The sequence below is a fragment of the Halopenitus malekzadehii genome (assembly GCF_900108505.1).
In the GTDB taxonomy this organism is placed as follows: Archaea; Halobacteriota; Halobacteria; order Halobacteriales; family Haloferacaceae; genus Halopenitus; species Halopenitus malekzadehii.
In genome coordinates this window covers 57672-101824 of sequence record NZ_FNWU01000006.1, presented here as the reverse complement: position 1 = coordinate 101824, position 44153 = coordinate 57672, and the positions used below count along the sequence as shown (strand labels likewise).

Below are 44153 nucleotides of genomic sequence, written 5' to 3'. Positions count from 1 at the left end.
GTTGTACCAGAGGTTCTGAACGATGTCCGGCCAGGTGAGTTCCGGGATCGCGAGCAATCCGAGGAACGGCGTGTTCCCGCTGATGAGGTATCCCCAGCGTGCGTAGACGATGAACGTGGCGACGATGATCATCAACGGGAGGCCCAGCGTCCGTCGGGTGGCCTCGAGCACGAGCAGGACGCCGATCACGCCGAGCGCCATCGCGTAGGAGAACTCACTCACGAACGGGACGCCGCCGAGTATCGGCTGGAGGAACGCGTACACCTCGGTGACCGGACGTCCCGAATCGATCCCGAAGACGCGCATGTTCTGGATCTCAGCGAACTCCGTCAGGAAGTAGATCGCCGACAGGATCGCCGCGGCGATACAGACGAGATCGAACGGCGTCACCCGGTCGCGATCCGGGTCGATGAACGCCCAGCGGACCGCCGATCGACCCCTCGCGAACAGCCGCGTGAGTGGGTTCCGATCGCCGAGCCGGTTCGCGATCGCCGGGACGATCCGACCGAGGTTCCGCGATACGATTCCGTCACCCATACTCCCAGGGAACAGCAGGAACGTGAGCACGAGCGCGAAGGCCACGTGGATCGCGTTCGCCTGGAGGAGCTGTAAGGAGACCTGTATGGGCGCGAGCGAGAGCCCGCCGATCTCGACGGTCGGGAGCCAGATCGTGAACGTAAAACTCCGGGCGGCAAGATACAACTGGAAGATCGAAAACAGGATCCCGATCGCGGCGACCGCAACCGCCGCGATCCCCTGTAGCGAGCGGCGGCGTTCGATCTCCTCGATCAGCTCCTCGGCCTCCTCACGGGAGACTTCCTCGGCCGCCGGCGCGGCCGCGTCAGCTGAGTCCCCGGAGTCGCCGTCGTTCGGGTCGTCGATGCCGCCGTCCGTTCGGTGGGTCGTGGTCATAGGATCATCTCGAGAAGCGATCGGTGTTCGATGTGGATGGTGACGTCGTTACCTCGGGTCGCCGCGACGAGGTCGTGACGTCGTCCGTCGACGATCAGCGTGTGGTCGGCGATCCGGCCCGGCGAGACGGAAAGGCTGTCGAGCTCGGTGATCGGTTCGTCGGGGTCGTAGACGAGGGTGCCGTTGACGGTCGTGACGTTGACGCGGGACGGGAGCCCCCAGCCGTAGGACTCGAACTCCATCCGCGTGTTCACGAGCGTGTCACCGTCCACCCGGTACTCGTCGTAGACGCGCGACTTCTCGACGCTGTGGGTGTACTCCAGGGCCACCGTGCTCCCCTCGCCGACCGACTCCGTGAGGTAGCGCTCGCCGGTGTGGACGTCCTCGACGACCAGCACGCTTCCGACGGGGGCGCTCGCCACGAGGCCGACGATCGCGAGGACGACCGCCAGACTGAGCGCGGTCCGGGCGGTCAGTGAAGAAAGGCGGCCCATATTTCCGGATGTTAGTCGACGGATCAGCTTTGAAACGCTTTTGAAACGCGTCCCGCCCCGTGGTGGCACGGGACCGACGCGGTACAGGGCGGACCGACTCGGGGTCGCGTTCGCATCCCCGTCGTGTCCTCAGCCCGTGTCTGCGCCGCGTGCGCGTTGACGTCTACGTGGGTCGTCTACGCGTCGAAGTACGCTGCCGCGCCGTCGTGCAGTTCGATGGACATCCCGTCCTGTGCGCTGTCGGCGGTGATGAAGTCCGTCTTGATCGAGAGCTCGTCGAGGTTGTCGAAGATGGCCGCGGTGACCGTTTCGACGGTGTCGGCGGGCACGTCGGAATGCGTCGCGATCATCGCCTGAACGGCGACGGTCTCGACGTCCTCGTCGACGCCGCTGTAGGTGCCGGCGGGGATGGTGTCGTTTGCGAACCAGGAGGCGTCCGCCTTCACCGTCTCGCGGTTCTCGCCAGCGATGGACACGATCTCGATGTCGTTGGTGTTCGCGAGGTCCTCGATGGCGCCGACGGGCCAGCCGCCGACGACGAAGGCCGCGTCGATGTCGCCGTTGGCCAGCTGTTCGGACGCCTGCGAGAAGCCGGCGTTCTGCTCGGTGAAGTCCTCGATGCCCAGCGACTCGAGGATCTGCAGCGCGTTGACCTGCGTCCCCGATCCGAGGTCGCCGGTGTTGATCGTCGCGCCGCTGAGGTCCCCGACGGTGGAGATGTCGTTCTCCGCCAGCGTGACGAGCGTGATCGTCTCCGGGTACAGCGTTGCGACGCCCTGGAGGTTCTCGATCGGGTTGTCCTGGAAGGCGTCGATGCCCGTCCCGTTCTTCGCGAAGGAGGCGATGTCGTTCTGGATGAGCGCGAAGTCGGCGGAGCCGTCCGCGAGGCTGCCGACGTTCTCCACGCTTGCGCCCGTGGACTGGACGTTCAGCGAGAAGTCCGTGTTGGCCTCGACGACCGTCTTGAACTCGTTCGAGAGCGGGTAGTAGGTCCCGCCCGTACCGCCGGCGTGCCAGCTCAGGCGGTTTTCGGTTCCGCCGTTACCGTCACCGTTGCCGCCACCGTTCCCGTTGCCGCCACCGTTCCCGTTGCCGCCACCGTTCCCGTTGCCGTCGCCGTTCCCGTTGCCGTCGCCGTTCCCGTTGCCGTCGCCGTTCCCGTTGCCGCCACCGTTCCCGTTGCCGCCGCCGTTCCCGTTGCCGCTACAGCCGGCGAGACCGGCGAGGCCGGCCGCGCCCGTTACTTCGAGGAATCGACGTCGTGTTCGTTTGGATGACATACCACTATGAACCAGTCAATGGAAGCATATATATCTATTTATTCCCTTATATATGGGCCGAATCATCGGACGGATGATTCGTTACTCGGTGAAAATATAGTCGATTGTTAATATGTGTCTTGGTAATCCGTAGCTATGACGGTCACCATCGGGTTCCCGGTTGCCCGTCCGTTTTTAGTTCGGGATCGCTTACTGGTCATATGGACGATTCCGACACGGCCGACCCCGACGCAACCGACCCCGACACGGCCGATTCCAACTCAACCGATCCCGACGCAACCGGCCCCGACCCGTCGGCGCCCCTCGAAACACGGATGGACGCGCTGCTCGACGCCGAAACGGTGGCCGTCGTGGGGTGTTCACGCACGCCCGAGAAGGCGGCCCACCGGATACCCAAGTACCTCCAGGAGAACGGCTACCGGATCGTTCCGGTGAACCCCAGCGCTGACACGATCCTTGATGAACCGGCCTACGACTCCCTGACGGAGGTTCCGCGGGACATCACGATCGACGTCGTCGACGTGTTTCGCCCCAGCGAGGCGGTTCCCGGCGTCGTCGACGACGTCCTCGAACGGCGCGAGGTCGTCGGGGACGTCGACGGCCTCTGGCTCCAGCTCGGGATCCGCAACGACGACGCCGCCGAACGTGCCGCCGCTGCGGGGGTCGCCGTCGTGCAGGACCGCTGTATGAAGGTCGAACACGAGCGACTGCGGTGACCCGTGAGGACGGACGGCGCTCGGTCGGTACTCGGCCCCGGTTGGCCCCGGTCGGCACTATTGGAGATAACCCCTCGACGCCGTCAGACCCAACCCCCTCGACGCCGTAGCACCGGTATGCCCCCCATCGACGCCGGCGACATCGAGACGGTCGTCGGCCTCGTCGCCGATCAACCGGGCAGTACAGCTCCGGAGCTTGCCGACCTCGTCGCCGCCGAGGGGATCGACCCCGACCGGACGAACAAGCTGTTGCAGGCAGGGGTTCGCCGGGGTGCGCTCATCGAGTCCCGATCGACCTATTGGGTGGTCAGGGACGAGACGGGGTCTCCGAAGAATATCGACACGTGATCCCGGGGCCCGAGGACATCGGCGAGAGGAAGGGGAATGACACCACCCAACCCATCAGAACGGCAGGCGTGGCTCTGCCCGCTGGAGGAGTTCGCGGATGGCGTCCTGCTTGAAGTAGCCGACCACCGAGGCCGTGATGATGATCCCGATGAGAAGCAGTCCCGTTCCGATCTGACCGTCCGCGAACTCGCCGCCGGCGTAGACGGTGAGGACGTATGCGGGGAGCCGACCGACGCTGATGATCGCGATGAACGTCCGTAGCCGCAACGTCGTCAGACCGCTGAGAAAACAGATCGCGTCGTCGGGAAGGCCGGGGATCAACACGAACACGAGGAGCCCCGGGATCCCGACGCGCTCCACGAACCCGTCGAATCGGTCGATCACGTCCTCGTGAAGGAGGTCCTCGACGAGCGATCGACCGAACCGCTTCGCGAGCGAGAAGGCGACCGCGCTGCCGATGAGGACGCCCGTCAGGCTGTAGACGGTCCCCGGCACCGACCCGAACAGGTATCCCGACACGAGCGCGACGACCTGTCCCGGGATCGGCGCCACGACGACCTGGGTGGCCTGGATGAGGACGAACACGATCGGGGCGAACACCCCGAACTGGGCGATCCAGACGCGCAGCTCCTCGGCGTCGAAGACGAACGGTGCATATCGCTGCACCAGCAGATACAGGCCCCCGAACGTGACGAGCAGGAGGGCCAGCCCGACGAGACCGCGCCATCGATCGGCCCGAGAGGAGAATATCTGCATTCAGTGTCGGCTACGTGATCGGTCGACTTGAACGTTGTCGATGCGTCACCGGTACCCATCGATGATCGACGGTCCGCCATCGATGGACGGCTGCCCTCCGCGATCGTTCTCGGAGCCGATAAGTGTCCGCGCCACCGATCCGGATGTATGCGTTCATCCCGCCGTACCGTCCTCTCGTCCGTCGGGACTGCCGCGACGATCGGCGTCGCGGGCTGTCTCGGCGGCGGTTCGGACGTCCCCGACTACGACTGTGAGACGAGTCCGCCCGGTTCGACGGTTTCGGAGCTCCCGCGTCCCGTTCTGGGCGATCCGGACGCCGACGTCACCGTCGCGGTCTTCAAGGACTTCGCGTGTCCCCACTGTGCGACCTGGGAGCTGGAGGAGGCGCCGACGATCGAGTCGGAGTACGCCGACCCAGGAACCATCCGGTACGAGCATTGGGACTTCCCGATCCCGGTCGACGACACCTGGTCACCAGGGGTCGCAAGCGCCGCGCGCGGCGTTCAGGACCGGCTGGGCGACGAGGCATTCTTCTCGTTCGCCAAGACGGCCTTCGAACACCACGAGTCATACTCCTGGGACGTCGTCGGCTACGCCGCCGAGGAGGCCGGCGCCGATCCGTGTCCCGCGATCCGTGACGGAGAGCACGGCACGTACGAGACGGTCGTCTCGAGCGACCTGCGGACCGGGATCGACCGCGGCGTCGAGGCCACCCCGACGGTGTTCGTGAACGGGGACCCCGTCGCTGAGCCGACGGCTGACGCCGTTTCGACCGCGATCGAGAACGCACGGTAGGACCGAGAACACACGGTGACGACCGCTCGCGGTACCCGGCCACGTCCCAACCCGATGCGTCTTTCCACCCGTCTCCCAAACGATCATCTATGAGTCGTCTCGGCCGGTCGGTCGATCGGCTTCGATCGATCGTTTCCGGCACCCTCCACCGGACGCCCGCACGCAGTCCCTCGGCTCACGGACCCGATCGCCGCCGGCTTGCCGCGGTCGTCTGGCTCGTGTTGGTCTCACAGGTCCTCGTCTATCCCGGCGTCCCCGCCATCGTCGACGCGCTCGGCGCGCCGGCGGGCATCAACGGCGTGAGCGGTGGGATGTGGTTCCTAACCGCCGAGTTCGCCGCATTCGTCGCCTTCGCCGGCGTGTGGGGTGCGGTCAGCGACACGCTCGGTCGGCGTGCGTCGCTCGTGGTCGTCGGTGCGCTCGGCGGCGCCGTCGCGTATCTGACGCTCGCGCTGGCGCCGCAGCTCGGGATCGACTTCGTGACGGCGCTGCTCGTCCGCCTCGTCGGCGGCGCGTTCACGATCGGCGCGTTCTCGCTCGGCATCACGATGCTGATGGACCTGGGTGGCGGCCACGGCCGGAACATGGGCGCGGCCGGGGTCGCGATCGGATTCGGGGCCGCCCTCGGGTCGGTCGTCGGCGGCGGACTCGCCGACGTCGACCCCTTCTACCCGATCTACGCAAGCGCCGGGGTGCTGTTCCTCGCCGCGCTGCTCGCCGCGACCGTGACCGACCGCGCCGGCAACGCCGACCCGAACGCGGCCGACGATCGGGGAGTCACGACGGTCGACGAGCCGGATCCCGCGCCGGCCGATGATCCGGGGTTCAGGGACGTGCTGGCCCGGATCCGCTCGGTCCCCGGTCTGCTCGTCCCGTTCGCGTTCGGGTTCATCGACCGGCTCACCGCCGGCTTCTTCGCACTCGTGGGCGTCTACTACTTCCAGGAGGGGGCCTTCGAGCTGTCGGCGTTCGGCGCGGGACTGACGCTGGCACTGTTCTTCCTCCCGTTTGCCATCCTCCAGTATCCGATGGGTGTGCTCTCGGACCGGATCGGCCGGTTTCTGCCGGTCGTCGTCGGGTCGGTCGCCTACGGGTTCGTCATCATCGCGGTCGGCCTGGCACCGACGTACCCGATCGCCGCCGGGCTGATGGTGCTCGTCGGGGTCTGTGGCGCGCTGGTCGCGCCGGCGACGATGGCGCTCGTGACCGATCTGGTCGGCGTCGCCGAACGCGGGGCGGCGATGGGACTGTTCAACGTGTTCGGATCGCTGGGCTTTCTGACGGGGTTTCTCGTCGGCGGAACGGTCACCGAGGGGTTCGACTACCTGACGGCGTTCCTCGTCGTCGGCGGGATGGAGATCCTGATCGCCCTCGCGCTGTTTCCCGCAGTCAGGTCGATCACCGGCGAGGTCAAGTCAGTCGGGTAGCCACCGGTTGCAGTGCCGTCGATCGAATCAGCAATCCAGCAGCCGAGCAGTCAGCAACCCGAGGGTGTTATCTCTGTGTCTCTCACGCGGACTGTGAGTGCAGGGAGGGATCGATACGGCGTCCGGGAACGGTTCACTCGACGGTTCGCGTTGCTCACCGTCTCGTAGCACGGGCCGGGAGGGAGTTGAACCCCCGACCGACGGATTAAGAGTCCGTCGCTCTCCCTAACTGAGCTACCGGCCCTCACGAGCACCTATCCGGGTCATCATAAAAGGACTTTCGTCTTGCCCTCGTGGGCCACGGCCCCGACGGCATCGGGGGACTCCGATCGAACCGACGACCGCCGTCGCATCGATCGAGGAACCGACCGGGTATCGGCGATGATACCGAGGGAGGCAAGCGCGCCTGTTAAGTGTCGGGCCGCCGGAACCTGCGTACCAATGAGTACCGGGCGTGGCGGAACGGCACGGACGCGATACGCGATCCTCGGCTGCGGAAGCGTCGGCCACGCGGTAGCCGAATCGCTGACCGAGCGCGACAAGGACGTGTTGATTCTCGACCGCGACGAGAGTCGCGTCGAGGCGCTCCGCGACCAGGACCTCAACGCCCAGGTGCAGGACATCGCCGACCCGAGCGTCGCCGACGTCGTCGACGACCGGGACATCGTCCTCATCCTGGCCTCCGACGTCGAGGCGAACAAGGACGCGGTGACGGCGCTCCGAGAGCGCAGCGACGACCACTACGTCGTCGTCCGGGCTTCCGACCCCGTCAGCGAGGACGAGCTGCGCGAGTTGGGTGCGGACGTGGTGATCAATCCCTCGACGGTGATCGCCGACTCCGCGCTGCGGTCGCTCGAGACCGGCGAGTTGGAGTATATGGCTCGCCAGCTCGCCGACATCCTCACCGAGACGGACGGCGAGATGGCGATCCTCACCCACGACAATCCCGACCCCGACTCGATCGCCTCCGCGACCGCGCTGCAGGCGATCGCGGAGTCGTACGACGTCGAGGCCCACATCATCTACCCGGGCGAGGTCGGCCACCAGGAGAACCGGGCGTTCGTGAACCTGCTCGGGATCGAGTTACGCTCCCGAGCGGAGGCGCCCCCGCTTGCCGACTACGAGACCGTCGCGCTCGTGGACCACGCCAAATCCGGGGATCCGGAGGTGACCCTCGACGTGGACGTCGACGTGTACATCGACCACTTCGAGTCCGATCGCGAGTACGACGCCCGGTTCGTCGACATCCGAACCAACGTCTCCTCGACGTCGACGATCCTCACGAAATACCTCCAGGAGTTCGACCTGTCGCCCTCCGAGGCGGTCGCGACCGCCCTGCTGTACGGCATCCGGGCGGAGACGCTCGACTTCAAACGCGACACGACGCCGGCGGACCTCACCGCCGCGGCCTATCTCCACCCGTTCGCGAACCACGACACCCTCGAGCAGGTCGAGTCCCCCTCGATGTCGCCGGAGACGCTCGACGTGCTCGCGGAAGCGATCCAGAACCGCCAGGTGCAGGGCAGCCATCTCTTCTCGAGTGCCGGCTTCATCCGCGATCGCGATGCCCTCTCGCAGGCGGCCCAACACCTGCTCAACCTCGAGGGAATCACGACGACCGCGGTGCTGGGCGTCGCCGACGAACACATCTACCTCGCGGCGCGTTCGAAGGACATCCGGATCAACATCGGCAACGTCCTCCAGGACGCCTTCGAGGATATGGGCGAGGCGGCCGGACATTCAACGCAGGGGTCCGTCGAGATCCCGCTGGGCATCTTCACGGGTATCGAGACGAACGAGGAGAATCGGGACACTCTGTTGCAACTCACCGAGGAAGCGGTCCGTCGCAAGCTCTTCGACTCGATGGGCGTCGAAGGCTCCGCGGAGACGTCGAACGGGTCCTAGTCCGGACCGATCCGCCGTCCAAGCGGGTTCAACGAGCGGGTTCCAACGAAGGGGTTATGCGACCGCTTCGTCGGCGTCCTCGTCGCCATCGACGTCGAGCCGCTCGATCACGTCGTTGATGAGGATGACGTCGCCGACCGCACGCACCCAGCGGTACGGGACGATGACGCCCTGGCCGGGCTGGACGCGCGAGCGGAAGAGCTCGCCGTTCAGCTCCGCGAGCGCGAGTCCCGTGACCGCCTCGGCGTCGAGGTCAAGCCGGACGTCCTCGACTTCGCCGACGAAGACGCCGTTGTTCGAGTACACCTCGCGACCGACGAGGCTCGTGATCTCGTCTGGCGTTGGTTCCATACACACGTGGTTACCAGCATACCTATTAAGGGTTGGTTGTCCGGCCGACGGACGTCTGACGGAGCCACCGTCGGGAGATCGATCGCGAGTCCGTTGGCGCCCATCGCGAGGCCGATGGCGACGCGGCAGCCGACGATTTACGACGCCGCGATCGGCGAAAGCCACAAGCAGCCGCGTCGAGACGAACGCGTATGCGACTGGCGGACTACTGGGGCGTCGGCCCGAAGACGAGCGAGCAGCTTACGACGGAGCTCGGCACCGAGGCGGCCATCGACGCGATCGAGTCCGCGGACGTCCGCGCACTCGTCGACGCGGGGATCCCGCGCGGCCGCGCGACGCGGATCCTCCGCCGTGCAGCCGGCGATGCGGAGATGGACGTGCTCGCGACCGGCGATACGCGATCGGTCTACGACGATCTCCTCACACGTGCCGCCAGCTACGCGCTCACCGAGCACGCCGCCGACCGGATCCGCGTGCTCACCCCGCTTGCCGATCGTGACCGGATCGAGGACCGCCTCACGGACGTCCTCGCGGCGCGGGACGCGTGGGGCGGCCTTCCCGAGACGGACCGAGAACGGGTTCGGGAGGCCTTCGCGGCCTACGACGAGGCCGGCGGCTCCGACCGGGCCGCCGTGGAGACGGCGATCACGCTTCGGAAGGTCGATCTCGCGGGCGACCCGTTCGCCCCGCTCTCCGATCTCGACCCGAAAACGCTCCGGGACGCGGCCGGCGCGTTGGGGTATCTCCGGGAGTCGCCGGGCGAGGACGACCGAGCGGACGAGGCCGAAGTCGACGTCCTCGAGGGCGCCGACGCGGAGCTCGACCGGTTGCGTGACCAGCTCGCCGCGGCGGCGGAACTCGAGTCGTCCGCGTTCGACGTGATCGACGACGTCCGGGACGGGTCGGTCCGCGACTTCGAGTCGTTCAAAGGCGGCGTGATCGACCACGTGGCGACGCGGACGTCCATCGACCCCGGGCGAATACGGGCCGCCGCCCCCGAGGACGCGGTGGACGCGGCCGACTTCGTCTCGGAGACGCTGCGGACGCTGCACGAGGAGGCCGCCGAGGAGGTCGCCGAGCGCGAGGCAACCGTTGCCGCCGATCTCCGTGACCGGATCCACGGGGCGGACGGCGACGTCGAGACCGCGGTCGAGGTCGTTTCGGAGGTGGCCTTCCTGCTCTCGCTGGGACGGTTCGCGGCCGAGGAGGACCTTCGACGTCCCGAACTCGTCGATGACGGGCTGGCGGTGTTTCGCGCACGAAACCGCTTCATCGAGGGACCCGTCGAACCGGTGACCTACGGGGTCGGAGACCACTCGATCGAGTCAGAATCGGCCGAATCGCCCTCGACGGTGCCGCCGACGGGCGACCGCGTGACGGTTCTCACCGGCGCCAACTCCGGCGGGAAGACGACGCTGCTGGAGACGCTGTGTGCGGTCGCGCTACTCGCCGCGATGGGGCTTCCCGTTCCGGCCGAGCACGCCGAAGTCGGTCGATTCGACCGGATCGTCTTTCACCGGCGCCACGCCTCCTTCAACGCCGGCGTGCTCGAGTCGACGCTCAAGTCGGTCGTGCCGCCGCTGGTCGAGTCGGGACGGACCCTGATGCTCGTCGACGAGTTCGAGGCGATCACCGAACCCGGGCGGGCGGCCGACCTGTTGAACGGGCTCGTCGACCTGACCGTCGATCGGGGCGCGCTCGGGGTTTACGTCACCCACCTCGCGGACGACCTGAGTCCGTTGCCCGAGCGCGCGCGGATCGACGGGATCTTCGCGGAGGGACTCACCCAGGATCTCGCCCTGCAGGTGGACTACCAGCCGCGGTTCGGGACCGTCGGCAAGTCGACGCCGGAGTTCATCGTCTCGCGGCTCGTCGCGAACGCCGACGACCGGGCGGTCCGCGGCGGCTTCGAGCGCCTCGCGGAGTCGATCGGTGAGGAGGCGGTTCAGCGGACGCTCTCGGACGTTCGCTGGTCGCCGGAGTGAATCGGCCGGAGAGAATCGGCTGAGAGAACCGGTCGTCGGTTGTGGAGCCGATCGCCGGGCGGCCCATCCCCTATACCGGCTCGACGCCCAACCGGATCAGGCGTCGACCGGGTGTTCGAGCGAGTCGAGCAGGGTCTCGACGTGCGCCCGCTCCCGATCGGCCCGTTCCTGCGGGTAGATACCGACCGGGATGAGGAAGTCGTCCTCGTGTCTCAGCGATCCGGTGTGGACGTTCACGTCGACTTCCTGACCCTGGAAGGTTGCCGTGCCGGCGAATATCGCGACCTCGTAGTCGCTGCCGAGCGTGGTGGCCGTGGTCCGTGCCCGCTGGCTGCCCACGCGCAATCCCTCGTACTGGGAGGCGACCAGCTCGACGAGTTCGGCCTCGTCGTAGTTGCTGACCGGGTTGAGTGACTGGCCGGCGATCTCGAAGGCCGGCGTCGAGACGACGGCGAACACACCGGTCCGCGCCTCTCCCAGAAGCGGTATCTCGAGGGCTTTCTCGTACGTCGCGACGGCGTTCGTGGCGATCACCGTCCGTTCCTGACCGGCGATCTCGAACGTCTCCTCGAGCGTTTGCTCCTCGATTCCCTGGAGTTCGTACCCGGTCGACTCGGAGACGTTCGACTGAACACGGGCCGGACGTGCGCTCTCCTCGAGCGGCTCCGATCCTGTGAGAAACCCGAGACAACCGCTCGTCGATCCGATCGTCGCGGCACCGATCCCCCCGATGATCGACCGTCGCGTAGTCATAGGTCCGGATTGCGGGTGTGCATACATAAACCACCCGGCGCGGTGTCGTCGTATCAGTGAATCGAAAATACGGTCCTCACGGACCACCGGACCGGGAACGAGACTCGATGGAAATGGGGGGAGGGGGTACAGAAATCCATATGCGTATTTTTAATTCGGATACAAGGACACGGTCATAATATATTGTCCCGATATAGGTGTGTTTTATTTCCTAAATAGCCCAATATATAGCTTATAATCAAGTTATAAGTCGGTCCGGTGGGTAACGATGGATATGTCGACCCAACCGTCCACGACGCCGGACCCGACCTGGACCGATCCGACCGACTGTCCCTTCTGTGGCGCCTCGCTGCCGGACCCGGGCGCCGGCTTCATCGACCACATCCAGCAGAACGACGACTGTGAGTCGGGGTTCGACGACTGGCGGGAGAACGTCGTCGGCGACATCGGCGGCGAGTGGAGCGGGTAGCCGCGAAGCCGGTGACGATCGCCGACGATGCCGTCGTTCCGGACGCCGTCACTTGCGACGGTGTGTTTTTAAGTGGCATCGCGCGGGATCGGACATATGGTCGATATTGCCGCTCTCGAAGGGATCGACGTCGCGTTGGTGCTCGTCGGGCTGGTGTTGGCGTTCGTCGGGGCTGCGGTGTCGGTGTACGCCGTCACGCTCACGGGGTTCCTCGTCGGAGGCGGCGTCGGATACATCCTCGCGCCGAGCCTGGCCGGGGTTTTGACGCTCGAGGGCGGCCTCCTCTCCGTGGGCGCGGTCGCGATCGGCGGCGCGGTTGGCGCGTTCCTCGCGTACGCGGGGCTCTCGGTGGCCGTTCTCGGAATCGGCGCGATCGTCGGCGCCTTTCTCGGTCGCTTCGCGGTCGGCCCGTTCTACGTCGAGGGGCTGCTCCCGCTCGTTGGGGCGACGCTGGCGGGGATGGCCGTCGGCGCCCTCCTCGGGTTCGTCCTCACGCGGACGACCCTCGTGTTCTCGACGGGCTTCATCGGCGCCGCCTTCGCCTCACGCTCGCTGACGATCGCCGATTTCGAGGCCGCAACCGACCCGATCGCGATCGACCCGTTGCTGTTCGACCCGACGGCCCCGGCCTTCCTCGCGGTTCTGATCCTCGGGGTCCTCACGCAACTCGGGCTGTTCCGGTTCGGATACGTCACCTCGATCATCGGGGTGCTTCCGGGTGCACGCCGGTGGACCGCAAGCGACGACGGCGACGGTGAACACGGCGGGTGATCGAGAGGTTCACCGGGACGCCTGCGCCCCTCAGGGAAGCGGGTCGAGGAACGGGTCCGACTCCTCGTGGATGACGACGCCCGCGGCCGTGCCGTCATCGCCGATGAACCGCGCCGGAACTCGCCGTCCTCGCGTGCGTTCGCCCTCGACGTCCGATCGGTCGTCGAGCCGACACGCGGAGAAACGTTGAAGTATCGGATCGACGAACGACCGGTACCTGGTGACCGCTCGTGAGCGAGACATCGTCGGATGATTCAACCCCCGACCTGACCGAGCTCCGGTGGATCGGCCCGGCGACGGCAGCCGAGCTCGAGGCCGCCGGCGTGGATGCGACCGACGTCACCGCAAAGCGCGTTTCCTATCGGTCGCTCGTCGATACCGGCGTGAACCCCGGCGTCGCCGCCAAAATTCGCCGCGAGCACTCGCTGTCGTGGTCCTTCGAGGCCGGTGAGGGCCTCGAGAGTCGATCGACACAGATCCGCGGGCTCGGCCGCGCGGAGGCCGACTGGATCGCCGCTTCCGCCGGCGACTGGGTCGACGAATCGGGGGCCGACGACGCCGGATCGGACGCCGACGATCGGGAGCGGACGACCGAACCCGTGTCCGACTCCGGAGCCGACCCCCCGGTCACTTCCGAAAACGACTCCGGGACCGATTCCGGGAGCGGTGACTGGGTTCCGGGCGACTGGCCCGGCCTCGACGACCGGTCCACGGAGTTCGTCCCGGCGGAAGCCGCCTGGCAGGAGCGGTCCCGGCCCACGCCGGTCACCGACCTCGAGGCGGTCGACGATTCCGGTGCCAACCTCCTCTCGGAGGCCGGGATCACGTCGATTCGAAGCCTCGCAACCGCCGACCCCGACCACGTCGCGGACGTGCTGGACGTCGACGTCGATCGAGTGAGTGGATGGCACGAGGCGGCACGCTCGGCGAGCGACTGAGTCCGAGAGGGCGGTGTGCGGACGCCGGACTCACAGCCCACCGTCCACAGTCCACGGGCCCACGACGCGCCGCGGAGACGCCGCCGTCGACGGCAACGCGCCGCCAGCACCCGTGACACGCCGCCAGCGATGGTACCGTAGTGCTTTTGATGGCGGTTGCCGGATCGACAAACGATGATCCAGCACGCCGACGACGCCATCACGCGAGACGGGAAGATCCTCATCCTGGCGTACGACCACGGACTCGAACACGGCCCGGTCGACTTCGAGCCGAACCCGGAGACCGCCGACCCGGAACGGGTCTTCGAGCTTGCGACTCACGACGCGGTGACCGCACTCGCGGTCCAGAAGGGCGTCGCGGAGGCGTATTATCCCTACTACGAGACCGACGTCTCCCTCCTGTTGAAGCTCAACGGCACCTCGAACCTCTGGATGGGCGAGCCAGACTCGGCGGTCAACTGCTCGGTGGAGTACGCCGCCGATCTGGGCGCCGACGCCATCGGGTTCACCCTCTATGGCGGCTCCAACCACGAGATCGAGATGGCCGAGGAGTTCCGCGACGCCCAGGAGGACGCCCGCGACCACGATATGGGCGTCGTGATGTGGTCGTATCCGCGCGGACAGGGGCTGAAGAACGACACGAGTTCGGACACGATCGCCTACGCAGCCCGCCAGGGCCTCGAACTCGGCGCCGACGTCGCGAAGGTGAAGTACCCCGGTTCCGCCGACGCGATGGCCGAGGCCGTCCGGATGGCGGGCCCGACGAAGGTCGTGATGTCCGGCGGCTCGAAGACCGACGACCGCTCGTTCCTCGAGACGGTCGAGTCGGCGATCGACGCCGGCGCGAAGGGGCTCGCGGTCGGCCGGAACGTCTTCCAGCGTGAGAACCCGACCCAGCTTCTCGACGCGCTCGAGGGCGTCATCTTCGAGGAGCTGTCGGCTGCCGAGGCGCTGCGACAGGCCGGCGGGGATCCGGACGCGGCGGCGGAGTGATGTCGGACACCGAGCGATCGGACGACCGCGAGACCACCGGCGTCGATCGTGACCCGACCGCCGTGGTCGAGTCGGTGTTCGACGTCGTCGCCGACGCGGCCCCGGAGATCCGTCGTGCGCTGCCGGGTCGACGAGTCGAGAGTGGGGCGGACAATCCCTCCGGCGAGACCGTGATGGCTGCGGACGTCTACGCCGATGATCTGCTGGCCGATCGGATCGCCTCGGTCGAGGGGGTCGGCGAGTTCGCGAGCGAGGAGCGTGAATCGCCCGCGGACGTCGGCGACGGGCTTGCGGTCGCGATCGACCCGCTTGATGGGTCCTCGAACCTCCGGTCGAACAACGCGATGGGGACCGTCGTCGGCGTCTACGACGCTCCGCTCCCCGCATCGGGACGGGATCTGGTCGGCGCTGGTTACGTCCTCTATGGACCGATCACGACGATGATCGTCGCAACCGAGGACGGGGTCCGCGAGGAGGTCGTTGAGACGGATTCCGACGCCGAAACCACGGGCGTGACGCGGACGGTCGTCGAGAAGTCGATCGAGCTGCCGGACGATCCCACGGTCTATGGCTTCGGCGGCCGGGTTCCCGACTGGCCGCCCGCCTTCGAGTCATACGCCCGCGAGATCGAATCGGAACTCAAGTTGCGTTACGGCGGCGCGATGGTCGGCGACGTCAACCAGGTGCTCACCTACGGCGGTGTGTTCGCCTATCCCGCCCTGGAGGACGCCCCGAACGGCAAGCTCCGGCTCCAGTTCGAGGCCAACCCGATCGCCTACATCATCGAGCAGGCCGGCGGCGCCGCCTCCGACGGGGTACAGGACATTCTCGACGTCCCACCCGAGAAAGTCCACCAGCGAGTTCCGCTACACGTCGGATCGACGTCCCTGATCGACCGGCTTGAGGATGCGTTGGCGTAGGGACGCGCAGGGGTAGAGACCGTGTTGGCGACGGAAGCGCTGGCGACGGAAGCGCTGGCAACGGAACACGTTGGCGGCGAGTCCGGTTTATCGCCGTCTCCTGCCTGCCGGGAAGTCTTATTACTGCTCGGACGGTGGGTCCGGTATGTTCCGTGGGGATGACCGGGGGGTCAGCGAGGTACTCGGATTCGTACTGGTCTTCTCGCTGATCGTCGCCTCGGTCGGGATCGTCGTTACGGCCGGTCTGGGCGGCCTCCAGGACATGCGCGATGGCGAGCGTGTCACCAACGGCGAGCGTGCCCTCGACGTGCTGGCGGAGAACTACGACGACGTCCTCACCGGTGCTCCATCGCGATCGACGCAGATCCGGCTGTCGGACGCGAGTCTGCGGGTCGGCGATCCGGTGGCGTTCCGGGTCGATAACGGGACCGGAACGCTGAATCGGTCCGAGGAGACGTCCCGGATATCGTTCGTCGTTGGCGACGAGGCGGTCCACTTCGTCAACGGGGCAGTCATTCGCGAGAGCCCCGGCGGCGCCGTGATGCTGCGCGAGCCGACCGGCGTCCTCGATGCGGAGACGATGGTGGTTCACCAGACAGAATTTTACACACGTGGTGTCCCGGCAGTGGTCGGCGGTGGCGATCGAACGGTGCAGGTGCGTCTCTACCGCCGCGGGCAACCAGGAGTCAGCGTCGATCCTGACTCGACAACCGTGATCCACAACGTCACGACTGACGCGGACACGATCGGGGCATGGCGTCGCCACTACGGGTCACGGGACGGAGTGATATGCAACACGACGGAGAACGTCGATGGTGCAGATCGGGATCGTCTCTCGTGTGAGTTCACTACCGTCGAAGAACTGCGGATCGTTAGTCACGATGTCGCCCTCGCGATCGAGTGATCACGCGAATCCAACGCCGAGACAGGATCACGCGAACTCGACGACGACGCCGTTTTCGGTGATGTGGAGGTAGGTGATGTAGCGCCCTGCGCCGCTTGCGTCGTATCTGAGCGTGAGCGAGGATGAATCGCCGGAGAGCTTGTTCCCCTTCCCGTTCCCACCGGTCGCGTACTCGACCTCGAGGTCGAAGCCCGGGCCGACTTGCGCGGCGTAGTATTTAACGGGGTTCTCGATCTCGATCGACTGCCCGTCACTCCGTGTCGCCTCGGTCCCGTCCGTGGTGACGATCGTTGCGGAGGTGTCCGCAGTCTCCCAGTCGTAGACGGCATCCTCGACGTCGCCGGTGTTAGCATCGTACGTGAACGCCTCGGTACTCGTGAAGTCGACGGTCAGATCACCGTCGGCGCTACACCCGGCGAAGTCGTTATTCGGTTGATCGCCGGTCGAATCGTCACGCCGCCAGTGATGGGTAGTGCTCCCGTTGCTGTAGAGAACGTGTGTATCGAAGGTGGCCTCGCAGATGTCGTCACCGCCTCCACCCGTCTCAAACTCGAGGAGTGCTTCAAATTGCCGATCGCCGTTCTCGGCGTGGAAACTGACCCACGCGTTGTTCGGATTGCTGATCGCCAGTTCCGTCGAAAAGTCCTGGAGGGCGCCCGTGTCGGCTAACCCCTGAACCGGAACCTGTCCGCCGTCACCTGGCCACTCGAAGACGCCGCCGCCGCCGATCGCCTCGAGTTCGAGGAAGACGGTGCGGTTCGTGTCGACGCCGTCGGTGACGGTGGCGGGGAGGGTCGCGGGATCGACGATGCTCCCGGTGGTTCGGCGCTCGAAGTACTCCTGCCACCCGTCGTGGTAGTCGCTTTCGACCGCGACGATGACCGATCCGTTCGTGACGGGATTCGTGGAGTCCGGATCTGTGGGGTCCGGAAACACCCGTGTTGTTCCGTTCCCCGTCAGTCGAACGCGGGAGGGGCCGCCGCTTGCAACCGTCTCACTGGCTGTTACTGAAACGATCGGAAGCGTCAGCGTGGCGCCGCGGTAGTGAAACTGCGGCGGGGAGACCATCCGGGCCGCGCCGCCGCCATCGGTCCGCCAGACGCCGCCGCCCTGGTAGGCAACGGTCCGATCCCCGTTGCGGTAGGTTACCGACCCGAGGGTACTGTCCGCGAGGGTGTATGCCTGGTCGTTCCCGCTCGCGTTTACGTGCCACACCTGCATCCGGCCGGCGCCCTCGACGACTTCGATCGTTCCCTCGGTGTCTCCAGTCGCCATCGATTGGGTCCCCGTCTCACCGAGAGCGACCATCGATGCCTGCGAGGCGAACTGGGTCATCACGTGTTCACCGCGTTGGACATCGGCCGTTTGCTGCGTATCCGTGATCGCCGCGGATCCGAGGGTGATCACGGTGAGCGTCCCGACAAGGGTGATCCCGATCAGGAGCACAACGCCGATCGGCGCGGTGGCCGCTCGGTCCGCTCCCTTCCCCCGAAGGTGCCCCCCGACGCTCGTCATACCGGCTCGTACGCCGTGACCGGCCTTAAGCGTACGCACGAGTGAACTGACAGCGGTGACCGACATCGTGGACCAGTGTCGTGAACTGGCGTCGCCGTTGGACCGGTGTCGTGAACTGGCGCCACCGTTCTCGATCACGCAATTCGACCGCGTTCCAGGGTGAGTGTTCCGTCCCCGTCGTCATACCGGATCACGATCGGGCCCCCGGCGACGGAGGCGTCACGAATCGGTGTGTGCGTCACGACCCGGGTCGTGTAGGTCGCCGATCCGTCGGTGTTTTCGAGGTGGATCGTGGCGGTGTATGGCGGATCGCCGCCGCCCGTCCCCGTCACCCGGACGGTGTACCCATCCCCGGCGATCCGCGATCGAATCGGTACTGCGACCGAAACCGCCGGCGCGGTTCCAGGATCGCTTGCGGATGCGTCCGCCGTCTCGACCAGCCGGTCGGCGTCGGCATAGCCAGTGGCCACACGTTCACCAGCCACCTCGAAGCCGGTCGTTGCCGCCGCCGTCTGCTGCTCGGTGAGGAGATCACCGCCGGCGACGAACAACCCCGAGATCAACAGCGAAGCGATGATCAGCCCGAGGACGTAGCCGACCACGGTCGAGACGGCGCGGTCGTCGGTGGCGAGTTCCTCACGCGTCATCGTACGGTGCCTCCCCCGGTGCGATCCGGACAGGGGCCTCGTACCGGACGGTCTCGGACCGATACCGAACGTCGTAGGTTACGTCGTAGATCGTCGCCTCGATGGTTGGGTTGTCGGGATCGCCAGTCTCCACATCGTCGTAGGCGTTGCTCGGCGTGCTACCGATGTTCGATCGCGTGCTGTTCACCTGCAGATCGTACGATCCCGTGACTGCGTCACCGTTCCAGTAGGCGATCGAGTGATCCCGTCCGATGGAGGCGAAGAACGAGTTGTCGAAGGCCGTCGTGTTCCCGGGGTCGTTGCCCGGAGCCACGGTGCCGGTGGTGACGTCGACGACGATCGTTTCCGACCCGACACAGACGGGGTCGGAGAGGTCGGCATCGTCGGCATCTCCATCGACGGTCCCATCGACATTCCGACGGACGAGACAGCTCTGTGAGTCGTCCTCATACAGGTGCAGCGCATATGCATCACCGCTCCCGCCGGCAGCAGTAACCACGAGGAAGAACGAGTCGGTGACGTTCGCCGGAGCATCGGCGGGCTCGATCGACTCGCTGGGATCGGCTTCGATCGTGTAGTTCCGGACGCTGACGGACTCCGCGAGCGTCCAATCGTGCGACCAATTTCCCGTCGTGTTGGCGGGGTGGAATCGTTCGTCTGCCCCATCAGCCCCGACATACCGGATCCTGGACCCATCCGTCGTCGAGACGTTCGCGACGGTCGTTACGTGTCCCCGTCGCGCCGCGTGTCGGGTGGAGGCATTCTCCCAGGCGGACAGTCCGTCCGTGACGGTCGTGCGCAGTGAGTCGTGGTCCGCGCTGCCATCGTGATCGTTTGCCGCTGTCAAAAGGTGCGTTCCGACAGCGGTCGCGCCGCTGTGGTGTTCGATCGTGGCGTCGACATCGGCACCCGCATCGCGAGTCGCGAGGGTGCCGGAGTAGATGACGGTGTTCAAAAGCACCGCCAGCGTGACGAACAGAACCGCAAGGACGATCGCGGCGACGAGGAACAGTTGGCCACGGTCGGATCGCGACGCCGATCCGGTGGGTGCATCCCCCGTCGAACCCGCGGTCACATCCGCCATACCGTCACCTCCACCTCGACGACGTTGAACACCGACGACGCGTCTCCATCGATGTCGTCCCCATCCCCGACGTAGTAGGAGTCGTTCGCCGCAGCCTCGGCAACCGTCTCGTCGGTCGGCGTTCCGTCGGACGCAAGGATCGTGTCGTTCTCGAACAGCGTCACTTGCTGTGTCGCCGTCGTTGCGTGATCGCTTGGCGTTCCCAGGTCGATCAGTGGCTGCCGACGCCGACCGTCCGGTTCGAGGTAGTAGAGATCCACGTTGACCGCCGTTCCCCGATCGAGAAACGTCTCCGAGAGGGCGGGTGCGACCGCTGGTACGTTCTCACCGGTCGGGATCGTCCCGTCGTACTGTCCACTGCCTCCGGTTGCGTTGTGAAACCGGTGACCGTCATCGGCGGAGGTGTTGTAGTACACCAGCATCCGTTTGAGGCTCCCGTTTTCCGCCTCACCTGCGAGGACTCCCTGCGCCAGTTCGGCCTGTTGTGTCTCGATGTGTTGATTTGAAGTACTGCCCGACAACGGCGTCACCGCCGTCACCTGCAGCGCGAACAGGATCGCTGAAAGCAACACGATCGCGGCGGCTACCGCCTCGAGGGTGTGTGCCTGACCGCGTGCGTCACACCCCATATTACCACACCCTCACGATCAACCGGTAGGTCTGCTGCTGGCCGGTATCATCCGTCAACAGAACGATCCGGCGTGCAGTGGTCACGGTGTCGATCCCGTCGGCTGCGGGACCTGCAGCAGGGGTCACGGCCGTTCCCTCGTCGGTCAGCGTTGGTGCCGTCCCGGCAGTCGACCGGGATTCGATCGTCACGTTCACCGTGTGGTCCGTCCCGAGCACCTCGGCCGGCGTCGTCGCCCCGTTGGCGAACCGACAGGTTTCGGGCGCCGGGGAATCCTGGTTCAACTGCCGGAAGAACGCGGCAGTGCACGTCCGGTTCAGCTGATTCCCATCTGCGGGATGTCCAAGCATATCTCCGGACAACGACTCAGCGAATCGATCGGCGGCCTGTGTGGGATCGACGTCTTGGAACGGCGTCATCATTGCCGGAAGGAACGCAACCACGAACAGGACGACGACGAGGAAGACGCTCGCACCGATCGCGAAATCGAGGGTCGTCTGTGCACGATCAACGCACGCGGAGTGGGTGTCTGTCGGTGGACGAGGAGGACGAGTTGGCATACTCGATCACCCCACGTAGATCCACGTACCGAGGGCGATGCTCAACAGGACGATCACGAACTTGACCCCGGAGATGATGTCGGCGTTTCGGATGTACCCGCTGATGAACCCCGACAGGATCGCCTGGATCGTCACGGCGTGGAAGAACAGCAGCGACAGGAGCGCGGGATCGACCCCGCCGCCGAAGTTCATGTCGCCCGCCTGGCTCCCGCCGGCGTCGCCGCCGGAGTCGACGAGCTCGGCCATCACGTCGATGAACTGCGTCTGCAGGATGGCCATCACGCCCAGCAGCGTCACGTAGGTCATCAGGATGATCGCCACCTGCATCCGGGTCCGTGATTTCCGTTCGCGATCGATGTCGTCCTGGTTCTCCGAGGCCTGCGCGGCGGTCGTCAACACGTCCGTGATCTGAGAGGACGCCTCCTGTGCCTCCGAGATCAGCTTGACCGTCCGGGCGAGTCGGGGAATGTGGTACTTGTTGTTGAACTCGATGAGCGCTTCCCGGAGACTCATTCCGTAGTTGACCTTCGCGTACATCACGTCGAACTCGTCGGCGAGCTTGCCCGAGGACGTCTCCGAGACCGTCCGGATCGACTCGAGGAGGGTCTGGCCCGTGTCGTTGGCCGAGGAGAGTTTCCGGAGGTTCTCCGAGAGCTTGCCGACGATCGCCGTCCGTGACCGCTCGTGCCACTCGTGGAAGACCGCCAACGGAACGAGGGTGAGATACAGCGGGAGGTACACCCAGATGACGGTGCTCCAGACCGGCCGGGCGATCCAGGCGTCGACGGTCGTCGGCGCGGCGCCCAGCACGACGGCGTTCGCGACGAGCACCAGCGATGCGGGGATCGTCAACACCAGGGTGTACAGCGGGTTCCGCTTGAAGAACAGATGGGGCTGTTTGAGCAGCTCCAGCGTCTTGTGGGTCCCCTCGCGTCCCTTGATGCGGTCGAACACCGTGTACCGACCGACGAACCCCTCGACGAGGCCGAGGTGGAGCAGGCCCTCCTTGCTCTCGGTCTCGAGGCGGTCGCTGCTGTCGGTCGGCCGGAGATAGCCGTCGCCGGGCTCGTCCTGTTTCACCGTCGAGACGAGCACGAGGAAGCCGACGCCGGTCAGCGGGATGAGCAGGTAGACCGTCGCGTACAGCAATCGGTCGTCGGAGTCGCCCATCATCCCCATGATGACGAGGATGATGATGAGCAACAGCGGGAACAGCGAGAGCGTCATATACATCTCGCCGAACAGCTCGAGCGTCTCGAGGGTCATCTCCTGTTGCTGTTTGGCCGTTCGGAGGTGCTTCTCCTTTTTATCGCTCAGGAACCGCTCCATGTCCCCGCCGGAGTTAACGATCGAGAGCATATCGGTGAGGAACTGCGACAGTTCCTCGGAGGGCGTCTCCATCGACTGTTTCCGGATCGCGTTCCGGTAGTCGGTGCCGAAATACTCGGTCTCGTTGACGATGCTCTGGAACTCCCGTGAGACCTCGCCGTAGGTGTCCTCGGCGGCCGCCATCGCGCGAAGGATCTCGAGCTGGTTGAGCCCGCCGACCGAGAGCGCGTACATAAACGACACCGAGTCGGCAAGCAGCATATCGATCTCCCGCTCCCGTGCCGACGAGCGCGAGTACGGGACGACGAGGAGGCTTCCAAACCCGATCGCGAACCCGATCGTTCCGAAGACGAGCCCGGCGATGAACACCGCGGTCGGGACGGCAAGCGACCGCAAAAACGCCGCAAGCTCCGGGTCCGGAACGGGGATTCCGAGTCGAAGCGCGTTCGGGTCGACGAGCCCGACGGCGAAGGCGGTGTAGCTTACGAACGACCCCACCACCCAGAGCACGAGGCCGGTGATCAGCCCGATCGCGAGCGCCTTCGAGACGTACAACTCGACGGTGTCGGTCATCCGCGCCTCGGTCAGCTTCGCCTCGATGTCCGCGAGGAAGTCGCCGTCGGGGTCGAACAGCAGTTGAAAGACCGGGTAGAACGCGACGCCCAGCAGGTCCATCCCGCCGGTCGTGCCTTCCGGTCCGGAGACGCTCATCGGTCCGTGCCTCCCCGTGACCGATCGAGCCGGACGGTGCGTGATCGCGACACGGTGTTCACTCCCCTGACCCGTCGTCCTCGATCGGGCCGAACCCCCATTCGTCGATCTCGACCGTCGATTCGTCTTGCTCGGCCGTCGGTTCGTCCTGCTCGGCCGTCGGTTCGTCCTGCTCGGCCGGCTTTGCCCCGTCTCGGGCGTTTTCTTCAGCCGTATCACCATCCGTCAGACCGTCTCGGACGCCCGGATCGGTTTCGGGAGGCCGATCGGTCGGCTCGTGGCTTTCGGTATCGGCGGCATCCGGAGGGGCATCCCGTGATCCATCATCCATCGGTGGGGCCGGCGATCGGAGTGACAGTTGCTCGTCCGTCTCCGCTTCCGGTTCGGAGGACGCTTCCGTCTCAGGATCTGTGGACGCTTCCGTCTCAGGATCTGTGGACGCTTCCGTCACAGGATCGATGGAGCGACCGGACGCGCGCGGTTGGTCCGTCTCGGACGACTCCACATCCAGTGGGTCACGTTCATCACCGACGTCCGCGTCCACATCACCATCGACGGATGGGTTGATACTGGTGTCGGCATCGGCGTCGCCGGCGGTGGCTTCGGCGGCGTCGATCTCGTCGTCCCCCGTTCCGGCATCAGCCGCGATGGTGCGAAGCGTCGACCGGTCGGCCGCCGGCTCCGCCTCGACGTCCGATGCGGCCGGCACGTCGACGATCGCGTCGGCGACCGAGTTGGGAACGGTGCCGCGGTACTCCGCGAACAGGTCCTCGGCATCCTCGAGGATCCCGGCCGCCTCCTCGCGGCCGCTCTCGTCGGGTTCGGGACGCGGCACCATCGCCTCGGTTGCGGGATCGACGTTGATCTGAACCGACTCCATCTCCCGGAGATCCTCAAGCGATCGACGAAGGCCGTCGTTGGCCATCAACGCGAGGATCGTCTCGGGGTCGTTGATGAACGCCTGGAAGGTCGCGGCCACCTCCGCGTAGGTGTTGAGCCCGCAGTCGATCAGGTACGCCAAAACCACCCGGCGTTTGAACATCTCCGCCTCCAGCGTCTCCCGATCCCATCCGCGATCGAAGGTGATCTCCCGAAGCGTGTTCGACTCGCCGAGCTGGAGGAACTCGTCGGTCTCCGCCTGCCACTGGTAGATGTCCTGGACGTTGATCTCGTCGTTCTCGGCGTCGTAGTGGTTGATCTCGGTGAGGGATTTGTTCCGTCGAACCTTCCGCCCCTTGACGCGGGTCGACGACTGCACCGAGACCAGATCCAGCGCCGTGAACATCGTCTTCGAGACGTTGATCGGGTCGGTGGTGAACCGCTTGAGCACCTCGCCGACCGAGTCGGCGTGGAAGGTCGTGTAGGTCGTGTGGCCCGTCGACATCACCTGAAAGGCCGTCCGCCCCTCCTCGCCGCGGATCTCGCCCATCACGATGTAGTCCGGACGCTGCCGGAGGGCGGCCTCGAGGAGGTCGAATTCGTCGACGTCGCCCTTGTCGTCGTCGCTGAATGAGGGGCGCGTGACGGAGGCGATCCAGTTGCGCTGGGGCAACTCCACCTCGCGAGTGTCTTCGATCGAGACGATCTTCGAGTTCGAGGGGATGAAAAGCGAGACCGCGTTCAGGCTCGTCGTCTTTCCGGAGGCAGTCCCGCCGGCGAAGATGAGCGACTTGTGGTTCTCGATACACAGCCACAGGAAGGCCATCTCGTCGAGCGAGAAGGTGTTCCAGTTGACGAGGTCGACCGGGGTAAAGGGGACGTCCTTGAACTGCCGGATGGTGTAGTTCGTCCCGTGATCGGAGACCTCCTTCCCGAGGGTGAGTTGCGCCCGTGAGCCGTCCGGCAGCGTACAGTCGACCTGCGGCGATCGCTTTGAGATCCCCTTGCCCGACCGCTGGGCGAGCTTGACGACGAAATCATCAAGCTCGGTCGTCCCGTGGTGAACGTTCGAGATGATCTGTTCGTACCCGGAGTGGTAGACGAACACCGGCGAGTCGTAGCCGTCACAGGAGATGTCCTCGACGTTGATGTCGTATTTGATCGGGTCGATCCGTTCGTAGCCGATGAAATCCCGCTTGAGGTAGTACAACAGCTTCTCGACCTGGTACTCGGTGAGCGTCTCGGCGTCCTCCTCGAGGACGGCCGGTTCGGGGCGTGCAGCGATCCCGTCGAGATCGCCCTGGCGCCGTGACTCACGCGGTTCGTACCCGAGTGCCTGGGCGATCCGCCCCGTGATCCCGTCGGTCGGCTCGAACCCGAACCGGTCGAACGCCTCGGCGATCGGACTCGAATCGGACTCGCGGGTGTACAGGTCGTACCGGTCGAGCAGCCGATAGGTCTCCTCGGCGATCACCGCCTTCCGTTCGGCCTCGTCGCCGCCGGCGATCGACTCGTCCGCGTACTTGATCGACGTGCGCAGTTTGCCGGTCAGATAGTCGTTGATGTCCGACTCGATCTCGGTGCGGTACGGCTGGATCGCGTAGTACTTCTTCTCGTTCTCCTTCGTCGAGTGGAAGATGATGACGAACGCGTACGGCTTGTTCACCCAGTAGCGTTCGACCTCGCGGAAGTGCGATTTCTTGGCGGCGGGAACCGCCTTCTCCAGGTCGTATCGGTTGACGAGCGTGGTGGCGCCCTCGTCGGTGCTGAAGAAGTCGTCCTCGGCGAGGTCCTCGGCGATCGAGACCGTTCGCGTCTCCACCGCCGCCAAGAGCCCCTCAGCGAGGGCGCCCCCGGCGGAGAGCAATCCGTCGAGCGCATCGGGATCGAACCCGAGCGCGGCGGTCCGATCGACTCCCTCGGCATCCCTGCTCTCGTCCCCGTCAGCGTCTCTGTCCCCATCAGCGTCCCCGACACCCGCAGTGCCGGACGCGTCACCGGCGCCGTCGAGTCCGTATTCCCGCGCGTAGTCCGCCCACGTGTAATACCCCTTCGCGACCGGGACCGTCGAGAGGTCGTACCGATCAGCACAGCGGTCGTGAAGCGTCTTGCCGGCGGCAGCGGCAACCGTGATCCGGGCCGAGAGGTCGGCCGGCTGGATCTCCGCCCCGTCCCCCGTGTCGGTCCCCCCGCGGCCTCGCTCGGCATCGGACGGCTCCCCCTCGCCGTCGGCGTGCTCAGCCATTACCCGCACCAGTTCCGGCAGAGGCAAAAAGGCTTCCTCCAAACGAGTCAGTGAACCAACTCGTTACGGCCGCGTTCGACGGTGTGACGCGTTTCGCCCGGTTTCGACGGTGAGGCGACATCGACCGCCGAAGCATCAGCGACCGCCGAAGCATCAGCGACCGCCGAAGCATCAGCGACCGTCGAATCGGGCGCGACCTTTTTCCACCGGCACCTCGGAGGACCGGTCGTGACACGATCGGACCGCGTCCCCGACGTCCCCGTCGTTGCCCTGTTCGATCCGGCGGTCCGGCGGCGGATCCGTGATCGGGCTGCCGAGGAGTTCCTCGGGGACACCCGGAGTCTGCTGACGACGCTCGGGATCTGTGCGATCGGCGTGCTAGTCGGCGGCCGCTACTACGTCGCGACGATGCCCGACGTTCCGACGCTGCTGTGGCCGCTGTATGCCGACTCGCCGATGGCGATCGCGCTCGCGGTGCTCGCGCTCGTCGCGCTGCTGCCGACCGTCGGCTCCGGTCGGTCAGCACGGGAGACGCCGACCAACCGACCGCTCGCGTACCTGCAGACGCTCGCGTTCGTCTGGCTCGTCAAATACGGACTCTGGCCGCTCGTCGCGTTGAACGTCCATCCCGAACGCTATCTGGGAACGCCGGACGCGCTGGTGTCCTACTGGGGGATCCTGATAACGCATCTGCTGTTCGTCGCGCTGGCGCTCCTGCTCCCCGCGGTCGGCCGAACCACTCGGGGCGCGTTGGGGCTGGCGCTCGGACTGTCGCTTCTCGGCGACGTCGTCGATTACGGGTTCGGCTATCACCCGCCGGTTCAATACGACCCCGGCGTCGTGGTCCCGGTCGCGAGCGTCGTCATCGGCGTCGCCGCGGTCGTCCTCGCGAGTCGATCGTTCCGCCGGCTCGAAGGGTGAGTGTGGGGTCTCGTGACGCTTTCGCAACCGGATCGCGTTTCCATCGGGGATCCAAGGCGGTGGGAGTTCCACAACCGAATCCGTACCGGTATGGAGAGCGGACGCGACGGGAGTCCCGCGAGCGAACCCAGTGAGCGAGTGGGACTCAGTCGCGTCCGTGAGTGAACGAAGTGAACGAGCGGACGCGACGGGATTCGAACCCGCGATCGAGAGGTTAGGAACCTCTCGCCCTGTCCACTAGGCCACGCGTCCACGAGAAACGGTCGTCGATCGCCGGCCCGGTCGTCGGCGATGCGTCGGTGTTGGAGTTCGCCGGACGGTCACTGAGGGTTATTTCGACGACGATTCGGTTTCGGTCTCGGTCGAATCCTCCTCGTCGGTCGCGTTCGAGGACGTCTCGGTGGACGTCTCGTCGGCGGACGCGTCCGTGTCGGTCGAGCGGTCAGTCGTCGTCTCGTCCGCATCGCCCTGCATCTCGTTGAGCTCTTCCTCGATCTCCTCGCGTCCCTTCTTGAACTCGCCCATCGCCTGGCCGGTCGAGCGGGCGAGTTTGGGGATCTTGTTCGCGCCGAACAGCAACACGAGAACGAGCAGGATGATGAGGAGTTCGGGACCGACGGGAAGCGGGCCGAACAGTGGGATCGAAGGTACCATCTCACCTCGGAGTTGCCCGGTAATTATTATATGCCTTTTGCCTTTCGACCCCGTCAGCGATCCCCGATCCGGCTATCGGCGACTGTAGCCGCCGTCGACGTGGAGCGTCTCGCCGGTTATCCACGCGGCGGCGTCGCTCGCCAGGAAGACGACGGCCGCCGCGACGTCCGCCGGTTCGCCGATCCGGTCGAGCGCGTACGACTCCGGCAACTCGTCGGCGTACTGCTCGACGAACGCCTCGGTCGCGGGGGTGCGAACGGTACCGGGACAGACACAATTCACGCGGACGCCGTCGCTGCCGACCTCCTTGGCGAGGGTCTTGGTGAACGACCGGTTGGCCGCCTTGGCGGCGCCGTAGACGGCGAGGCCAGGGTCGTTCCCGCGATAGGACGAGCTCGCGTAGTTGATGACGACGCCCGAGCGATCGACCAACTCCGGCAACGCGGCGGAGGTACAGTTCAACGTCCCGTAGAGGGAGACGCCGATCTTTCGATCCCAGTCCTCGGGCTCGGAGTCGCGGAACCGCTGTGCGCCCGCGACGCCCGCGTTGTTGACGAGGACGTCCAGGCCGCCGAGCTCCGCGACCGCCGTCTCGACCATCGCGCGGGCCTCGTCGCTGTCCGAGACGTCGACCCCGACCGCGAGCGTCTCGGTGCCGTGCGCCGCGCCGATCGCCTCGGCCGTCGTCGCGGCGGCGTCGGCGTCGATGTCGGCGACGACGACCGACGCGCCCGCCTCGGCGAACGACGCCGCCACGGTCTCGCCGATCCCCTGTGCAGCGCCCGTGACACAGACGACCTGCTCGGAGAAGTCGAGTGCGTCCTCGAAGGCCTCGAGCATCGGCGCTACCGTCCCTCCCACTCGACGTCGGCGTCGGTTCCGAACGCCTCGACGGCGCGGTCGTAATCGCGCGTCTGTGACAGCGACAGCCACGCCCGGTTGCCGTACTGCAGGGCCTCCTCGAAGCCGACTTCGCGGGTGCGGTCGGCGGCCTCCTTGATCGTTCGAACCGCGAGGGGCGGCTTGTCGACGATCGAGTCGACGAACGACTCGACCTCGGACTCCAGGTCCGCAGCCGGATGGACGTGATCGATGATCCCCTCCGCGGCCGCCCGCTCGGCCTCGATCCGCTCGCCGGTCATACACAGCTCCTTCGCGCGGCTGACGCCGACGATCATCGACAGCCGCTGGGCGCCCCCGCCGCCGGGAAGGACCCCGAAGTTGACCTCGGGCTGGCCGAACGAGCTCCGCTCGCTCGCCAGCCGGAAGTCGGACGCGAGCGCGATCTCCAACCCGCCGCCGAGACAGAGTCCGTCGATCCGCGCGATCACCGGTGGTTCGCAGCGCTCGATCGTCTCCGCCATCTCGTGGAATCCGTCCGGGATCCGCTTCTTCTCGCCGTAGTCGGTGATCGACTGCATCTCGCTGACGTCGAGCCCGGTGCTGAACGCCCGGTCGCCGGCACCCGAGACGACGATCGCGCGAACGGCCACACCGGTTCGATCCTCCTCGAGCCGTCGAAACCGTCGGAAGCCCTCGATGAGCTCCCGCTGCATTCGGTCATTGATCGCGTTCATCGCGTCCGGGCGATCGAGTTCGATGCGTCCAACGCCGGTGTCCTCGTCGAACGACCAGGCGATCGCGTCGTAGTCGGGCTCCGACATCGTGTGAACGGAGTCCGAGATATTATTAATGATTTTCGATGATCATTTATAAATATTACATATATGTTCATATCGTTTGGTTGGATATAATCACCACGGTTGGAGTCAACTGTCAACACGGTCGTAGTGAACACATATAGCCGTGAATAGCCGGTTCGCAGTCGGTCGATGGCCGGTCCCCGCGGGAGAGGCCGTGGCGGTCGATGGCTTTTAAGCCGGTCGCCTCCGCAGCATCGAACGATGGACATCGACGACGGCGATCCCACGACCGGGGACGTCGAGACCGACGTCGACGAGTCGCGACGGGCGTACGACCCGGCGGCCGATCACGCGTTTCCGGACGAGCGGGTGAACGCGGTGCTCGAGACGATCGAATCGGACCCGGAGATCGAGGCGTATCTCGAGGCGCAAAACGTCAACGCCGTCACCAGGAAGGGCTACAACGACCACGGGGCCAAACACATCGAGATCGTCAGGGACCGCGCGCTGCGGCTGTACGACCTCCTCAAACGGGCCGGCGTACCCTTCAACGGCGCAAGCGACCAGGGGCTCGAAGAGGCCGACGAGCCGGTCGTGATCGCGTTGGCAGCGACGCTTCACGACGTCGGCCACGTGGTGCACCGCGACGACCACACCTACTACTCGATCCCGTTGGCCGCGGACCTCCTCGACCGACTCCTTCCGGAGTGGTACGACACCCCCGCCGCGGTCCGGGTCAAAGCCGAGATCCTCCACGCGATCCTCTGTCACCACACCGAGGAGACGCCGCTGACCCGGGAGGCGGGCGTCATCCGCATCGCCGACGGGCTGGATATGGAGCGCGGGCGGTCCCGGATCCCCTACGAGAAGGGCGGACGCGGGATCAACACCATCTCCTCGCGGGCGATCGAGCGCGTCCGGCTGACGACCGGCGAGGACGATCCCGTCGAGGTGGAGATCACGATGAACAGCGCCGCCGGGGTCTATCAGGTCGACTCCCTCCTGAAGGCGAAACTTCGGGACTCGCTGCTCGAGGAGGAGGTCCGGATCGTCGCGATCAACACGAAGGGCGAGGACGAGTCGCAGCTGGTCGAGCGGATCGAACTGTGAGTCCACCGCGGATCGGACCGCGTTCCACGGCGACCGGTCGAACGGGGGTCACACCACGCCGAGGATCCGGACGAGGTTGTGGACGGCCGCGAGCAACGAGATCGCGCCGACGCCGCCGAACATCACCGTCACCACGACGGTCCGATTCCGCTTCGCGATCGCGACCGGGATCGCGATGAGCACCATCCCCGCCACCTTGGTGGCGATCATCCCGCGAACCAGCCCGTAGCGGTCGATGAGGACTCGGCCGACCGGAGACCCCTCCACGAACGGCCCGAACGTGATCGCGACGTAGGTCGTTGCCACGTCAGCGGCGACGCCGATGAGGAAGACTACGAGGGCGACACGAAGCCGGCGACGCCAGGTGTTCCCGGCGTCGGACCCGTCGATCCGCGGGCGGCGATCCGTCACGGTCGGGAACACGAGTGAGCTCAATAAAAAGCCGACGACGCCGGAAGCCGCGATTCGCTTGCCTCAATCCGATACCCGTCCCGACCCGACCCCGAACGGGACCCTCCGGAACCCTCCGGGACCGCCCGTCACCAGACGAGCCCGATCAGCACCGTGCCGGCCGCCACGAGCGTGATGATCAGGACGCCGCGGCCGATCCCGGTCCGGATCTCCGCGTCGATCCCGACCCGACGCACGGCGTGACGGGGGTTCATCGCGGTCCACTCGATCGCCGCGACGAGCCGCATCGTGAGCCGGTCGACGGCCGCCCACGACTCGGTCACCCCGATGACGAGTCCGCGGCCGACGTGGAAGAACGCCGGGTACGTGACCGCGTCGACGTCGCGCATTCGGTGGGCGATCCACGCCAGGGGACGTTTGAGCGCGAAGAAGCCGACGAATCCAGCGGTCAACAGCGCGGCGGATTCGGTCAGGTGGCCCGTGCTGTAGGGATGCAGCTCCGCGAGCAGGTACTCCGTGTGGGGCATCAGCCCGAGCAGCGTCTCGTAGGAGACGCCGAGATAGATGCAGGCGCCGGCGGCGAGCGCCATCCCGACCGTCTGGAACGGCGTCGCGTCGCGCGGGGAGATCGAGGCGCTCCCGTGGAAGAACGTGTAGTAGCCGAGCTTGATGAAGGACATAAACGTCCCGACCCCGCCGAGGATGAGCAGCCACCAGAGCAGCCCGCCGTCGAGGGCGATCGTGAACTGGTGGATCTCGTGGGCGGAGTCGATCACCATTCCCTTCGAGACGAAACCGTTGAAGCCGGGGACGGCCGTGATCGACGCGGCGCCGACGAGGTAGATCACGAACGCGATCGGGGTCTTCCGCCAGAGGCCGCCCAGCTCGCGGATGTCCTCCGTCCCGGTCCGATAGATGATCACGCCGATCGCCATGAACAGCAGGCTCTTGTAGAGGACGTTGTTGAGCAGATGGGCGAAGCCGCCGGCCAGCGCCTTCTCGCCGACGTAGCCCGCCAGGCCGATCCCCGCGAGCATGTACCCGACCTGCGCCTGGATGTGGTACGAGAGGAGCCGGCGCGGGTCGTACTGCAACAGCGCGAAGAAGGCGCCGTAGACGGCCATCGCGCCGCCGAGGTAGGCCATCCACAGCCCACCCTCCGGGAACGCCCGGTAGAGGACGTAGACGGCCGTCTTGGTCGTGAACACCGAGAGGAACACCGACGCCGCGATGTGGGGTCGCGGATAGGTGTCCGGCAGCCAGGTGTGGAGGCCGATGAACCCGCAGTTGACGCCGATCCCGAGCGCCGCGAGCAGCGCGGCCGAGTCGTGGATCCCCGTCTCTGCCGTGAACAGGAAACTCTCGACCGCCCCGAAGTGGACGACGACGGCGCCGAGCAGCACCGTCCCGCCGATGCCGTGGAAGATCGCGTACCGGAAGCCGGCTCGCACCGCCGCCCCGCCGTGGTGCCAGACGAGCAGCGTCGAGGTGACCGCCATCAGCTCCCAGAAGACGATCAGCGTGAGCCAGTCGCCGGCGTAGATCGTCGCGACCGTCGAGGCGACGTAGATCAGCGCGAGCCCGGTCAGCCACCGCGGCGCGTCGCTGCCGTAGGCGTAGATCACCGCCGCGGTCGCGAGGAACCCGACGACGACACCCATCAGCCGGGAGAAGTCGTCGACGTTGAAGAAGACGACGTCGAACCCGAGGAACGTCGACGCCAGGTGTGGTCCGTACATCGCCGGGTCGAAGCTCACCGCCTGTATGAACACGAACGCGGTCGCGGCCGCCCCGAGCAGGTGTCCGAGACGTCGCGGGAGCACGACCGCCAGCAGCGCGGCGATCGCCACGAGCAGGTACGGCGGGACCGTCGTCAGGAGGTCACTCCCGACGGTGCCGGTGGCGAGCGCGCCGCCCGCGGTTCCGGCGATTCCGGCGGTCATAGGCCCACCCCCGCGCCCTCGAGGCGCGTCTCGACGATGAGCTCGATCAGATCGAGGAACGCCATCTCGCTCGGGATCACGCCGAGCAGGACGGCAAGCGTCATCGCCGTCAGTATCGGTGCAAGCATGAACCACGTCGTCTCGCGGCCCAGCAGGGCCGTGAGGCCACGGATCGATCGCCAGCCGCTTGGCGGCGGACCGCCGTGGTGGTCGTGGTCTGCGTGGTCCGTTTGGTCTGCGTGGTCACGCTGGTCACGTTCGTCGAGGCGGCCAGCATCGCGGTCGTCGGAGCCGCCCTCGGGGGAGAACGGAACGTCCGTGTCGGAGGGGTTCGTATCGACCGCGTAGTTCCCCGTGTCGACGCGTTCGGCGGGCTCCGAGAAGTCGCGATCCCCCGGCGCGAAGTCGGGCCGGACGACGCCGTCGTCGACGTTCGCCTCGGTTCCGTCGTCGCCGCTCTCGGTCGGATCATCCTCCTCGGATCCGGCCTCGTCCTCGGCGTCCGGGATCGGCGTTTCGGCGTCAGCGCCGGTTGCGGTCCCGTCTTCGCGCTCGGTGCCGTCGTCGTCAGACTCCTTTCGATCGCCGCCGTCGGTTCTGACGGCGTCGATCGTCGCCGTCGTCCGGCCGCCAAGCGGGAATTCGACGAGCGGCTTGGCGTCGTGGGCGTCCTCCGCCTCGAAGAAGGCGGTGTAGACGACCGGCCAGAAGTACGCGATGTTGAGCACGCCCGACAGCAACAGCGCCCCGGCGAGGTAGTAGCCGATCGGCGTTGCCGCACCCATCGCGATCCCGCCGACCAACATATAGAACTTGCTCACGAACCCGGCCACGAGCGGGATGCCGGCCATCCCCGCGGCCGCCACGGTGAACGCGGCCATCGTCACCGGCATCCGCTTGCCGATCCCGGCCATCTCCGAGATGTAGTCGGTGTGGGTCTCCACGTGGATACAGCCCGCACAGAAGAACAGGGTGAGCTTCATGAAGGCGTGTGCGGGGATGTGCAACAGCGCGCCCACGAGCCCGTGCCAGCCGAACAGCCCGAGCCCGAGCAGGATGTAGCTGAGCTGGCTCACCGTCGAGTAGGCGAGCCGCTGTTTGAGGTGGTCCTTCCGCAGGGCGATGATGCTGGCGGCGGTCAACGTGACCGCGGCCATCACCGACAGCCAGACGCCGACGCCGAGATCGAAGACGACCTCGGGCCCGAAAACGTCGAGGACGATCCGCGAGACGCCGAACGCGCCGGACTTGACGACCGCCACCGCGTGGAGCAGCCCCGAGACGGGCGTCGGCGCCACCATCGCTTCGGGGAGCCACTGGTGTAGCGGCATCAAACCGGCCTTCACGGCGAACCCGACCCCGAGCAGGACGAAGGCGATCTTCGCCATCAGGGGGTCGCTGCTGGCTGCGGTCGCGAGCGCGTCGATCCCGCCCGCCGAGAAGGCGACGGTCGGCTCTCCGACGAGGCCGGTGAGCCAGTAGACCAGCACGGTGCCGGCGAGCACGAACACGCCGCCGCCGAACATCGTGTACGCGAGGTACTTTCGGCCTGCGGAGCGCGCCTCCGGCGTCTCGTCGTGAGCGACCAGCGGATAGGTCGCGATCGACAGCAGCTCGTAGAAGATGAAGATGGTGATCAGGTTGCCGGCGAAGGCGATCCCCATCGTCGTCGACAGCGAGACCGCGAAGGCGGCGAAGTACCGCGTCTGGTTGGGCTCGTCGAGCCCGCGCATATATCCGATGCTGTACAGCGACGTGATTATCCACAGGCCGCTGGCCAGGACCGCAAACAGCATCCCGAGCGGGTCCGCCCGTAAGGTGAACTCGACGTACGGCAGGAAGGTCACGACCTCCGTGACGTAGACGGTCCCGGCGAGCACGCCCGGCAGCAGCGAGACCACGGCGGCGAACTTCGCGACCGCCGCAAGCAGCGTCCACCCCTCACGCAGGTTCGGCCGGCGGTGGGACGCGACGATGGCCCCGCTGGCCACGAACGATACGAGAACGACGAACAACGGTCGCAGTGAGTCGACTTCGGTCATTTAGATCATCCTCCCGAGGAACGGTCCGAAGAGATCGGCGGCAGCGAACCCGGCGAACCCGAGCCCGACCGCGATCAGCGCGACGACGACGAGCACGACGAACGCGCCGGTCGGAACGTCCCGCTGCTCCGTCCGACCGCCGTCCGGTTGGGCCAGGGTCCCCGGTCCGGTCGGACCGTCCGCGGCGGAAGCGGTCGATCCGGCGTCGCCGGGACCGGGATCGGCGCCCGCGAAGTACAGTTGCTCGATGATCCGGGCGACGTACGCCAGCGTGAACAGAGTACTCACGAGCATCACGGCCGCGATCCCCAGTGCGGCGAGGTCACCGCCACCGGCGGCCTCCACCGCCCCGAGCGCGATGTACCACTTGCCGAGCAGGCCGATGGAGGGCGGGATCCCGACGAGCGCGAGTCCGAGGACGACGAACGCCCCCGAAAGGTACGGTGCTCTGCGGGCGAGGCTCGCGAGGTCTGCAACCCGTCGAACGCCGTAGCCGTACGCGAGCAGGCCGACGGCAAGGAACAGCCCGAACTTGAGCAGGCCGTGGCCGAGCAGATGGATGATCCCGCCCAGCAGCGCCGTCTCGTTTGCAAGCGCGATCGCGGCGACGATCATCCCGAATTGTGCAACCGACGAGTAGGCGAACAGCCGCTTGAGATCGGACTGCATCGCCGCCAGCACCGATCCGACGAGGATCGAGACGCCGGCCGCCAGTAGCATCGCGTTCGTGATTCCGTCGTTCGCGGCGAGGAACTCGACCGTGAAGACGGTGTAGGTGATGCGGAGCAGGGCGTAGGCCGCCGACGTCGAGACCAACGCCGCGATGACCGTCGTCACCGCGTCGGGCGCGCGCTGGTAGGCGTCCGGCTGCCAGACGTGCAGCGGGAAGACGGCGATCTTCAGCGAGAGGCCGACGACGATGAGCGCGTAGCCGGCCCGGATCAGGGGGTCGCCGTAGCCGACGGTCGCGATCGTCGCCTGGAGGTCGATCATATTCAGCGACCCCGTTGCCAGGAAGGTGTAGCCGACGCCGACCAGGTACAGCGAGGCGCCGACGGTACCCACCAGCAGGTACTTGATCGACGCGTACGCGCTGGCGCCCGACCGGTCGGCCGCGACGAGCGCATAGGTCGTCAACCCGACGATCTCGAGGAAAACGAACAGGTTGAACAGGTCGCCGGTGAGCGAGATGCCCATCAACCCGCCGGTCAACAGCAGGTAGCCTGAGTAAAACGCGTTCCCACGAGGGCCGGCCACACGCGAGAAAACGAGCGTCCCGGCCGCCACGAGCGCGACCAGGACCACGAGTGACGCCGACAGCTCGTCGGCGACGAGTTCGATACCGTACGGACGCTGCCAGCCGCCGAGTTCGTGGACGATCCCGTACTCGGTCGGCGGGCCCTCCACGAAGACGATCCGGGCGATCGAGGCAGCGATCCCGACGAGCGAGACGGTCGTGATCGCGGCGATCGGCCAGCCGATCCGGTCATACCGGGGTCCAAACAGGAGCGGGAGCGTCGCCGCGAGGATCGGAACCACGATCGCGAGCGGAAGCAGGAGGTCGCTCACGCGTTCTCACCCCCTGTAGAGCCGTCGCCAGCTACCGGGAGGTCGTCCTCCTCGGCCATCGCCTTCCGGAGCGCGTCGGTTCGGAGGGTTCCGTACTCCGTGTAGATCCGGATACAGAGCGCGAGCCCGACCGCGGTGAGGCTCACGCCGACGACGATGGCGGTCAGGACGATCACCTGCGGGAGCGGGCTCACGAGGGTCGCCTCCGCGCTCCCGCCTCCCTCGACGATCGGGATCGACCCGCCACGAACGTACGCGGAGGCGATGAAGAACAGGAAGATCGCCGTCTGGAACAGGTTGAGGCCGATGATCTTCTTCACGAGATGTGGGTTCGCAATCATCATGTACAGGCCGATGCACAACAACACGGTGAACACCGCGTAGGCGTGCCGCGTTGCGAGGACGTTGAGGGCGAGCTGGAGCGGTAGGTGGTCGGTCATCGGTCGTCCTCCGTGGTCGCGTCGTCGGTGGTCGCGTCAGCGATCTCGGTCTCGGTTCCGGCGCCGTCCCGGTCGTCGAAGCCGGCCGCTAACAGGAAGAAGAGACCGACGAGCACCCCGGCGACGATCGGAGCGATGCCGAGGATCTCCACGCCCTCCATCCCGTATTTGACCGGGTGCGGGATCGGCAGTCGGGCGTACTCGAGGAACGTCCCGCCGTCGACAAGCCCGACGAGACCGATCCCCCCGAAGACGAGGACGCCGCCGACCGCGAGGCCGACGACGACGACGTTCGTGAACCACTCGCGCGTGGCGTCGATCCCGAACGCGAAGGCGATCATCAACACGACCGCGGCCGCGATCGCGCCGCCCTGGAAGCCGCCGCCGGGCGAATCCGCCCCGTGGAAGGTGACGAACAGCCCGAAGGTCAGCGCGAACGGCGCGACCACCTTCACGGTTGACATGATCACCTGACTCTCCGTGTAGGGCGTCTGCTGGCGTTGGATCTGGGAGAGATGTGGGCGATCGTCGTGGCCCGAGTAGGTGGGCTCGATCGGCGGTCGGTCGGAGACGTCGGGTGCGTCCGATGCGTCTCCGGAGCCAGCAGCGGCGTCGTCGACGTCGCTGCCGGCGCCGGGTGTGTCGCTCACGAGAACACCTCCCGGTGGAGCACGAGCATCGTCGCGATGCCGGCCCCGAAGACGACGACCGCCTCGCCGAAGGTGTCGAATCCGCGGTAGGAGGCCAACACCGCCATCACCGTGTTGCCGACGCCGGTGTCGGCGTAGGTGTTCTCGAGGTAATACCCGGTGACGTCCGGATTCGCGTAGACGGGTGCGGTCGGATCGCCAACGGTCGGCATCTGCGTCACCGTCGCGAGCAGCACGACGCACAGTCCGCCGACGGCGAGCGCGGCGGTGGGATCGACGCGCTCGAAGACGGCCTCGTGGTTCATCCGCGAGGTCTTCGCGATCGTGAGCAGCAGGAGGACAGTCGTGACGCCGGCGGAGATCGCCGCCTCGGTCAGCGCCACATCCGGCGCCCGGTAGAACGTGTACAGCGCCGCCATCCCGAGGCTGTAGGCCCCGAAGACGATGATCGACGAGAGCACGTCGCGGGCCAGCGCGGTCACGACCGCCGTGGCGATCACGAAGACGAAAAGCGCCGCCTCGATCGCGGTTACGGTCGCGCTCATCGGCGCTCGTCCCCCTCGGTCCACGGAACGTTTCCGTCCTCGAAGGCCGCTCGAGCGACCGCGTGGGCCGCGGTCGGGTTGGTCACGAAGATGAAGAACAGCAGGATGGCCGTCTTCACCGAGGCCCCCTGCCACCCGAGCGTGAGCGCGACCGCGGCCAGACCGAAGCCGGCCCCGAGCGTGTCCGCCTGCGAGGCGGTGTGTGCGCGCGCGTAGACGTCCGGCAGCCGGATCACGCCCACCATCGAGACGAACGTGAAGAACAGCGCCCCGGCAAGGAGCGCGAGGATCAGGACGACTCGCGCCGTCGTGACCGGGTCGAGTGACCCGAGCGCCATCAGAGGACCCCCCCACGTTCGACCGTGAACTTTGAGACGGCGATCGCCATCAGGAAGTTCAACAGCGCGTACACGATCGCGATGTCGAGGAACGTCGGCTCGTCGAGCGCCGCGCCCAACAGCGCCAGGATGACGACCGTGTTCGTCCCGAGGACGTTGACCGCGAGCACGCGGTCCTGCATCGTCGGGCCGACCACGGCGCGGTAGAGCATCCCGAGCGCCAGCACGACGAAGCCGGCCGCGCCGACCAACAGTACGTCACCGACCGTGTAGCCGCCAGCGATCGCGAGGTCGGCGATGCTCATCGGCGATCACCGTCCTCGTGGTGACCGGGCGCGGTCGGGGCCGCTTCCGCCGCCGTGTCCGGTGCGCGGTCCTCATCCGACTCGTGGTGGGTGTCCAACTCGGGTCCACCATCGGTGGCCGCAAACGGCATCGGCTCGTCGGCGTCGGGGCCCTGCAGCACCGCGCAGTCGTCGCGTTCGCGGGGCGTCGGCAGCCGGGCGGCCTCCCGGCCGTAGAAGACGAATCGGGTCCACCGCTCGAGCCCGCCGTCGAACAGGCCCTCGCGGGCCCACGGGATCAGGGTGTGGACGTATAGATCCGCGTCGCGAGCACGCACCGTCAGCGTCCCCGGCGTCAGCGTGATCGAGTTTGCGAGCGTCGTCACGGGCAGCCCCGATCCCACGAGCACGCGCATCCGCGTCATCGTCGGGTCGATCGGCAGCGACGGCGAGAGGATGACCCGGGCGACGACGACGTTCGATTTGAGGATCTCGAGAAGCAAGGAGGGGACGTAGATCAGCCCGCGAACCAGCCGGAGCGGCGACTCCCGCAGCGTCGGGTCGTGGTCCAGACTCACCTGGGACAGCGAGATCGCGACCACGAGGGCGGTCGCGACGCCCGTCACGAGGTCGAAGGGATAGGTCGGGTCGCCGAGGACGAGGTAAAACGCCAGTGACCCGCCGAAGACGGTCGCGAACCGCGGGCCGGTGATCTCGGAGACGAGTCGCTCGCGTCGGGAGGGCCGATCGACGGGCGCCTCACGGACCGACAGCGGGGTGGACGCCAGCTCGAACTCCATCGGCTGGAGGAGAGTGGTGTTCCCGACCGGCGTGTACTCCGGGTCGAGCACGACCGTCCCGATCCCGTGCTCGTCGGCATAGGTATGAAGCCGTTCGGCGTACTGACGCGGCCCGAAGAGGTAGACGTCCTCCGCGATGAGCGCGGTCTCGATCTCGATGCCGTTTTCGGAGACGTCGGCGTCCTCGAGGTCGTATCGCGCCCAGTCGGCGGCGTCCGCGAGCAGGTCCTGCGCCGTCGTCCGCCGGTCGTCTATCCGGGGATCGTCGTCGCGCCAGGAGGCGAGGTAGACGAAGTGGATAGCCGAGACGTCCCCGTCGGCGGCCGCCGCGGCGACGTGGGCGACCGTCGCCCGCAGGGTCGCGGTGTCCTCGATCGGGACCACGACGCGGCCGTTAGCCACCGGGGCCACCTCCGGGAACCGTCGTTAGGGCGTGTGGAAACGACATACAGGATTCTCGTTCGTGACGTGGCACGGACACCTCAAAACAGTTCTTATCTTTCCCACGGCACGATGGTCGTTCGGCTTCGACACGTCATCTGCCAGCTGGCCGTGTGATACTGTCCCGAGCACGTCCGCCGGTCGCCGGACTACGCCCCGAGCACGTCGGCCAGCCGCTCGGCGACGCGGCCGGCGACGACGTCCTTACTCCCGCGAGCCTCCTCGACGTCGTCGGGGTCCGACTCGCCGGCGACGAGCAGCACGCGCGTCTCGTCGGCGCCCATCACGCTCGCGTCGTTGGCGACGACGAACGCGAGTCCGACGCGGTCGTGGATCCGGTTCGCCTCACGCACCATCGCGGCGTCGTCGCCCGACGTCTCGGCTTTGAACCCGACGATCGGCAGATCCGGATACGCCTCCCGGACGGCGTCGATCAGCTTCGGGGTCGGCTCGAGGTCGACCGACAGCGGCGACCCGGATCGGATCTTCTCGTCGACGGCGTCCGCGGTGAAATCGGAGATCGCCGCGGCCGACACGAGCGCGTCCGCGGTTGCGCAGGCGTCCGTGACGGCCGCAAGCATCTCGTCGGCCGTCTCGACGGGGACGATCTCCGCGTAGCCGACCGCGGGACCGTCCTGGACGAGGGTGACGTCGGCACCCCGGATGTAGCAGGCACGCGCGACCGCGCGTCCGGTCTTGCCCGACGACCGGTTCGTCAGGATCCGAATGGGGTCGATGTACTCCTTGGTCGCGCCCGCGGTGACGACGATGTGCCTGCCGGACAGGGAGTCGGGCGTCGTCGCGCGGGCGACCTCCGTGAGGATCGTCTCCTCGCTCGCGATCTTCGCCTTCCCCTCCTCGATCCGGGGATCGGCGAAGCGCACGCCCCACGACTCCAGCGTGTCGAGCGCCTCGAGCACGCCCGGGTGGTCGTACATCGGCTCGTGCATCGCGGGCGCGAACACGACCGGCACGTCGGCACCGAGCGCGGTCGTCGCACAGGTCGTGACCGGCGTGTCGTCGATCGCCGCCGCCATCTTTCCGGCGGTGTTGGCGGTTCCCGGCGCGATCAGCAGGACGTCGGCCCAGCCGTCGACGCCGCACAACTCGACGTGTTCGACCGCCCCGGTGATCTCCGTCACCACGTCCACCTCGGTCGCGAACTCGAGCGCCCACGGGTGCACGATGTTTGAGGCTGCCGGCGTCATCACCGCGCGCACGGCCGCGCCCCGGCGACGAAGCTCGTGGGCGAGTTCGACGGTCTTCACGGCCGCGATGCTACCCGTCACGCCCAGCGCGACGTTGACCCCCGAGAGCATTAGCCGGGCGTTCGTGCGTGTCGGTTAAATACTCTCCCGAAACGCGGCGCGCGGCGGGGCACCGCCGATCGACGGGCGGGAGACCGCCCCGACGCCGGCGCCCTGCTCGTAAGCGGCCGAAAAGCACTTTTCACCCCGCCACACATCGACGACGTATGCCCTCCAGCATCCTCCTCCAAGAGGGAGCGATGGCGATCGTGTTCCTGTTCGGATTGCTGATGCTCGCCGTCCAGATCGGGTTGATCGTCTGGACGTATTCGGACGCCCAACGAAACAGCAGCCACCCCGCGTTCCTGTGGGCGATCGTGATCTTCTTCGCGCCTCTCCTCGGGATCGTGTTGTACCTCCTTCTCGGCCGCGATCTGGTCTAGCCGGACGGGACGGTCGGACGGTCAGTTCGGAAACGACGATGGAGATTGACGAGACGGAACCAGTTTGTGTGACCCTTCCGTACCGGAGCCCACCCAATGGGTCCAGTCGGATCCCTCCGCGGCGAGATCGGCAGTCTCCGGGCGAACGGTCGAGGACCGATCCTGGCCACCGTGGCCGGTGGGTGGGGAATGCTGCTCGGCGCACGGATGATCTACCCGGTGTTGTTGCCGTACCTCCGGTCGTCGTTCGACCTCAGCCTCACGGTCGCCGGCTTGCTGGTGACGGTCCTGTGGTTGGGGTCGGCGCTCGGCCAGCTGCCGGGCGGCGTCCTCGCCGACCGCTACAGCGAGCGCCTCGTGATGGCGGTCGGCGCGGCCGTCGTCGCACTCGCGCTATGTGCCGTGATCGCCGCACCCACCGCGGCCGTGTTGTTCCTCGCGACCGGACTGGTCGGCGTCGGTCAGTCGCTGTACCCGATCGCGCGTATTACGATCCTGTCGAAGATCTATCCCGACCGTATCGGTAGCGCGCTCGGGGTGACGATGGCAACCGGCGACCTCGGACAGACGGTGCTGCCACCCATCGCAGGCGCGCTCGCGGCGGCGATCGCCTGGCAGGCCGGCCTCGGGTTCCTCGTGCCGCTGCTGCTCGTCGCCGCGATCGCCCTGTGGGTCGTCCTCCCGGCCCAACGATCGACCGGTACCACCGGGGAAACCCTCTCGGCCGATCACGCACGGCACGTTCTCGCCGAGTTGCGACGGTCGAATATGGCCTTCGTGGCGTTCATCCTCTTTTTGTATATCCTGATCTGGCAGTCGTTCACCGGGCTCTATCCCACCTATCTCGTCGACGAGAAGGAGCTCTCCTCGACGACGGCAGGACTGCTCTTCAGCGGGTTCTTCGCGGTCGGTGTCCTCGTGAAACCCCTCGCCGGCGCTGCCTACGACCGGATCGGGATCCGCCGATCGCTTGTCGCCGTGCTCGTGGGCCCGATCGCGGGGCTGGCGTTGCTCCCCGTCGTCGAGGGGTTTTGGGCGCTGGCCGGGATCACCGCGCTCGTCAGCACGATGCTCGGGTCGGGCGCCATCACCCAGTCGTTCCTCTCGGACGCGATCCCCCAGGAGATCCGCGGGACCGGCCTCGGCGTCGTTCGCACGTCGGCGGCCACCCTCGGTGCCGCCGGCCCGGTCGCCTTCGGCGCCATCGCCGATCGGGGTTTCTTCAACGAGGGCTACCTGCTGTTGGCGGCGATCATGGCTCTCGTCGTCCTCCTCACGCTCCGGCTTCCGGACGAGTGATCGATGGTGGCGGCCGCTCAGCGGTGGCGGTCGATCGGTGGGTCGGTGATGGCGGCCAGTCGGTGGTGGGTCGGTGGTAGCGGTCGCCCCCGAGCAACGTACAAAGGTAAAGTGGCTGTGTCGTCGATACGTGGGTATGACTGACGGGGACATCGACGACGTCGACAGGGCGATCCTGTACGCGCTACAGGAGGATGCCCGAAACATGTCGTCCGGAGACATCGCGGAACGGACCGACACCTCGGACAGCACCGTCCGCAAGCGCATTCAGCGGCTCGAGTCGGAGGACGTGATCAAGGGATACAGCGCCAGCGTCGACTACCAGAAATCCGGATATCCGCTCCGGATGTTGATCTACTGTACCGCGTCGATACCCGACCGCGGCGACCTCATCGCGGATGTGCTGGCGATCGACGGCGTCGTTTCGGTCCAGGAGTTGGTCACCGGTGAGCAGAACCTCCTCGTCACGGTCGTCGGCGAATCCGACGACGACATCACGCCCGTCGCGCAGGAACTCCTGGATATGGGGCTCACCGTCGCCGACGAGGTCCTCGTGCGGACCCACGAGACGACGCCGTTCGGTCGGTTCGACCCGGAAAAACGGACGAGTGACGGCGGAGAACCGAACGAATAGGGCGAATCGGACGAGTGACGATCGAGGTGCTGATCGGTGACGATCGAGGTGCCGACCGGAGTCGAGTCCGACGGGACAGGGACCCGAGACGAGTCGAGGGGACAAGATAAACATAATGTTCTATAATTCATAACTCACGAACCATCTGTGAATATAGACAGATTTAATGCACAATCTGTTCTTGCTATCGGATAGAGACGACCAGAAACGGACGCCGGGATCGGTACGGTTGCCGGGATGGTCGTGTGATGGACCGAACGATGTCAGGAAACGATTCGAAACCGACGATCGGCGCGCTTCCGGACTCGACGCCGGGATCGTCGACCGTCCCCGCCGTCGTAACGTGGGTCGTATGGACGCTGTTCGTGGCAAGCATCACCGTACTTGGTATCCGGCTCCGGGTCGGTGGCGTCTGGGAGATCGC

General features: G+C 66.6%; 44 protein-coding genes, 2 tRNA genes and 2 pseudogenes (1 of these 48 only partly in view). 18 read left to right on the top strand and 30 right to left on the bottom strand.

Annotated elements, in window-relative coordinates:
* From BLW38_RS10800 to BLW38_RS10790, 3 genes and pseudogenes are all read right to left on the bottom strand, one after another.
* Nucleotides 1-912, bottom strand: a pseudogene (locus BLW38_RS10800) (TRAP transporter permease); the annotation flags it as partial.
* Nucleotides 909-1406 (bottom strand): DUF1850 domain-containing protein, encoded by a 498-nt coding sequence (locus tag BLW38_RS10795; RefSeq protein WP_092817254.1) that lies wholly within the window; start codon nt 1404-1406, stop codon nt 909-911. The gene BLW38_RS10795 and the pseudogene BLW38_RS10800, both read right to left, overlap by 4 nt.
* Nucleotides 1407-1582: 176 nt before the next feature.
* Nucleotides 1583-2686, bottom strand: a complete 1104-nt coding sequence (locus tag BLW38_RS10790; protein WP_092817253.1) for a TAXI family TRAP transporter solute-binding subunit — start codon at nt 2684-2686, stop codon at nt 1583-1585.
* Between the two features lie 314 nt (nt 2687-3000).
* Between BLW38_RS10790 and BLW38_RS10785 the strand changes: the two genes are divergently transcribed.
* Entirely contained in the window at nt 3001-3402 is a 402-nt protein-coding gene (locus tag BLW38_RS10785) for a CoA-binding protein (protein ID WP_092817260.1), read from the top strand.
* A gap of 117 nt (nt 3403-3519) precedes the next feature.
* Complete coding sequence (locus BLW38_RS10780) at nt 3520-3750, top strand: hypothetical protein (RefSeq protein ID WP_092817252.1); 231 nt, start codon at nt 3520-3522, stop codon at nt 3748-3750.
* 54 nt (nt 3751-3804) lie between these two features.
* Here the strand turns inward: BLW38_RS10780 and BLW38_RS10775 are convergent, their stop codons facing one another.
* The gene (locus BLW38_RS10775) at nt 3805-4506 is read right to left on the bottom strand and encodes a TVP38/TMEM64 family protein (RefSeq protein ID WP_092817251.1); all 702 of its coding nucleotides are present in this window, start codon (nt 4504-4506) and stop codon (nt 3805-3807) included.
* 147 nt (nt 4507-4653) lie between these two features.
* On the opposite strand from BLW38_RS10775, the gene BLW38_RS10770 reads away from it, so the two are divergent.
* The gene (locus tag BLW38_RS10770) at nt 4654-5301 is read left to right on the top strand and encodes a thioredoxin domain-containing protein (RefSeq protein ID WP_092817250.1); all 648 of its coding nucleotides are present in this window, start codon (nt 4654-4656) and stop codon (nt 5299-5301) included.
* A gap of 89 nt (nt 5302-5390) precedes the next feature.
* Complete coding sequence (locus BLW38_RS10765; protein WP_092817249.1) at nt 5391-6728, top strand: MFS transporter; 1338 nt, start codon at nt 5391-5393, stop codon at nt 6726-6728.
* A gap of 170 nt (nt 6729-6898) precedes the next feature.
* On the opposite strand, the gene BLW38_RS10760 is transcribed toward BLW38_RS10765, so the two are convergent.
* Nucleotides 6899-6972, bottom strand: a tRNA-Lys gene (locus BLW38_RS10760).
* A gap of 197 nt (nt 6973-7169) precedes the next feature.
* On the opposite strand from BLW38_RS10760, the gene BLW38_RS10755 reads away from it, so the two are divergent.
* The gene (locus BLW38_RS10755) at nt 7170-8633 is read left to right on the top strand and encodes a DHH family phosphoesterase (RefSeq protein ID WP_092817248.1); all 1464 of its coding nucleotides are present in this window, start codon (nt 7170-7172) and stop codon (nt 8631-8633) included.
* A 54-nt stretch (nt 8634-8687) separates the two neighbouring features.
* Here the strand turns inward: BLW38_RS10755 and BLW38_RS10750 are convergent, their stop codons facing one another.
* Nucleotides 8688-8984 (bottom strand): PRC-barrel domain-containing protein, encoded by a 297-nt coding sequence (locus tag BLW38_RS10750; protein ID WP_092817247.1) that lies wholly within the window; start codon nt 8982-8984, stop codon nt 8688-8690.
* 191 nt (nt 8985-9175) lie between these two features.
* On the opposite strand from BLW38_RS10750, the gene BLW38_RS10745 reads away from it, so the two are divergent.
* A complete protein-coding gene (locus tag BLW38_RS10745; protein ID WP_092817246.1) occupies nt 9176-10969 on the top strand; it encodes a MutS-related protein in 1794 nt (597 codons plus the stop codon).
* A 96-nt stretch (nt 10970-11065) separates the two neighbouring features.
* Here the strand turns inward: BLW38_RS10745 and BLW38_RS10740 are convergent, their stop codons facing one another.
* Complete coding sequence (locus tag BLW38_RS10740; protein ID WP_177167483.1) at nt 11066-11722, bottom strand: DUF6517 family protein; 657 nt, start codon at nt 11720-11722, stop codon at nt 11066-11068.
* Between the two features lie 274 nt (nt 11723-11996).
* Between BLW38_RS10740 and BLW38_RS10735 the strand changes: the two genes are divergently transcribed.
* Both BLW38_RS10735 and BLW38_RS10730 read left to right on the top strand, forming a co-directional pair.
* On the top strand, nt 11997-12191 hold the full coding sequence (locus BLW38_RS10735) for a DUF7501 family protein (protein WP_092817245.1): 195 nt from the start codon (nt 11997-11999) through the stop codon (nt 12189-12191).
* Between the two features lie 96 nt (nt 12192-12287).
* A complete protein-coding gene (locus tag BLW38_RS10730; RefSeq protein WP_092817244.1) occupies nt 12288-12962 on the top strand; it encodes a phosphate ABC transporter permease in 675 nt (224 codons plus the stop codon).
* Between the two features lie 30 nt (nt 12963-12992).
* On the opposite strand, the gene BLW38_RS10725 is transcribed toward BLW38_RS10730, so the two are convergent.
* Complete coding sequence (locus tag BLW38_RS10725) at nt 12993-13205, bottom strand: hypothetical protein (protein ID WP_092817243.1); 213 nt, start codon at nt 13203-13205, stop codon at nt 12993-12995.
* On the opposite strand from BLW38_RS10725, the gene BLW38_RS10720 reads away from it, so the two are divergent.
* The 4 genes from BLW38_RS10720 (at nt 13193) to BLW38_RS10705 (ending at nt 16717) form a co-directional block, all read left to right on the top strand.
* Entirely contained in the window at nt 13193-13900 is a 708-nt protein-coding gene (locus BLW38_RS10720; RefSeq protein ID WP_092817242.1) for a DUF7409 domain-containing protein, read from the top strand. The genes BLW38_RS10725 and BLW38_RS10720 overlap by 13 nt on opposite strands.
* Nucleotides 13901-14074: 174 nt before the next feature.
* Nucleotides 14075-14893: a class I fructose-bisphosphate aldolase gene (locus tag BLW38_RS10715; protein ID WP_092817241.1), complete on the top strand. Its 819-nt coding sequence runs from the start codon at nt 14075-14077 to the stop codon at nt 14891-14893.
* Nucleotides 14893-15813 carry a class 1 fructose-bisphosphatase gene (locus tag BLW38_RS10710; protein WP_092817240.1) on the top strand — a complete coding sequence of 307 codons (921 nt, stop codon included), beginning with the start codon at nt 14893-14895 and terminating at the stop codon, nt 15811-15813. The genes BLW38_RS10715 and BLW38_RS10710 overlap by 1 nt, the downstream gene beginning before the upstream one ends.
* 145 nt (nt 15814-15958) lie before the next feature.
* On the top strand, nt 15959-16717 hold the full coding sequence (locus BLW38_RS10705) for a DUF7289 family protein (RefSeq protein WP_092817239.1): 759 nt from the start codon (nt 15959-15961) through the stop codon (nt 16715-16717).
* A gap of 27 nt (nt 16718-16744) precedes the next feature.
* On the opposite strand, the gene BLW38_RS10700 is transcribed toward BLW38_RS10705, so the two are convergent.
* The 7 genes and pseudogenes from BLW38_RS10700 to BLW38_RS10670 form a co-directional block, all read right to left on the bottom strand.
* Nucleotides 16745-18232 carry a DUF7289 family protein gene (locus BLW38_RS10700; RefSeq protein ID WP_092817238.1) on the bottom strand — a complete coding sequence of 496 codons (1488 nt, stop codon included), beginning with the start codon at nt 18230-18232 and terminating at the stop codon, nt 16745-16747.
* Between the two features lie 134 nt (nt 18233-18366).
* Nucleotides 18367-18879, bottom strand: coding sequence for a DUF7266 family protein (locus BLW38_RS10695; RefSeq protein ID WP_092817237.1), 513 nt, complete (start codon nt 18877-18879; stop codon nt 18367-18369).
* The gene (locus BLW38_RS10690) at nt 18869-19963 is read right to left on the bottom strand and encodes a DUF7261 family protein (protein ID WP_092817236.1); all 1095 of its coding nucleotides are present in this window, start codon (nt 19961-19963) and stop codon (nt 18869-18871) included. Before BLW38_RS10690 ends, BLW38_RS10695 begins: the two co-directional genes overlap by 11 nt.
* A complete protein-coding gene (locus tag BLW38_RS10685) occupies nt 19951-20592 on the bottom strand; it encodes a DUF7288 family protein (protein ID WP_092817235.1) in 642 nt (213 codons plus the stop codon). Before BLW38_RS10685 ends, BLW38_RS10690 begins: the two co-directional genes overlap by 13 nt.
* Before the next feature lies 1 nt (nt 20593).
* Complete coding sequence (locus BLW38_RS10680; protein WP_092817234.1) at nt 20594-21151, bottom strand: DUF7287 family protein; 558 nt, start codon at nt 21149-21151, stop codon at nt 20594-20596.
* A 6-nt stretch (nt 21152-21157) separates the two neighbouring features.
* On the bottom strand, nt 21158-23191 hold the full coding sequence (locus tag BLW38_RS10675; protein ID WP_092817233.1) for a type II secretion system F family protein: 2034 nt from the start codon (nt 23189-23191) through the stop codon (nt 21158-21160).
* A 58-nt stretch (nt 23192-23249) separates the two neighbouring features.
* A pseudogene (locus tag BLW38_RS10670) lies at nt 23250-26318 on the bottom strand (ATPase, T2SS/T4P/T4SS family); the annotation flags it as partial.
* Nucleotides 26319-26543: 225 nt separating this feature from the next.
* Here BLW38_RS10670 and BLW38_RS10665 point away from each other — a divergent pair.
* A complete protein-coding gene (locus tag BLW38_RS10665; protein WP_092817231.1) occupies nt 26544-27236 on the top strand; it encodes a DUF1405 domain-containing protein in 693 nt (230 codons plus the stop codon).
* Between the two features lie 179 nt (nt 27237-27415).
* Here BLW38_RS10665 and BLW38_RS10660 read toward each other — a convergent pair.
* From BLW38_RS10660 to BLW38_RS10645, 4 genes are all read right to left on the bottom strand, one after another.
* A tRNA-Arg gene (locus tag BLW38_RS10660) sits at nt 27416-27488 on the bottom strand.
* A 78-nt stretch (nt 27489-27566) separates the two neighbouring features.
* Nucleotides 27567-27890 (bottom strand): Sec-independent protein translocase subunit TatA/TatB, encoded by a 324-nt coding sequence (locus BLW38_RS10655; protein ID WP_092817230.1) that lies wholly within the window; start codon nt 27888-27890, stop codon nt 27567-27569.
* A 72-nt stretch (nt 27891-27962) separates the two neighbouring features.
* Complete coding sequence (locus tag BLW38_RS10650; protein WP_092817229.1) at nt 27963-28730, bottom strand: SDR family NAD(P)-dependent oxidoreductase; 768 nt, start codon at nt 28728-28730, stop codon at nt 27963-27965.
* 5 nt (nt 28731-28735) lie between these two features.
* Complete coding sequence (locus BLW38_RS10645) at nt 28736-29554, bottom strand: enoyl-CoA hydratase/isomerase family protein (protein ID WP_092817228.1); 819 nt, start codon at nt 29552-29554, stop codon at nt 28736-28738.
* Between the two features lie 240 nt (nt 29555-29794).
* Here BLW38_RS10645 and BLW38_RS10640 point away from each other — a divergent pair, with 240 nt between their 5' ends.
* Entirely contained in the window at nt 29795-30643 is an 849-nt protein-coding gene (locus BLW38_RS10640) for an HD domain-containing protein (RefSeq protein ID WP_092817227.1), read from the top strand.
* 48 nt (nt 30644-30691) lie between these two features.
* On the opposite strand, the gene BLW38_RS10635 is transcribed toward BLW38_RS10640, so the two are convergent.
* The 11 genes from BLW38_RS10635 to coaBC form a co-directional block, all read right to left on the bottom strand.
* On the bottom strand, nt 30692-31054 hold the full coding sequence (locus tag BLW38_RS10635) for a hypothetical protein (RefSeq protein WP_245710163.1): 363 nt from the start codon (nt 31052-31054) through the stop codon (nt 30692-30694).
* A 128-nt stretch (nt 31055-31182) separates the two neighbouring features.
* A complete protein-coding gene (locus BLW38_RS10630; RefSeq protein WP_092817226.1) occupies nt 31183-32997 on the bottom strand; it encodes a Na(+)/H(+) antiporter subunit D in 1815 nt (604 codons plus the stop codon).
* A complete protein-coding gene (locus tag BLW38_RS10625) occupies nt 32994-35039 on the bottom strand; it encodes a proton-conducting transporter transmembrane domain-containing protein (protein ID WP_092817225.1) in 2046 nt (681 codons plus the stop codon). The genes BLW38_RS10630 and BLW38_RS10625 overlap by 4 nt, the downstream gene beginning before the upstream one ends.
* Nucleotides 35040-36608: a proton-conducting transporter transmembrane domain-containing protein gene (locus BLW38_RS10620; protein WP_092817224.1), complete on the bottom strand. Its 1569-nt coding sequence runs from the start codon at nt 36606-36608 to the stop codon at nt 35040-35042.
* Nucleotides 36605-37048, bottom strand: a complete 444-nt coding sequence (locus BLW38_RS10615) for a cation:proton antiporter subunit C (RefSeq protein WP_092817223.1) — start codon at nt 37046-37048, stop codon at nt 36605-36607. The genes BLW38_RS10620 and BLW38_RS10615 overlap by 4 nt, the downstream gene beginning before the upstream one ends.
* Nucleotides 37045-37698 (bottom strand): MnhB domain-containing protein, encoded by a 654-nt coding sequence (locus BLW38_RS10610; RefSeq protein WP_092817222.1) that lies wholly within the window; start codon nt 37696-37698, stop codon nt 37045-37047. The genes BLW38_RS10615 and BLW38_RS10610 overlap by 4 nt, the downstream gene beginning before the upstream one ends.
* A complete protein-coding gene (locus BLW38_RS10605; RefSeq protein ID WP_092817221.1) occupies nt 37695-38243 on the bottom strand; it encodes a DUF4040 domain-containing protein in 549 nt (182 codons plus the stop codon). Before BLW38_RS10605 ends, BLW38_RS10610 begins: the two co-directional genes overlap by 4 nt.
* Nucleotides 38240-38581 (bottom strand): monovalent cation/H(+) antiporter subunit G, encoded by a 342-nt coding sequence (mnhG, locus tag BLW38_RS10600; RefSeq protein ID WP_092817220.1) that lies wholly within the window; start codon nt 38579-38581, stop codon nt 38240-38242. Before mnhG ends, BLW38_RS10605 begins: the two co-directional genes overlap by 4 nt.
* A complete protein-coding gene (locus BLW38_RS10595; protein ID WP_092817219.1) occupies nt 38581-38886 on the bottom strand; it encodes a cation:proton antiporter in 306 nt (101 codons plus the stop codon). The genes mnhG and BLW38_RS10595 overlap by 1 nt, the downstream gene beginning before the upstream one ends.
* The gene (locus BLW38_RS10590) at nt 38883-40067 is read right to left on the bottom strand and encodes a monovalent cation/H+ antiporter subunit E (protein WP_245710162.1); all 1185 of its coding nucleotides are present in this window, start codon (nt 40065-40067) and stop codon (nt 38883-38885) included. The genes BLW38_RS10595 and BLW38_RS10590 overlap by 4 nt, the downstream gene beginning before the upstream one ends.
* A gap of 188 nt (nt 40068-40255) precedes the next feature.
* Complete coding sequence (coaBC, locus tag BLW38_RS10585) at nt 40256-41425, bottom strand: bifunctional phosphopantothenoylcysteine decarboxylase/phosphopantothenate--cysteine ligase CoaBC (protein WP_092817217.1); 1170 nt, start codon at nt 41423-41425, stop codon at nt 40256-40258.
* A gap of 155 nt (nt 41426-41580) precedes the next feature.
* On the opposite strand from coaBC, the gene BLW38_RS10580 reads away from it, so the two are divergent.
* From BLW38_RS10580 to BLW38_RS10565, 4 genes are all read left to right on the top strand, one after another.
* The gene (locus tag BLW38_RS10580; RefSeq protein WP_092817216.1) at nt 41581-41796 is read left to right on the top strand and encodes a PLDc N-terminal domain-containing protein; all 216 of its coding nucleotides are present in this window, start codon (nt 41581-41583) and stop codon (nt 41794-41796) included.
* A gap of 96 nt (nt 41797-41892) precedes the next feature.
* Entirely contained in the window at nt 41893-43095 is a 1203-nt protein-coding gene (locus BLW38_RS10575; protein WP_092817215.1) for an MFS transporter, read from the top strand.
* A 136-nt stretch (nt 43096-43231) separates the two neighbouring features.
* On the top strand, nt 43232-43729 hold the full coding sequence (locus tag BLW38_RS10570; protein WP_092817214.1) for an Lrp/AsnC family transcriptional regulator: 498 nt from the start codon (nt 43232-43234) through the stop codon (nt 43727-43729).
* 260 nt (nt 43730-43989) lie between these two features.
* Nucleotides 43990-44153, top strand: the start of a protein-coding gene (locus BLW38_RS10565; protein ID WP_092817258.1) for a proton-conducting transporter transmembrane domain-containing protein. It continues 1324 nt past the right edge of the window; the window shows 164 of its 1488 coding nt (coding positions 1-164); it begins with the start codon at nt 43990-43992; the stop codon falls past the right edge of the window.

What these genes read in the sequence shown, in the direction of transcription:
- BLW38_RS10795 (WP_092817254.1), bottom strand. Translation starts at nt 1,406, where the DNA reads ATGGGCCGCCTTTCTTCACTGACCGCCCGGACCGCGCTCAGTCTGGCG.
- BLW38_RS10790 (WP_092817253.1), bottom strand. Translation starts at nt 2,686, where the DNA reads ATGTCATCCAAACGAACACGACGTCGATTCCTCGAAGTAACGGGCGCG.
- BLW38_RS10785 (WP_092817260.1), top strand. Translation starts at nt 3,001, where the DNA reads ATGGACGCGCTGCTCGACGCCGAAACGGTGGCCGTCGTGGGGTGTTCA.
- BLW38_RS10780 (WP_092817252.1), top strand. Translation starts at nt 3,520, where the DNA reads ATGCCCCCCATCGACGCCGGCGACATCGAGACGGTCGTCGGCCTCGTC.
- BLW38_RS10775 (WP_092817251.1), bottom strand. Translation starts at nt 4,506, where the DNA reads ATGCAGATATTCTCCTCTCGGGCCGATCGATGGCGCGGTCTCGTCGGG.
- BLW38_RS10770 (WP_092817250.1), top strand. Translation starts at nt 4,654, where the DNA reads ATGCGTTCATCCCGCCGTACCGTCCTCTCGTCCGTCGGGACTGCCGCG.
- BLW38_RS10765 (WP_092817249.1), top strand. Translation starts at nt 5,391, where the DNA reads ATGAGTCGTCTCGGCCGGTCGGTCGATCGGCTTCGATCGATCGTTTCC.
- BLW38_RS10755 (WP_092817248.1), top strand. Translation starts at nt 7,170, where the DNA reads ATGAGTACCGGGCGTGGCGGAACGGCACGGACGCGATACGCGATCCTC.
- BLW38_RS10750 (WP_092817247.1), bottom strand. Translation starts at nt 8,984, where the DNA reads ATGGAACCAACGCCAGACGAGATCACGAGCCTCGTCGGTCGCGAGGTG.
- BLW38_RS10745 (WP_092817246.1), top strand. Translation starts at nt 9,176, where the DNA reads ATGCGACTGGCGGACTACTGGGGCGTCGGCCCGAAGACGAGCGAGCAG.
- BLW38_RS10740 (WP_177167483.1), bottom strand. Translation starts at nt 11,722, where the DNA reads ATGACTACGCGACGGTCGATCATCGGGGGGATCGGTGCCGCGACGATC.
- BLW38_RS10735 (WP_092817245.1), top strand. Translation starts at nt 11,997, where the DNA reads ATGTCGACCCAACCGTCCACGACGCCGGACCCGACCTGGACCGATCCG.
- BLW38_RS10730 (WP_092817244.1), top strand. Translation starts at nt 12,288, where the DNA reads ATGGTCGATATTGCCGCTCTCGAAGGGATCGACGTCGCGTTGGTGCTC.
- BLW38_RS10725 (WP_092817243.1), bottom strand. Translation starts at nt 13,205, where the DNA reads ATGTCTCGCTCACGAGCGGTCACCAGGTACCGGTCGTTCGTCGATCCG.
- BLW38_RS10715 (WP_092817241.1), top strand. Translation starts at nt 14,075, where the DNA reads ATGATCCAGCACGCCGACGACGCCATCACGCGAGACGGGAAGATCCTC.
- BLW38_RS10710 (WP_092817240.1), top strand. Translation starts at nt 14,893, where the DNA reads ATGTCGGACACCGAGCGATCGGACGACCGCGAGACCACCGGCGTCGAT.
- BLW38_RS10705 (WP_092817239.1), top strand. Translation starts at nt 15,959, where the DNA reads ATGTTCCGTGGGGATGACCGGGGGGTCAGCGAGGTACTCGGATTCGTA.
- BLW38_RS10700 (WP_092817238.1), bottom strand. Translation starts at nt 18,232, where the DNA reads ATGACGAGCGTCGGGGGGCACCTTCGGGGGAAGGGAGCGGACCGAGCG.
- BLW38_RS10695 (WP_092817237.1), bottom strand. Translation starts at nt 18,879, where the DNA reads ATGACGCGTGAGGAACTCGCCACCGACGACCGCGCCGTCTCGACCGTG.
- BLW38_RS10690 (WP_092817236.1), bottom strand. Translation starts at nt 19,963, where the DNA reads ATGGCGGATGTGACCGCGGGTTCGACGGGGGATGCACCCACCGGATCG.
- BLW38_RS10685 (WP_092817235.1), bottom strand. Translation starts at nt 20,592, where the DNA reads ATGGGGTGTGACGCACGCGGTCAGGCACACACCCTCGAGGCGGTAGCC.
- BLW38_RS10680 (WP_092817234.1), bottom strand. Translation starts at nt 21,151, where the DNA reads ATGCCAACTCGTCCTCCTCGTCCACCGACAGACACCCACTCCGCGTGC.
- BLW38_RS10675 (WP_092817233.1), bottom strand. Translation starts at nt 23,191, where the DNA reads ATGAGCGTCTCCGGACCGGAAGGCACGACCGGCGGGATGGACCTGCTG.
- BLW38_RS10655 (WP_092817230.1), bottom strand. Translation starts at nt 27,890, where the DNA reads ATGGTACCTTCGATCCCACTGTTCGGCCCGCTTCCCGTCGGTCCCGAA.
- BLW38_RS10650 (WP_092817229.1), bottom strand. Translation starts at nt 28,730, where the DNA reads ATGCTCGAGGCCTTCGAGGACGCACTCGACTTCTCCGAGCAGGTCGTC.
- BLW38_RS10645 (WP_092817228.1), bottom strand. Translation starts at nt 29,554, where the DNA reads ATGTCGGAGCCCGACTACGACGCGATCGCCTGGTCGTTCGACGAGGAC.
- BLW38_RS10640 (WP_092817227.1), top strand. Translation starts at nt 29,795, where the DNA reads ATGGACATCGACGACGGCGATCCCACGACCGGGGACGTCGAGACCGAC.
- BLW38_RS10630 (WP_092817226.1), bottom strand. Translation starts at nt 32,997, where the DNA reads ATGACCGCCGGAATCGCCGGAACCGCGGGCGGCGCGCTCGCCACCGGC.
- BLW38_RS10625 (WP_092817225.1), bottom strand. Translation starts at nt 35,039, where the DNA reads ATGACCGAAGTCGACTCACTGCGACCGTTGTTCGTCGTTCTCGTATCG.
- BLW38_RS10615 (WP_092817223.1), bottom strand. Translation starts at nt 37,048, where the DNA reads ATGACCGACCACCTACCGCTCCAGCTCGCCCTCAACGTCCTCGCAACG.
- BLW38_RS10605 (WP_092817221.1), bottom strand. Translation starts at nt 38,243, where the DNA reads ATGAGCGCGACCGTAACCGCGATCGAGGCGGCGCTTTTCGTCTTCGTG.
- mnhG (WP_092817220.1), bottom strand. Translation starts at nt 38,581, where the DNA reads ATGGCGCTCGGGTCACTCGACCCGGTCACGACGGCGCGAGTCGTCCTG.
- BLW38_RS10595 (WP_092817219.1), bottom strand. Translation starts at nt 38,886, where the DNA reads ATGAGCATCGCCGACCTCGCGATCGCTGGCGGCTACACGGTCGGTGAC.
- coaBC (WP_092817217.1), bottom strand. Translation starts at nt 41,425, where the DNA reads ATGCTCTCGGGGGTCAACGTCGCGCTGGGCGTGACGGGTAGCATCGCG.
- BLW38_RS10580 (WP_092817216.1), top strand. Translation starts at nt 41,581, where the DNA reads ATGCCCTCCAGCATCCTCCTCCAAGAGGGAGCGATGGCGATCGTGTTC.
- BLW38_RS10575 (WP_092817215.1), top strand. Translation starts at nt 41,893, where the DNA reads ATGGGTCCAGTCGGATCCCTCCGCGGCGAGATCGGCAGTCTCCGGGCG.
- BLW38_RS10570 (WP_092817214.1), top strand. Translation starts at nt 43,232, where the DNA reads ATGACTGACGGGGACATCGACGACGTCGACAGGGCGATCCTGTACGCG.